Raw genomic sequence first — 56,300 nt, 5'->3', positions numbered from 1 at the left:
CGGCTCGCCGCCATCGGCGCCGCCGGCTGCAACCTGGAGGACACCGACCACAAGGGCGGCGGCCTCGTCGCGGCGTCCGCGCAGGCCGAGCGCATCGCCGCCGTCCGCGCCGCCGCCGAGGAGGCGGGCACCGACCTGGTCGTCAACGCCCGGGTCGACACCTTCGTCGCCGGCCGCCCGGACCCGATCCCGGAGGCGATCGAGCGCGCCCGCCTGTACCTGGACGCGGGCGCCGACTGCATCTACCCGATCATGGCCCCGACCGAGGACGACATCGCGGTCCTCGCCAAGGAGATCCCCGGCCCGGTCAACGGCAACGTCATGCCCGGCGGCAGCGTGGCCCGGCTGGCGGAGCTGGGCGTCGCCCGGATCTCGTTCGGCCCGATGCCGTACCTGCTGGCCCTGGACGCGTTCAAGGCCATGGCCGGCCGCCTGAAGGCGGGCGAGGACCCGTACGGGGGCTGATCCCCCGGCCGTTCCCCGCCCTCGGCGCCGCCGCGGTGACCCCGGCCTGCCGGGGCCACCGCGCGGTGTCACCTGCGGGCCGTGACGCGGGTGGGCAGCGTGGCGAAGCCGCGGTCGTTGGACGAGTGCACGCGCTCCGCCCGGTCGATGTCGATCTCGTAGTCGGCGACCACGCCGATGAGCTCCTGGAGCGCGAGCCGCGCCTCCAGCCGGCCGAGGTTGGCGCCCAGGCAGTGGTGGCGGCCGTTCCCGAACGCCAGCGACGCGCCGGTGTCGCGGTCGAGGTCGAAGCGGTCCGGGTCCGTGAACACCTCCGGGTCGCGGTTGGCCGAGCCGGTGAGGAGGAGGACCTTCGCGCCCGCCGGGATCGTGGTGCCGTGCAGCTCCACGTCCTCGGTGGCCGTACGGGCCAGCGCCTGCGTCGGCGGGTCGTACCGGAGGGTCTCCTCGACCCAGTCCTCCACCCGGCCGCCGAGCGCCCTCGCCCGTTCCTCCGGGTGCAGCCAGGCGGCGTGCCAGGCGTTCCCGAGCAGCAGCATCGTCGTCTCGATGCCCGCGCCGACCAGCAGGATCAGCACCCCGACGATCTCCTCCGGGGTGAGCCGGTCCTCGCCCTCGGCCGCGTCCAGCAGTCCGGACAGCAGGTCGTCGCGGCGCTCCTTGGAGCGCTCGATCGTCAGCTCCGTGTAGTAGCCGACCAGGGCGCCGATCGCCTGGAGCGCCTCCGGCGGCAGGTCGCCGCCCGCCTCGTCCCGGTACATGATGGCCATGCCCAGCTCGCGCACCCTGTCGCGGTCGGCCTCGGGAACGCCGACCAGCTCGGAGATCACGTCGGTGGGGAAGCGGGCGGCGAAGTCGGTCATCAGGTCGAACCCGCCGCCCTCCAGGTGCGGCAGCAGGCAGGCGCGGGCGATCTCGCGGATGCGCGGCCGCAGCTCCTGGACGCGCTTCTGCGTGAACGCGCGCGACACCAGCCCGCGCATCCGCGTGTGCCGGGGCGGATCCATCGCGACGAACGAGAAGAACCGCTCCGCGTCCGGTCCCCAGAACGCGGGCTCGATCCGCAGGCCGTTGACGCTGGAGAAGCGGGCCGAGTCCTTCAGCGCGGCGAGCACGTCGGCATGCCGCGACAGCGCCCAGAAGTCGTCGGTCTCGTTCCGGTGGACCGGCGACTCCTCGCGCATTCGCGAATACACCGGGTAGGGGTCGTCCTGAATCGCGAAATCAAAGGGGCTGTAGAAGAGATCCATGCTCGCCTTCCGCGTCGTCGGCCCTTTCCGGAAGATCCTGATCTTTCTGCTGCCCGGCCGCCACCCTTTTCGGGATAACAATGGCGCTGCCTCACGCTGAGCGACCTTTCGGCCACCTGATGAACGATGGCGCGCGACGGCGCCCGGCGGGCACAATGGCCCGGTGATCAGGAATCGAGGTGACCATGGAGGCTGAGTTCGTCCCTCCGGGGATCGATCCGACGAAGGCGCATCCGTCCCGCCGGTACAACTACTGGCTCGGCGGCAAGGACAATTTCGCGGTCGATCGAGAGTCGGCGGAGGTGGTCGCCTCGGCGTTCCCGACGGTCGGGCTCGCCGCCCGGGAGAACCGCGCGTTCCTCGGCCGGGCGGTGCGCGTGCTGGCCGGCGAGGCCGGTATCCGGCAGTTCCTCGACATCGGCACCGGGCTCCCGTCCGCGGGGGCCGTCCACGAGATCGCGCAGACGATCGAGCCGTCGTCGCGCGTCGTCTACGTCGACAACGACCCGATCGTGCTGGCGCACGCCCGCGCCCTGCTGACCGGCGGCCCGGCCGGCCGCACCGCCTACATCAGCGCGGACCTGCGCGAGCCCGAGAAGATCCTCGCCGACCCGGTCCTGCGGCGCACCCTGGACATGGCGCGGCCGGTGGCGCTGATGCTGGTCGCGGTGATGCACTTCATCGGCGACGACGAGGACCCGTACGGCATCGTCGAGCGCCTGGTGGAGGCCCTGCCGCCCGGCAGCCACGTCGTGATCACCAACGCGACCGGCGACCATCTCACGCCAGAGCAGTACGAGGAGAGCGTGGCGGCCAACGCCCGCAGCGGCGTCCCGTTCCGGCTGCGCGGCCGCGACGAGTTCGCCCGCTTCTTCACGGGCCTGGAGCTCCTGCCGCCGGGGATCACGTCCGTCGTCGACTGGCGCCCCGACCTCCCGCCGGAGCGGCGCCCGCCGGTCGAGGACGTCTCCATGTTCTGCGGCGTCGCCCGCGTGCCCTGACCCTTTCCGCAATTCCGCAGTGATTCCGCCGCCTTGGCGGAGCCGCGCCGCCGCGCCCCCGTGCCCGCCCGAGACTGGACGGACTCGGCGAACGGAGGACAGCGGTGGTGGCGGCGTGACCGGAACGGACCCCCTGCGCCCGTCCGATCCGCGGCGGCTCGGCCCGTACCGGCTGGTCGGCCGGCTCGGCAGCGGCGGCATGGGGCAGGTCTACCTGGGCAGGTCGCCGGGCGGGCGGCCGGTGGCGGTCAAGGTCATCCACGCGCCGCTGGCCGCGCAGGAGCGGTTCCGCTCGCGGTTCGCGCGCGAGGCCGAGGCGGCGCGCCGGGTCGGCGGCTTCCACACCGCGCAGGTCGTCGATGTGAACGCCGACGCGGACCCGCCGTGGCTGGTCACCGCGTACGTGCCGGGCCCGTCGCTGCGCGCGGCCGTGCGGGAGCACGGCCCGCTGGCCGCGGACCTGCTGCCCGCGCTGGGCGCCGGCCTCGCCGAGGGGCTGGCGGCCGTGCACGCGTGCGGCCTCGTCCACCGCGACCTCAAGCCCGGCAACGTGATCCTCGCGGCCGACGGCCCCCGGATCATCGACTTCGGCATCGCGCACGCGGAGGACGCCTCCACGGTCACGGCCGCGGGCGCGCTGCTGGGGACGCCGTCGTACATGTCGCCCGAGCAGGCCCGCAGCGCCGGCGAGGTGGAGCCGCCGAGCGACGTCTTCGCGCTCGGCTGCGTCCTCGCGTTCGCGGCGACGGGCAGGGGCCCGTTCGACGCGGCGTCCGCCGCGGCGGCCGTCCACCGCGTGCTGAACGAGGAGCCCGACCTGAGCGCGGTCCCGGAAACCCTGCGCGACCTGGTGGCCGCCTGCCTGTCGAAGGATCCGTCGGCCCGCCCGCTCGTCCCGGAGATCCTCCGCGCCCTGGAGCCGCACCAGCCCACGACCCCGTGGCCTTCCCTGAAGCCCGCCGCCCCGCCCGAGCCCGCTCCCGAGCCCGCGCCGGCGGGGCCGCCCGCCGCCGGGGCGCCTGATTCCAGGGGGACCGAAGCGCCCGCCGCCGCGGAGACGGTGCCGCCGGCGGCGCGAGGCCGGGCGCGGTGGCGCGGTGCGGCGGCGGCCGCCGCGCTGGGCGTGGTCCTGGTACCGGCCGGAGTCTGGGGGGTGGCCTCCGCTCGGGGGCCGGAGTCGCGGCCGGCGGTGGTGCGCACACCGCCGGCCGCGCCTTCGATCACGCCTGCGGCCTCGTCGCCGGAGGCGGCACCGTCCGCCTCGAAGAGCCCGAAGGCCCCTCCTGAGCCCGAGAGCGACGAGCCGTCGAAGGCGCCCGCCGAGGAGCGGCCCGTGCCGCCCGCATGGAAGCACTGCCGGACGTACGCGCCGGTCGAGCGGGCCAGGGCGGCCATCGACCCGTGCGTGCGGAAGGCGGCCGGCGGGCTGGAGATGATCGTGCGGGTCAAGGCGCTGGACGAGGGCGGGACGGACGGGCCGATCACCGTGTGGGTGTGGATCGCCAACGACCGCAACACCAAGTACGCGGCGAGCCTGCACCGGTGCCGGATGTCCCTGGACGGCGCGGAGGATGAGGGGACGTGCGGGCCCTACCGGTTCGTCCCGCCGGGCGCGGGGGTCTACAACGCTGCGGCGGACGCGGCCGCCGAGGACGCGGCGCGGCCGCCGACGTGGCCGCCGCGGTTCACCGGCGCGGGCAGTCCCGCGCTGGCGTGGCGGCCCTGACGGGGGCCGCTACAATCACCGCACTGTTCGCAGCGTACGGGCATGGCGGGGGATGCATGGGTCGGGTGCCGGGTCCCGGGCGGCGTCCGGCGCCCGTACCGGATCCGGACAGCCCCCTCGGACGCTTCGCCCAGGAGTTGCGCGACCTGCGCGGCCGGGCGGGCGGGCCGAGCTTCCGGACGCTGGCGCAGGAGACCGGCAGGCTGGGCTCGCCGTACTCCGAGACGTCGCTGCGGAACGCGGCGTCCGGGCGCGTGCAGCCGTCGTGGGACGTCACCGAGATGTTCGTGCGGGCCTGCGCCGCGTTCGCGCGCGGCCACCCGCGGCAGGCGGGCGAGGAGTCGCGCGGCTGGGACGCCGAGGCGCTCGTGGACGCCTGGGCGGCGCGGTGGCGCGGGCTGTCGGCCGCCGGGACCGGGCCGGCCGGCGGGACGGCCGGGCTGCCGGCGGCGCTGACCAGGTTCGTGGGGCGGGAGCGGGAGCTGGCCGAGGGCGCGGCGCTGGTGCGCGCGAACCGGCTGGTGACGGTGACCGGTGTCGGGGGCGTCGGCAAGACGCGGCTCGCGCTGCGGCTGGCGGGGACGCTCGCCGGGTGCTTCCCCGACGGGGTACGGCTGGTGGAGCTGGCCGGGGTGACCGAGCCGGCGATGGTCGATCGCACCGTCGCCGCCGCGCTCGGCGTCCAGATGGAGGCCGGGCGGGCGCCGCTGGACGCGCTGGCCGAGGCGCTCGGCGGGCGCAGGACGCTCCTGGTGCTCGACAACTGCGAGCACCTGCTGGAGGCGGTGGTCGCGCTGGTGGGGGCGCTGCTGCGCGCCGTGCCGGAGCTGCACGTGCTGGCCACCGGCCGGCAGCCGCTGAACGTGGCGGGCGAGCGGGTGGTGATGCTCGGGCCGCTGCCGCCGGAGTCGGCGGCCGTTGAGCTGTTCGCGGACCGCGCCGTGGCGGCCGTGCCGGGCTTCCGCGTCACGGCGGGGAACCGGGACGCGATCGTCGGGGTCTGCCGGAGGCTGGAGGGGCTGCCGCTGGCGCTGGAGCTGGCGGCGCCGCGGCTGCGGCTGCTGACCGTGGACGAGCTGGCCGACCGGCTGGACCGGCGGTTCGTGCTGCTCGGGGAGGCGGGCGCGGACCGTACGGCGCATCCGCGCCACCAGACGCTGCGGGCGGTGTTCGACTGGAGCCACGAGCTGTGCGGCGAGGAGGAGCGGCTGGCGTGGGAGCGCCTGTCGGTCTGCGCGGGGAGCGTGTCGCTGGCGGACGCGGAGGCGCTGTGCGCGGGCGCGGGCGCGCGGGACGCGTTCGACGCGATCGCCGGGCTGGTCGACAAGTCGCTGCTGACGCGGGTCGAGGTGCGGGGGCGGACGCGGCTGCTGATGCTGGAGACCGTCCGGATGTACGGGCGGGAGCGGCTGGCGCTGTCCGGCGCGGAGGCGGACGCGCGGTGCCGCCACCTCGACCGCTACCTCGGGCTGGCCCGCAGCGCGGAGGCCGAGTACGGGACGCCGCGCCAGCTGGAGTGGCTGCTGCGGCTCCAGGAGGAGCACGCCGACATCCGGCAGGCGTTCGCGCACCTGCTGTCCGGCGAGGAGTACTCCGTCGGGGCGCTCGAAGGGGCGTTCGGGCTCTGGCTGTACTGGGTGGCCTGCGGGAACGTCGGCGAGGGCGCCCACTGGATGCGCCGGATGACCGCGCCGGGGCGCGAGCCCGCCGATCCCGCGCTGGCGGTGCCGTGGGCGTACGTGCTGTGGACCGCGGCGTTCGTCCTCTTGCTGAACGGGGACCGCGACGGCACCGGGCGGCTCCTCGACCGCTGCGAGGCCGCGCTGGAACGGGCCGCGAACGCGGGGAACGACGCGAGCGCGGAGACCGGCATCCGCGCGGCCGTCCACCAGTTGCGCGGGCTGTCGGCCCTGTTCGCGGGGGACACCGAGCGGACGGAGCGGCATTCGCGGGCGGCGCTGCGCGCGGGCGAGCCGCGCCCCGGGCTGCTGACCGAGCAGCAGTGCCTTGCGCAGCTCGGCCTCGCCGCCTCGATCCGCGGCGACCACGCGGAGAGCGTGGACCTCATCAGGCGGGCGCTGGCCATCGCCGAGCGGGACGGCGAGGTCTGGCACCGCTCGTACCTGCTGTGGGTCCTCGCGATCGAGTACGCCGAGACCGGCCGCGGTGACGACGTGACCGCGCTGCTGCGCGGCAGCCTGGAGCTCAAGCGGCGGTTCGGCGACGGGCTCGGCATGGCGACGGTGAGCGAGACGCTGGCCTGGGTGCTGGCGCGGCGCGGCGATCCGCGGCCGGCGGCCCGGCTGCTCGGTGCCGCGCACGGCGCGTGGCGGCCGGCGGGCGCGCCCCGGCTCTGGGGGTTCGCGCACCTGGTGGACTACCGGGACCGCAGCGTCGGGCGGGTGCGCGCGATGCTGGGGGACGGCCCGTACGAGCGGGAGTACCGGGACGGCGAGCGGCTCGGCCTGGCCGGGGTCCTCGACGAGGTCATCGGGGACCCGCGGCCGGCCTAGGCGGCGGTGATGACGGCGACCTCGCCGTCGAGGGGCACCGCGGGGTTCATGACGCGGCGCCGTCGCGGAAGTGCGGGATGATCTTCTCGCCCCACTGCCGGATGGTCTCCATGCACGCCTCCTGCGGGACGGTGCCCATCTGGATCAGGCACATGACCTCGTCCACGCCGATGCCGGCGAGCCGCCGCACGTACTCGATGGCCTGGTCGGCGGTGCCGTAGGCGTGCTCGGCGTTGAACGCGCCGGTGTCCTGCGGGCGGGCCGGGATGTCGGCCTCGTTCAGCTTGGCGACCAGGGCCTCCTTGTCCTCGGCGAGGGCGGCGATGTTGTCGTCGTCCTCGGTGTCCTCCTTGGGGGCGGGCGCGTGGCCGTACCAGTGCGCGATCGACTCGGCGAAGAACCGCTGGCCGCGCGCGCCGATCTTGAGTGCCTTGACGGGGTCGTCGAGCACGATGGTGGGGCAGAGCGCCACGAACTTGTCGTTCGTCTGTGGGGACACGAGCCGTTCGCCCGACCGGGTGCGGACGGTCGCGTGGTAGAGGTCGTACATCTCCTGGACCTCCTCGGGCCCGGCGAAGCCCATGACCAGCGCGCCGACGCCCAGCTCGGCGGCCATCGTCACGGTGTCGCGCTTGGAGCACGCCATGTAGAGCGGCGGGTGCGGGGTCTGGACGGGCCTCGGCAGGATCTTGGCCGGGCCGACGTCGAGCAGGTCGGTGTGCCAGTCCACCCGCTCCTCGCGCCAGGCGTTGGCTAGGAAGCGCAGGCCCTCCTCCAGCTGCGGGTACGTGTCGGACGGGTCGACGCCGTACATCCCCATCTCCATGCGGGTGGAGCCGCGGCCGCCGCCGACGTCGAGCCGGCCGCCGGACAGGGCGTCGAGCATGCCGACGCGCTCGGCGACCCGTACGGGGTGGTTGTAGTTGAACGGCATGCAGACGACGCCGTGGCCGATCCGGATCGTCGAGGTCCGCGCGGCCACCCAGCTCAGGAAGATCTCGGACGCGGACATGTGGGCGTACCGCTCCAGGCCGTGGTGCTCGACCGCCCAGATCCGGTCGAAGCCCATCCGCTCGCCGTGGACGGCCTGCTCGACGCTGTCGAGGAGGACCTGCCGCTCGCGCTCGGGGGTCGGATTGGTGAGCTGCGCCTCAAAGATCATCGAGAACTGCACGGGGGCTCCCTCGTATTTCGGTTAGTAATATTCCTAACAGATATATCGCACGGTCGCCACATCCCCGTTCGGTAGCCTGCGGGGTGTGACGCAGGAGCCGCCGAACTTGCCGCCGACCAGCTGGGCCGTCCTCGGCCTGCTGTCCTTCGGGCAGGAGCTGTCCGGGTACGACCTGAAGAAGTGGGCCGACTGGAGCCTGAAGTTCTTCTACTGGAGCCCCTCGTACAGCCAGATCTACGGCGAGCTGAAGCGGCTGGAGAAGGCCGGCTACGCGGTCTCGCGCGTCGAGCTGACCGAGAGCACCCGCGGCAAGCGGGTGTACGCGATCACCGACGAGGGCCGCGCGGCGGTGAGCCGGTGGGCGCGGGACGCCCCGGTGGAGCCGCCCGTCCTCAAGCACGGCGTGATGCTGCGGGCCTGGCTCGGCCACCTCATGGAGCCCGAGCGGCTGCGCGAGGTCATCGAGCAGCACCGCGAGTACGCCGACCGGATGAGCCGGCTCGCCGAGGTGGACGCCGAGGGCGCGGCCGAGGTGGCCGAGTGGGCGTACCCGGAGCTGGTGCTGCGCTGGTCCAAGCGCTACTACGAGGCCGAACGCGACCTCGCCCGGCAGATGCTGGACGACCTCGAGGAGCTGGCGCGGCGCCCCCCGCCCAAGCCCGAGGGCGGGGAGCACGCGCGCCTCAAGAAATAGCGGTCAGGCCATGCGGCCGTAGGCGCTGCGGAAGAACAGCAGCGGGTCGGCGTCGCGCTCGGCGGTGAGCGCGGTGACCGCGCCGATCGCGATGCTGTGGTCGCCGCCAGGGAGCACTGCGGTCAGGTCCGCCTCGATCCAGGCGAGCGCGCCCGGCAGCAGCGGCGCGCCGTTCGCGCCCGGATGCCAGTCGAGGCCGTCGAACTTGCGCGTCCCGGCGAGCGCCGCGCAGATCTCCCGCTGGTCGGCGGCCAGCACGTTCACCGCGAACCGGCCGGCGGCGCGGATCCTCGGCCAGCTGGTCGAGGCGTTGCCCGGGCAGAACGTCACCAGCGCCGGCTCCAGCGAGAGCGAGCTGAACGACTGGCAGACCATGCCGGCCGGCGCGCCGTCGAGCGCGGCGGTCACGGCGACCACCCCGCTGGCGAACGTGCCGAGCACCCGCCGCATCTCGCCGGGGGTCACCTCGGGGGTCGTGACCGTCATCTACACGTCCTCCAGATATTTCGAACAGGCATATTCCGATTAGAAGCATCGGTGTGGTTCGATGTCAAGGACACGTCCCGGCGAGGGAGAGAGGGACAGATGGCTCCTGGCACGATCCCAGCGCTCGTCGAGCACGCGGCCGCCGTCCACGGAGATCGTGAAGCGCTGGTGGACGGCGACGTCCGGTGGACCTACGCCGAACTGGCCGCCGAGGTGCGCGGCGCCGCGCACGCCGCCGCCGCGCGCGGCGTCCGGCCCGGCGACCGGGTGGGGATCTGGGCGCCGAACGGGCGGCACTGGATCGTCCACGCGCTCGGCCTGGCCTGCGCGGGCGCGGTCCTGATACCGCTGAACACCCGCTACAAGGGCGCCGAGGCCGCCGACATCCTCCGGCGCGGCCGGGCGAGCGCGCTCTACACGGTGAACGGCTTCCTCGGCGTCGACTACCCGGGCCTGCTCGCCGGCGAGGACCTGCCCGACCTGGCCCGTACCGTCCTGCTGGACGAGGAGTACGCCGCTCCGGAAGTGAAGCTGCCGGAGGTCGCCCCGGACGACCTCTCCGACATCATCTTCACCTCGGGCACGACCGGGAGGTCCAAGGGCGTGCTCACCACGCACGGCCAGAACCTGCGCGTCTTCGCCGAATGGTCCAGGAGCGTGACCCTGCGGCCCGGCGACCGCTACCTGCTCATCAACCCGTTCTTCCATACCTTCGGCTACAAGGCGGGCATCCTCGCGTGCCTGCTCAACGGCGTCACGATGGTCCCCGAGCCGGTCTTCGATCTGGAGCGCGTGGTCGCGCGGCTGGCCGAGGAGCGGATCAGCGTGCTGATGGGTCCGCCGACCGTCTTCCACTCCCTGCTGGAGCTGCCCGAACGGCCCGCGCACGCGATCCGGCTCGCCGGTACGGGCGCCGCGAACGTCCCGGTCGACCTGATCCGGCGCATCCGGGAGGAGCTGGGCGTCCCGTCCGTCTTCACCGGGTACGGGCTGAGCGAGTCGTGCGGGGTCGTGTCGGTCTGCCCGCCGGACGCCGACGCCGAGACCGTCGCCACCACGACCGGGCCCGCGCTGGCCGGCACCGAGGTGCGGATCGACGCGGGCACCGGCGAGATCCTCGTCCGCGGCTACAACGTGATGCGGGGCTACCTCGACGACCCGGCGGCGACCGCCGAGGCGATCGACGCGGACGGCTGGCTCCGCACCGGCGACGTCGGCGTCCTGGACGGGCGCGGCCACCTGGCGGTCACCGACCGGCTCAAGGACATGTTCGTCGTCGGCGGGTTCAACGCCTACCCGGCCGAGATCGAGGGCGTGCTGGTCACCCATCCGGCCGTCGCCGACGCCGCGGTCGTCGGCGTCCCGGACGGGCGGCTCGGCGAGGTCGGCGCCGCGTACCTGGTCGTACGGTCACCGGTGGAGCCCGCCGGGCTGGCCGCGTGGCTGCGCGAGCGCCTCGCCAACTTCAAGGTCCCCCGGTACTTCCACGTCGTGGACGCCCTGCCCCGCAACGCGGGCGGCAAGGTCCTCAAGCGGGAGCTGAGGAAGATGTCATGACCGGGGCTCCGGGCCGCCCTCCTCCTCGCGCCGGGCCAGGGCGTCCAGGTCGGCGAGCATCCGGTCGGCGAGGTCGCGCTCGGCGGCGTGCCGGCGGGCGGCCCAGCGGGTGACCAGCTCGGCGTACGCCCAGCTCGGGACCTGCTCGGACACCTTCCGCGCGTACTCCGCCTCCGTGTGCGCCCGCTCGCTCGCGGCGCGGTGCTCCAGCAGCAGCTCGCGCAGCGGCCCGGGGCTCGACAGGTGGCCCAGCCAGAACCGCAGCATCGGCGCGTGCTTGAGGACGGGCCGCTCGACCGGCGCGTGCGCCAGCCATCCGGCCAGCGCCTCCCGGCCCGCGCCGGTGATCCGGTAGACGCGGCGGGTACGGCCGTCCTCGGCGGGCGCGGAGCGGGACGCCGCGTACCCGACCCGCTCCAGCCGCTTGAGCTCGGAGTAGATCTGGCTCATCGCCGGGCTCCAGTAGAAGAACCGCAGCACGTGGTCGGCCCACCGCCTGACGCCGTACCCCGTCAGCTCCTCCTCGAAGGACAGCACGCCGAGGACCGCCCAGGCGGTCGCGGGGAGCTCGGCGGGGCCGGCGGAACGATCCATGGAAATCAACACTACGGCCCTGCGCCGGAACGGAAAGGAGACACCCATGCCGGGACCCGAGGGCAAGGGACTGGACGGCAAGGTCGTCGTCGTGACGGGCGGGGCGCGCGGCATCGGCGCCGCGGCCGCCGCGGCCATGGCGGGCGAGGGCGCCCGCGTCGTGATCGCCGACCTGCTGGAGGAGGACGGCCGCGCGACCGCCGCCGAGCACGGCGGCACGTTCCACCGGCACGACGTGACCAGCGAGGAGAGCTGGCGGACGGTGGTCGAGGCGGTGGTGGCGGAGCACGGCCGGATCGACGGCCTGGTCAACAACGCCGGGATCTCCTCGAACCTCGTCATCGAGCACGAGTCGGCGGAGCACTTCGAGCGCGTACTGAAGATCAACCTGACCGGGGTGTTCCTCGGGCTGAAGGCGGTCGTCGGGCCGATGCGGGCGGCCGGCGGCGGGTCGATCGTGAACATCTCCTCGGCGGCCGGGCTGACGGCGCTGCCGGGGACGTCCGGGTACGGCGCGTCCAAGTGGGGCGTCCGCGGGCTCACCAAGATCGCGGCGATCGAGTTCGGGCCGTCCCGGATCCGGGTCAACTCGGTGCATCCCGGGATGACGTACACCGCGATGACCGCCGAGCACGGCGCGCGGGTCGGTAAGGGCCTGTTCCCGCTGGCGGCGCTCGGCCGGGTCGGCGTGCCGGACGAGATCGGCGCGGCGGTGAGCTTCCTGATCTCGGACGCGGCGTCGTACGTGACCGGCGCCGAGCTGGCGGTGGACGGCGGCTGGACGGCGGGGGAGGTCGTCATGCTCGGCCAGGTCACCGGGCAGGGGCGGTAGGGCCGGTGGACGGGCTCACCCGGCGGGTCCGGGACGCGATGACGGCCGGGTTCCCCGCGCTGGGGGAGACGGTCTTCGACGCGGCGGAGGCCAGGGCCGTCCTCGCCGCGGCCCCGGTCCCGGACGTGCCCCGCACGCCGGTCGCGCGGGTCGAGGACCGCGCGGCCGGTTCCGTGCCGGTACGGATCTACCGGCCGGACGCGCCGGCGCCCGCCCCCGTCGTGGTGTTCCTCCACGGCGGGGGCTTCGTCCTGTGCGATCTCGACAGCCATGACGGCCTGGCCCGCGACCTGTGCGCGGGCGCCGGCGCGGTCGTCGTGTCGGTGGACTACCGGCGGGCGCCCGAGCACCGGCATCCGGCCGCCGCCGACGACGCGTACGCCGCGACCGTGTGGGCGCACGCGCACGCGGCCGAGCTGGGCGGCGATCCCGCCCGGCTGGCCGTGGCCGGGGACAGCGCGGGCGGCGCCCTCGCCGCCCTCACCGCGCTGCGCGCCCGCGACGGGGGCGGCCCGCCGCTGCGCCACCAGCTGCTGATCTATCCGGTGACCGACGCGGCCATGGACACCGCCTCGTACCGCGAGCACGCGGCGGACGGCTTCCTGACCGCGAAGGCGATGGCCTGGTACTGGGAGCAGTACCTCGGCGGCGCGGACGGCCGGGACGCCTCGCCGCTGCGCGCGGCGGACCTGTCCGGGCTGCCGCCCGCCTGCGTGATCACGGCGGAGCACGATCCGCTGCGGGACGAGGGCGAGGCGTACGCGGAACGGCTCGCCGCCGCCGGGGTCGCGGTGGAGGCCCGCCGCTTCCCCGGCACGTTCCACGGCTTCGCCGGCGTCGCCCACGTCCTGCCGGCGGCGCGGGAGGCCGTGGCGCTCGCCGCCGGCGCCCTGCGGAGGAACCTGGCCTGACCGGCGGTTCCCCCGCGGGGCGCGGGCGGCTCACATCCAGTCGTCGCGCTTCGACCAGGCGACCATCCCGCTCAGCGCCTCCTCGGACCAGTGCGGCCCGGAGGCGAGCGGCCGCCGTTCACGCTCCGCCGGGGCCGGAACGGGGGCGCGCCGGGACGGGACGAACAGCGCCCGCCACACCGCCCGCGACGTCGTGAGCAGCCGCGGCGTCAGCGCGCGCGGGTCCAGCCGGTGCGGCGGCCCGGACAGCGAGATCGCCGCGACCGGGCGGCCCCCGCCGTCCCGCAGCGGGGCCGCGACGCAGGCGACGCCGCGGTGGTTCTCCTCCCGGTCGAGCGCCACGCCGCGCTCCCGGATGCCCGCGAGCTCCCGCCGGAGCACCTGGGGGGCGGTGACCGTGAACGGCGTCCGCGCGGTCATCCCCGCCGCGACCACCTCGGCGAACCTCTCCTCGCCGGCGAACGCGAGCATCGCCTTGCCCGCCGCCGTGCAGTACGCGGGCTGCCGGCCGCCCGCCCGGGACGGCCCGCGCCCGTCCGGGGCGCCGCCGACCTTCTCCAGGTAGACGATCTCGTGCCCGTCCAGGACCGACAGGTGCACCGGCATGCCGGTGGCGGCGTGCAGCCGGTGCAGGAACGGCAGCGCGACCTCGCGCAGCCGGTTCTGGTGCGCGGCGAGCGCGCCGAGCTCGATCAGCCCCAGGCCGAGCCGGTACCTCACCCCGGACCGCTCCAGCGCCTTCAGCCGGACGAGCTGGTCGAGGATCCGGTGCACCGACGAGCGCGGCAGCCCGGTCCGCCGGACGACGTCGGTCATGGACTGCTCGGGTGTCGCGGCCGTGAAGGAGTACAGGATGCGCGCGGCCCGCGCCAGCATCGACGACTCCAGAGCGAGCTCCGCGGCGGCGGGAACGGGCATGGGCGCCTCCTACCCGGGTCTCCCGATCACCGGGAACCCTTCTATTTCTAATAGGAACATCCCGCTTAACGTACACGCAACCCGCCCGTCGCGACGGCGGCCTCCTCAGCGGCCCCGGCTACTGAGTCCCGGCGGCGCGGCGGCCGCGCCGCCGGTCACTCGTCCAGGGGCGTGAGGTCGAGCAGCGCCAGCCGTTCGGGGTCGGCCAGCACGTCGATGGCGGCGATCCGGCCGTCCACGACCGTGAAGCCCATGACCGCGATCGGCCGGTCGCGGCCCGCCACCAGCGCCCCGGCGGCCCCGTTCACCAGCGCCGGGCGCGCGAGCGGCGAGAGGCGCCCGAACGTCGTCGCCTGGCTCGCCACCTCCCGCGCGCCGGTGATCGTCAGGGTCTGCCGCGGCAGCGCGTCGCCGCCGTCGGAGCGCAGCACGATGTCGGGGTGCAGCACCGCGACGAGGCCCTCGAAGTCGCCGTCGCGGGCGGCGGCGAAGAACGCGTTCACGACGCTGCGCTGGCGGCTCATGTCCGCGTCCGGAACGGGCGCCTGGCCCCGGACCCGGCGGCGGGCGCGGCTCGCGAGCTGCCGCGCGGCGGCCGGGGTCCGGTCGAGCATCGGCGCGATCTCGTCGAACGGCACCCCGAACATGTCGTGCAGGACGAACGCCACCCGCTCGGCCGGGCCGAGCGTGTCCAGCACCACCAGCAGCGCCAGCCCGACCGAGTCGGCCAGCACCGCCTCGCTCTCCGGGCCGCCGTCCTCGGGCGCGAGGACCGGGTCGGGCACGTGCACGTCGAGGGGGTCCTCGCGGCGGGTCCCGCGCGAGCGCAGCATGTTGAGGCTCACCCGGGCGACGACCGTGGTCAGCCAGGCGCCCAGGTTCTCCACCTCGCCGGTGTCCGTCCGGTCGAGCCGCAGCCAGGCCTCCTGGACGGCGTCGTCGGCCTCGCTGAGCGACCCGAGCATCCGGTACGCCACCGCCCGCAGCCGGGGCCGGTGCTCCTCGAACCGCCCGGTCAGCAAATCCCGCTCGTCCACCCTGGTTCCCCCTCATAGAAAGCCGCCAAATGGTAGACCCACGGCCGCCGGCCGATGTGACGCGCCCCCCGCACGAGATCGCCGCCCCGCCGGCCTCCCGGCACCCCGATTTGAGACTTTTCAGTCCACGACCTGGCGATTTCGCAGCTCAAGTCTCATAAAGGAGTTCAATGAGACGATTGAAGCATGAAGTTCATCCTGGAAGTCGACATGGGCGAAAACGCGTTCGACGGCAAAGCCGCTGACGAGCTGGGACGCATCCTGCGCTACTGGGGCGGCAACCTCCGCCACTACGACATGAAGCCGGGCGACGGCTCGGCCGTCTACGACTCCGCCTACAACGACGTCGGGCGCTGGAGCATCGTCGACGAGAGCTAGGGCGCCGTTCAGCCGACGATGGGGCGTTCCTCGGGGAACTCGTAGCGGCGGGCGCGCTCGCGGAGGGCGAGCGCCGTCCCGAGCGTGAGCGGCCCGATGCGGCCCACGAACATCAGCGCGATCAGCACGAGATGCGCGGCGGGGGGCATGTCCGCGGTGATGCCCGTGGACATGCCCACGGTGGCGAACGCCGACACCGCCTCGAACAGGACCCGGTCCAGCGGGTGCGCGGTCAGGACGAGCAGCGCGAACGTGGCGGCGGCGACCAGGCCGACGCCGAGCAGCGCGATCGCCACGGCCTGCCGCTGGGTGGACTCGGGCAGCCGGCGGCGGCCCACGTTGACGCGGGTCTCGCCGCGCAGCTCGGCCCAGATGACGAACGCCAGCAGCCCGAACGTGGTGACCTTGATGCCGCCCGCGGTGCCGGCGCTGCCGCCGCCGACGAACATCAGCAGGTCGGTGGCCAGCCAGCTCTCCGACCGCATCCCGGCGACGTCGATGTTGTTGAACCCGGCGGTACGGGGCATCACCGCGGCGGTGAAGCCGGCCAGCACCCGGGCCGGGCCGGGCAGCGCCCCGAGGGTGGCGGGGTTCGTCCACTCGGCCACCGTCAGCACGAGGGTCCCGGCGGCCAGCAGGACGGCCGAGGTGGCGAGCGTGACGCGGGTGAGCATCGACCAGGTCCGGGGCCGCCGCCGGCCGCGGGCCAGCTCGAAGATCACCGGGAAGCCCAGCCCGCCGACCAGGATCGCGGCGCAGACGGTCAGGCAGATCCACGGGTCGGCGGCGAACCGGACCAGGCTGTCGGACCACAGCGCGAACCCGGCGTTGTTGAACGCCGACACCGAGTGGAAGATCCCCAGGTAGGCGGCGCGGCCGAACGGCTCGCCGTACCCGAGCGCGAACCGCGCCGCCAGCACCACCGCCACGACCGCCTCGCAGCCCAGCGTGAACAGCACCACGTGCCGGACGACCCGCAGGACGTCGGTCATCCGCAGCGTCTTGGTCTCGGCCTGCGCGGCCAGCCGCGCGCGCAGCCCGAGCCGGCGCGACAGCAGGATCGTGAACAGGGTGGCCAGCGTCATCAGCCCCAGGCCGCCCACCTGGATCAGCGCCAGGATGACCAGCTCGCCGAACGTCGACCAGTGCGTCCCGGTGTCGACGGTGACCAGGCCGGTCACGCAGACCGCCGAGGTCGCGGTGAACAGGGCGTCCAGCGGCCGGGCCGAGCCGGTGCCCGGCGTGGCGGCGGGGAGCGACAGCAGCAGCGTCCCGATCGCGATGGTGACGGCGAAGCCGGTGACCACGACCTGGGCGGGGTGCTGGAACCGTTCCAGGAGCGCCGTGCTCCGAGAGGTCCGGCTCATGAACGGCGTTCGGCGCGCCAGCGCTCGATCAGGGCGGGCATCTCGCGGAACATGAAGCCGTAGAAGTCGCGCATCTCCTCCAGCCGGCGGGTGGCGGGGGTGCCGGGGCCGGCCGCGTCGATGCCGCGGTCGGCGGCCTCGAACATGGCCTGGACCATGCCGTTCTGGGACGACATCAGCGTGGCCCAGGCGCCGTCGCGGACGCGGTAGTGCTCGCGGCGGCTGCCCGGCGCCGGAGCGCGCTCGATCAGGCCGACGGTCGACAGCATCTTGATCGCCCCCGAGACGCTGCCGGAGCTGATGCCCAGCCGCTCGGCCAGCTCGGGCGCGGTGACGCTGTCCTCGTCGGCGAACATGAACGCCGACAGCACCCGCGCGGTCGCCTTCTGGAGCCCGCCCTGCGCCAGGACCAGCGCCAGGTGCTCGGCCGCTTCGGTGGTGTCCGCCAAAGCCGTCCCCCTCATCCATGGATCTTGACGGAATCCTAACAGCTCTGAGTCTTCAGAAATCTCTGAAAACTCTGATAGCGTGCTCGCCATGACGGACACGGCGATCGAACTCGACCGGCTCACCAAGACGTACGGCGCCCGCCGGGGCCTCACCGAGCTGTCCCTGCGGGTACGGGCCGGCGAGGTGCTCGGCTACCTCGGGCCCAACGGCGCCGGGAAGTCCACCACGATCCGGCTGCTGCTCGACCTCATCCGGCCCACCTCCGGCACCGCCCGCGTGCTGGGGCTCGACCCGCGCGCCGACGCGGTCGCGCTGCACCGGCGGATCGGCTACCTGGCCGGCGACTTCGCCGTCGACGGCCGGCAGAAGGCCGGCGAGTGCCTGGCCTTCCTCGGCGGCCTGCGCGGCGGCGTGCCGCCGGCGCGGATCACCGGGCTGGCCGACCGGCTGGAGCTGGATCTGTCCGCCCGGATCAAGAGCCTGTCCAAGGGAAACCGGCAGAAGGTCGGGCTGGTGCAGGCGTTCATGCACGAGCCCGAGCTGCTGATCCTGGACGAGCCCACGTCCGGCCTCGACCCGCTCGTCCAGCAGACCTTCCTGGACATGGTCGCCGAGGCCCGGGCGGACGGGCAGACGGTGTTCATGTCCAGCCACATCATGAGCGAGGTGGAGGCCGTCGCCGACCGCGTCGCCATCATCCGCGAGGGCCGGCTGGTGGCCCTCGACAGCGTGGCCGACCTGCGCGCCCGCTCCTTCCTCCAGGTGCGGATCACCTTCGCGGCGCCCGTCCCGGCCGAGGAGTTCGCGGGGCTGCCCGGCGTCACGGACCTGGCCGTCGAGGGCACCGTCCTGACCTGCCGGGTGGACGGCGCCCCGGACGCCCTGGTCAAGGCCGCCGCCCGGCACACCGTCACCGGCCTGCACGCCGGCGGGCAGGACCTCGAAGAGCTCTTCCACGCGTACTACACCGGCCACGCGGCCTGACGTCCGCGACCACACCACCCAGAACGGCGGCACCATGAGCACCACGTCCGCGAGCACCACGTCCACGAGCACCACAACCGCGAGCACCACCACCGCGATCCCCGGCGCGTCCGGCCTCGCCCGCGCGTCCGGCGGCTCGATGTTCACCAAGACGCTGTACGACAACCGGCGCGTCTTCACCGCCTGGGCCGTCGCGACCGGCCTGCTGGCCATGATGTACGGCAGCTTCTACCCGCAGCTGTCGGCCGACGCGATGGCGTCGGTGCCGGAGGCGATGGAGGGGTTCGGGCTCGACGACGCGTCCAGCGCCGCCGGCTACCTCCAGGGCGCGGTGTTCGGGCTGCTCGTCCCGCTTCTGGCGATGTTCTACGGCGCCGCCACCGGCGCCCGCATGATCTCCGCCGACGAGGAGAGCGGCTACCTGGACCTGCTGCTGGCCCACCCGCTCGGCCGCACCCGCCTCCTCCTGCACCGCTACGCCGCCCTCGCCACGGGCGCCCTGGCCATCGCGGCCGTCGTCCTGCTGGCCATGCTCGCCGTACGCTCCAGCGCCGAACTCGACGGGATCAGCGTCGGGAACTTCGCCGCCCAGGCCGCCAGCCTGGCGCTGCTGGCCATGCTCTTCGGCGCGCTGGCCACCGGGATCGGCGCGGCCACCGGGAAGGGCCGGCCCGCCGTCTTCGGCATCACCGCGGGCGCCGGCGTCGCCGCGTACGCCCTGCACGGCTTCGCCCCGCAGATCGGCGCGGACCGGCTGCGCCACCTCACCCCGTTCCACTACTACATCGGCGGCGAGCCCCTCAAGAACGGTTTCCGGCCCGCCGACCTCGCGATCCTGGCCGCCGCGACGGCCGTCCTGATCGCTGTCGGGGCCTGGCGGCTGTCCCGCCGCGACATCGGCCGCTAGGGGCGGAACGCCCGGAGCGTGATGTCGACGAGCGCGTCGGCGTACTCCGGGGTGAGCGGCCCCGACCGGTGCAGCCACCGCTGGAAGAGCGGGGCGTAGAGCACCTCCAGGACGAGATCGAGATCGGCCTCCGCCGACAGCTGGCCCGCCTGCTGCGCGCTGCGCAGGCGGGCCTTCTTGGCGTCGTCCACGGGGCGCGCGAGCTTCTCCCGGTACTGCGCGGCGAGGTCCGGATCGTTGACGATCTCGGCGTTCAGCGCCCGGATCGGCCGCTCGAAGTCGGCGTCGGCGAACTCGGCGGCCGTCGCCCGCATGACGGCCTTGAGGTCGGCCTCGATGTCGCCGGTGTCGGGCAGCGCGATGCCCTCGCCGCCGCCCTCGCCGCCGTCGCTGAGCGCGAGGAACGCGTCGAAGATGACCGCGCCCTTGGACGGCCACCACCGGTAGATCGTCTGCTTGCCTACGCCGGCGCGGGCGGCGATGCCCTCGATCGAGACGCGCCGGTACCCGACCTCGGAGATCAGCTCGCGGGTGGCGGCGAGGATCGCCTGGCGGGACCGTTCGCTGCGCCGGGCCTGGTCGGGCCGCTTCCTGGTGCTGGGCATGCGGCGAGGGTAGCAGGGTGGCGAGACGGACCGGTTCGTTTTGACAGCCGCCGGAACCGGGGTGCATAGTTGTCGCAAGACGAGACGGTGCGTCTCGTCAAGGGAGGGTGGGTTACTCATGACGACCGCCAGAGTGTGGTTCATCACCGGTGCGTCCCGCGGGCTGGGCCGCGCGTTCACCGAGGCCGTCCTGGCCGCCGGCGACCGCGTCGTGGCCGCGGCGCGGAACGTCGAGCCGCTCGCGGACCTGGCGGACGGCTACCCGGACAGCCTCGTCCGCATCCCGCTCGACGTCTCCGACCGGCAGGCCGTCTTCGCCGCCGCCGACCGGGCCGCGGCGGCCTTCGGCGGGCTCGACGTCGTGGTCAACAACGCCGGCGGGCTGCTGTACGGCATGGTGGAGGAGGCGACGGAGGAGCAGATCCGGGCCCATCTCGACGTCAACTTCTTCGGTGCCGTCTGGGTCGTCCAGGCCGTGCTGCCCCACCTGCGCGAGCGGGGATCCGGGCGGATCCTGCAGATCACCTCGATGGGCGCCGGCGCGGGCATGGCCGCGGTCGGGTTCTACGGGGCGGGCAAGTCGGCGCTGGACTCGGTCTCCGAGGCGCTGGCGATGGAGGTCGAGCGCTTCGGGATCAAGGTCACCGTCGTCCGGATGGGCGGCTACGACACCGGCCTGTTCACGGCGGGGACGACGGCGGCCGAGCCCCGCCCCGAGTACGCGGAGCTGCACGAGGAGCTGGCGCGGATGTGGGGCGACGAGGCGGGCCCGCCGCCGGGCACGGCGGCCCCCGTCATCCTGGAGCTGGCCGCGCTCCCGGACCCGCCCCGGCGGCTCATCGTCGGCGGCGCGTCGTACGACATGGTCCAGGACCTGGACCGGGCCCGCACCGAGCACTACCGGGCGTGGGAGGAGCTCAGCCGGAAGGCGCCGGGCTGACCCGCTGCTCCGCGAGCCGCTCGCGGAGCCAGTGGTAGGACGCCTTCGGGGTGCGCTCCAGCGTCGCGTAGTCGACGTGGACCAGCCCGAAGCGCTGCTCGTACCCCTCGGCCCACTCGAAGTTGTCCAGCAGCGACCAGACGAAGTAGCCGCGGACGTCGGCGCCCTCCTCCATCGCCTGGTGGAGGGCGCGCAGGTGGCCGTCCAGGAAGTCGATCCGCTCCTGGTCGGGGCGCCCGGGCTCGTCCTGGACGGAGCAGCCGTTCTCGGTGACCAGGATGGGCGGCAGCGCGTCCCCGTACTCGTCGCGCAGGTGCAGCAGCATCTCGCGGAGCCCGCCGGGGACGACCGGCCACCCGAACGCGGTGACCCGGTAGCCGTCGATCGGGACGTCCTCGAACGGCAGCCCGGCGCCCTCCAGATGGTCCTCCACCTCGGCCATGACCGACGCGCCGCCGGTACGCGGGCGGGCGGCCGCCTGGGGCGCCGCGATCCTGGTGGGGCTGTAGTAGTTGACGCCGAGCCGGTCGAGCGGCGCGGCGATGGCGGCGAGGTCGCCGTCCCGGACGAACGGGAGCCCGGTGACGCCGTACGCCGACAGGTCCGGGTAGCGCCCGAGCAGGACCGGGTCGGTGAACAGGCGGTTCTGCAGGGCGTCGAACGCGGCCGCGGCGGCGCGGTCCTCCGCCGAGCCGGTGGCCGGCCAGACCGGGCTGTAGTTGTTGGTGAGCGCGATCCGGCCGGCGGTCCGCTCCCGCAGGGCGGCGACCGCGAGGCCGTGGCCGAGCAGCAGGTGGTGGGCCGCGGGGAGCGCGTCCAGCAGCAGGGTCCGGCCGGGCGCGTGGACGCCGATGCCGTACCCCTCGGTCATGTGGACGAACGGCTCGTTCAGCGTGATCCACAGGTCCACGCGGTCGCCCAGCCGGTCGGCGACGAGGCCCGCGTACTCGGCGAAGCGGTGCGCGGTGTCGCGGTCCAGCCAGCCGCCGCCGTCCTCCAGCGCCTGCGGGAGGTCCCAGTGGTAGAGGGTGACCGCGGGCGCGACGCCGCGTGCGGCGAGGGCGTCGACGAGGCGGTCGTAGAAGTCGAGGCCGCGGGCGTTGGCCGGGCCGCGCCCCTCCGGCTGGATCCGCGGCCACGCGACCGAGAAGCGGTACGCGCCGACGCCGAGGTCCGCCATCAGCGCGACGTCCTCCGGCCAGCGGTGGTAGTGGTCGCAGGCGACCTCGCCGGTGGCGCCATGCTTGATGCGGCCGGGCTCGGCGCAGAAGGTGTCCCAGATGCTCGCGCCCCGGCCGTCCTCCTTCACCGCCCCTTCGATCTGGTACGCCGCCGTGGCCGTACCCCAGAGGAACCCTTCGGGAAAGCGGGGAAGCACGCCCATGTCCGCTCCTTCTAACCTGAATGGACTTCTCATTCAAACATGAGACAGCGTCATGTTTCTAACGCCCGGGGGGACCGCCATGTCCGGTGGAGTACGCCGCAGGCCCGCGCAGCGCCGCAGCGCCGAGCGCTTCGAGCGGCTCCTCGACGCCTGCGCCGAACTCCTGGCCGAGGTCGGCCAGGAGGCGCTGACCACGCGGGACGTCGCCCGCCGCGCGGAGGTGCCGATCGGCACGCTGTACCAGTTCTTCGACGGCAAGTCCGGGCTGCTGCACGAGCTGGCGATGCGCCACCTCGCCGTGCTGCTCGGCCGGCTCCAGGAGCGCCTCGCGGCCGATCCCGTGGAGACCTGGGCGGACGCGGCCGTCGTGGTCTACGAGGAGAGCCTCGCGCTGCGCCGCAGCGTGGCGGGGTTCTTCGTGGCCGACTTCCGCGACACCGGCTCGATCGACACCGAGCTCGTCCGCCGGATCGACGAGGAGATGGCCGCGCGGCTGTACGAGGTGGCCACGCGGGAGGCCGGGCTCCCGGAGCTGCCCGACCACCGGCGGGTGCTGCTGGTCGCGATCACGTCCAGCGACGGCCTGCTGCGGCTGGCGTTCCAGGCGTCCGAGGAGGGCGACCCCGCCGTGATCGCCCTCGGGGCCCGGATGCTGCGCGCCTACTTCACCGACATCACGGCGGCCCCACCCGTAACATGAGGGTTGTTCACTTTTCTTCGGATCGGTGATATCTCTCACCTCAAGGCCCGTGGAACGCTCCCCATGGTCGAGGTGCCCCATGTCAAGACGCCCGCATCGCCGTTCCGCCTCCGTCCCCCTCGTCGCCGCCCTGGTGGGCGCCTGCCTGCTGCCGCCGGCGCCGCCCGCCCAAGCCGCCCCCGTCCCCGCGCCCGCCGCCGGCCCGTTCGCGGGCACGACCCCCTCCGGCGAGGTGCGCGGCTACATCGACGCGCACAGCCACCTCATGTCGTACGAGGCGTTCGGCGGCATGCTCATGTGCGGGAAGCCGTTCGCCGAGGGCGGCGCCCCCGAGGCCCTGCGCGACTGTCCCGACCACGCCGGCAACGGCGCGCTCGCCTGGTTCGAGAACCTCCTCAAGAACGGCTCGCCGCTCGGCACGCACGACCCCGCCGGCTGGCCCACGTTCCGGGACTGGCCCGCCTGGAACTCGCGCACCCACCAGCAGGCGTACCACGCCTGGCTCGAACGCTCCTGGCGCGCCGGCCAGCGCGTCCTGGTCAACCACCTGGTGGCCAACCGCCAGATCTGCGAGATCTACCCGCTCAAGCGCACCGGCTGCGACGAGATGGACTCCATCCGGCTCCAGGCGCGGCGCATGAGGGAGATGCAGGACTACATCGACCGGCGGAACGGCGGCCCCGGCAAGGGCTGGTTCCGGATCGTGACCGGGTCGCAGGAGGCCCGGCGGGTGATCGAGGCGGGCAGGCTCGCCGTGGTGCTCGGCGTCGAGACGTCCGAGCCGTTCGGCTGCCGCAAGAGCGGCGACGCGGCGAACTGCACGCGCGAGCGGATCGACCGCGGCCTGGACGAGATGAAGGACCTCGGCGTCAGCTCGATGTTCCTGTGCCACAAGTTCGACAACGCGCTGTGCGGGGTGCGGTTCGACGGCGACGCCGCCGGGGCCGTCATCAACCTCGGCAACTTCCTCGGCACCGGCCGGTTCTGGCAGGTCGAGCAGTGCGCCGGCCGCGAGCACGACAACGCGATCCAGCCCGCCGGCGGGCTCGGCGACCTGCTGCGCGGGCCGCTGGCCGGGCTGGGCCAGGCGGGGATCACGGTGCCGCTGTATCCGAGCCCGCCGCACTGCAACGTCCACGGCCTCACCGACCTCGGCGCGCACATGGTCAAGGGCATGATCGAGCGGAACATGATCGTCGAGATCGACCACATGAGCGTCAAGGCGGCCGGGCAGACCCTCGATCTCCTGGAGAGGGAGCGCTACTCGGGCGTCGTCTCCTCCCACAGCTGGACGGACGGGAACTACGCCCGCCGCATCTACGCGCTCGGCGGGATGATCACCGGGTACGGCCACGCGGCGGACGGGTTCGTCGCGGAGTGGCGGCGCAACAAGGCGTTCCGCGACCCCCGCTTCGCCTTCGGGTACGGCTACGGCCTCGACGCCAACGGCATGGGCCCGCTGCCGCCGCCGCGCGCGGGCAACGGGGAGAACGGGGTGCGCTACCCGTTCACCTCGCCGATCGACCCGGCCGTGACGCTCGACCGGCAGCGCACCGGCCTGCGCACCTGGGACGTCAACACCGACGGCGTCGCCAACTACGGCCTCGTCCCCGACTGGATCGCCGACATGCGCACGATCGGCGGCCCCGAGATCATCGCCGACATGGCGCGGGGCGCGGAGGCGTACCTGCAGATGTGGCGGCGCACAGAGAGCGCGCAGGCGGGAGCCGAGTGAGCGAACCGGCCTCCACCAGGACGGCCGGCGCCGCCGGGCCGGCCGTCCACGGCGGCGCCCGCGAGGTGGGGCGCGGCCGGCTGCTCGGGTACGCGCTCGCGTGGTTCGGCTACTGGCTGCTGCTCGTCCGGGCCCAGTAGGACCAGGTCGCCGCGTCCGGGGAGCCGCCGCTCTCCGCCGCCGAGTTCCCCGCGTCCCGCCTCGGCGTGCGGACGCCCACCCGCGACCTGCTCGCCGAGGCCGTCCTCCGCAGGCACCTGAGGCCGTCCTCCGCAGGCACCTGAGGCCGTCCTCCGCAGGCATCTGGGGGCGCTCATGGACAGCCCGCTGCTGCCCGAGGCGCTGCCGTTCTCCCTGCTGGAGATCGCCGGACTGGCGGTGGGCATGATCGACCGCGATACGCTGCACGCCATCGCCGCCGACCTGAGGACCCTGTGACCGCGGAACGCCCCTGCTGCGCCCCTCCCCGTACCGCAGAAGCCGCCGCACCGCCGCCCCGGGCGCTCCGGCCGCCCCGGGCGGGCGCGCCCGAGCCGGAGAACCTGGTGCGGCTCCCGGGCGGCCCGTTCCTCATGGGGACCGACGACCGCGACGCCAACCCCGGCGACGGCGAGGGGCCGGTGCGCGAGGCCGCCGTCGGCCCGTTCGAGATCTCGGCGTACGCGGCGACCAACGACGAGTTCGCGGCGTTCGCCGACGCCACGGGGTACCGGACGGACGCCGAGCGGTTCGGCTGGTCGTACGTCTTCGCCGGCTTCCTGCCCGGCGCCGTCCGCCGCGTGTCGCCCCGCCCCGACCGCGCGCCGTGGTGGTGCGGGGTCGGCGGCGCCTGGTGGCGGCACCCGGAAGGGCCCGGCTCGACGCTGGAGGGCCGCGGCGACCACCCGGTCGTCCACGTCTCGTGGAACGACGCCGCGGCGTACTGCGACTGGGCCGGAGTCCGCCTCCCCACCGAGGCCGAATGGGAGTACGCGGCGCGCGGCGGCCTGGAGGGCAGGCGCTACCCCTGGGGCGACGAGCTCACCCCGGACGGCGAGCACCGCTGCAACATCTGGCAGGGCCACTTCCCCACCCGCAACACCGCCGAGGACGGCTACAAGGGAACGGCGCCGGTCACCGCGTACGAGCCCAACGGCCACGGCCTCTACAACATGGTCGGGAACGTGTGGGAATGGTGCGCCGACCCCTGGGGCGAGGGCAGAGCGCTGCGCGGCGGCTCCTACCTGTGCCACGAGTCGTACTGCAACCGCTACCGCGTCGCGGCCCGTACGAGCAATTCCCCCGACAGTTCCGCCGGCAACACCGGCTTCCGCTACGTGCGGTGACGACCGAGGAAGAGGAGACGCCGATGACCGGCGAGAGCGTCCGCGCGTCCAACGCCCTGACGGCCAGGTGGGCGCGGGCCGCGTTCACGGGCCGGGCCGGTGCGCTCTCGGCGGCCGGGCTGTGGCCGCTCCTGGCGCTGCTCTCCGGCGCGGCCCGGGAGCCGGGGCGCGCCGAGTTGCGGGAGGCCGCCGGGGTGGACGCCGCGCTCGGCGGCAAGCACGCGCGCGAGCTGCTGGGCCTCCTGGACGGCAGCACCGCGGCGAGCGGCGCGCTCGGGGTGTGGGCGCGGGCCGATCTTCCGCTGGAGCCGTCGTGGCGGGAGGCCGTCCCCGAGGGCTCCCGGGGCGAGCTGAGCTGCGACCCCGCCGGCCAGGCCCGGCTGGACGGGTGGGTGGAGCGGCACACCGGCGGCCGGCTGACCCGGATGCCGATCGAGGTGCGGCCGGACACGCTGCTGGTGCTGGCCACGGCGCTGAGCGTCGACACGCGGTGGCGGCAGCCGTTCCAGAACGTCCCGCTCCGCATCGAGCGGGGTCCCTGGGGAGGGCGGGCGCGGGACGCGGCGGGTTTGTCCCGGACGGGCCGCGACCTCGGGCCGCTCGCGCTCGCCGAGACCCCGGCGGGGCCGGTCACGCTGCTGACCGTGGCGGGCGAGGACGACGTCGACGTGGTCCTGTGCCTCGGCGAGCCGGAGCGCCCGGCGGGCGAGGTGCTCGCCGCCGCGGTGGAGGCGACCGGCGGCCACCACCCGGTGCGCCAGGGCGAGGAGCTGCTGGAACGGGCTCGGGCCGGGGCCGTGCCGGGCGTCGGGGTGTTCACGATCGACGCGTTCACGCCGGAGCCGACGCTGAGCGTGACCACCGTGCGGTTCGACCTCGCCGCGGAGCACGACCTGCTGGAACGCGCCGGGCTGTTCGGGCTGGCCACCGTCTCCGACGGGGATCCCCGCGGCCATTTCCCCGGCATCAGCCGCGTCCCGCTGCGGGTCGACCAGGCCAGGCAGGACGTCACCGCCACGTTCACCGCCGAGGGGTTCAAGGCCGCGGCCGTCACCGCCTTCGCGGTCGCCGCCGCCGGTATACCGATGTCGCGCGCCCCGTTCGTGTCGGCGAGGTTCGACCGGCCGTTCGGCTGCGTCGCCCGGCACCGCCCCAGCGGCCTGGCCCTGCTCGCCGGGTGGATCGCCGAGCCGGAGGACTGGCCGGACGGCCTCTCGACCAGCCCCTGGTGACGGCCGGTCAGGTGAGGACGCGGTGCAGGACCTCCAGGGCCCGGTCCCGGTGGTCGTCGAGCTCGCGGACGAGGCGGTCGGCGTCGCCGGCGCGGAGGGCGTCGAGGATGCGGTCGTGGGCGTGCACCGACGCCGTCCGCTCCTCCGGCAGGTTGTAGTACATCGCCCGGTACACCTCGGTCGAGTCCCACAGCAGCCGGATCAGCCGCAGGACGTGCGGCTGGCCCGGCGCCTCGACGATCGCGAAGTGGAACGTGCGGTTGGCGGCCAGCTCGGCGGCCACGTCACCGGCCGCGGCGGCCTCCGCGCAGGCGCGGGCGGCCTCCTCGACGCGCTCCAGGGTGCCGGCGTCCATCGTCGGCAGCGCGTGCCGGGCCGCGCGCTCCTCCAGGACCTTGCGCAGCTCGTAGATCTCGCGCAGGTCGTCGTACTGGAGCTCGGTGACGAAGTAGCCGCGCCGCGGCCGGTAGGTGAGCTGGCCCTCCTGCTCCAGGACGCGCAGCGCCTCCCGCACCGGCGCGACGCTGAGCCCGGCCCGCGCCGCGACGTCCTCCTGGTTGACGCGCTGCCCGGGCCGCAGCGCGCCCGACACCATGAGGCGCCGCAGCGAGTCGACGGCGTGCTGCTGGGCGGTGGGAACCGAGGGAATCGCGGGACCGTTCACCGCCGGAAGCATATCCACGGGTCAGCGGAACGCCTGGATGCCGGTCAGCGCACCGCCGATCACCAGGGCGTGGACGTCGGCGGTGCCCTCGTACGTGACGACCGACTCCAGGTTGTTCATGTGCCGGATGACCGGGTACTCCAGCGAGATCCCGTTCGCGCCGAGGACCTGGCGGGCGGTGCGGGCGACCTCCAGCGCGGCGTTGACGTTGCCGAGCTTGCCCATGCTGATCTGCTCGGGGCGCAGCCGGCCGGCGTCCTTCAGCCGGCCGAGGTGCAGGGCGGTGAGCGTCGCGCGGTTGACCTCCAGCGCCATGGCGGCGAGCTTCTGCTGCTGGATCTGCGTCCCGGCGATCGGCTTGCCGAACGCGGTGCGCTCCTTGGCGTACGCGAGCGCCGCCTCGAAGCAGGCGCGGGCGGCGCCGGCGGCGCCCCAGACGATGCCGTAGCGGGCCTCGTTCAGGCAGGACAGCGGGCCGCGGAGGCTGGACACCTCGGGGAGCACGGCGTCGGCGGGGAGCCGCACGCCGTCCAGGACGAGTTCGGACGTCACCGAGGCGCGCAGCGACATCTTCTTGCGGATCTCCGGCGCGGTGAAGCCGGGGGTGCCGGCCGGGACGAGGAACCCGCGGACGCCCTCGTCGGTCGCCGCCCACACCACGGCCACGTCGGCGATCGATCCGTTGGTGATCCACATCTTGCGGCCGTCGAGGACCCAGCCGTCGCCGTCCCGGCGCGCGCGGGTGCGCATGGCGCCCGGGTCGGAGCCGGCGTCCGGCTCGGTCAGCCCGAAGCAGCCGAGCGTCTCGCCGGCCGCCATGCCGGGCAGCCAGCGGGTCTTCTGCTCCTCCGAGCCCCAGCGCCAGATCGCGTACATCGCCAGCGAGCCCTGCACCGACACCATGCTCCGCACGCCGCTGTCACCGGCCTCCAGCTCCATGCAGGCCAGGCCGTACGCGGTGGCGCTGGTGCCCGCGCAGCCGTAGCCCTCCAGGTGCATCCCGTACACGCCGAGCTTGCCCAGCTCGCCCGGCAGCTCGCGGGGGATGCGCGCCTCGTCGAACCAGTCGCCGGCGTGCGGCACGACGCGGTCGGCCACGAACGCCCGGACGGTGTCGCGGATGTCGCGCTCCTCGTCGGACAGGGAGTGGTCGATGTCCAGGAAGTCCAGGGGGGCCAGGGGGCCGGGCTCGCTCATCGCCGCCGCCTCTCATTGCGGGGTAATCTTCGAAAATCTAAACTCGATAATCGCACATAGCCGCTGAACCTGACAAAGGCCTCGTACATGCCTCATGCCCTGGACGATCTGCGCATAGTCGACTTCTCGCGCGTGCTCGCCGGACCGCTCGCGACGATGGTCCTCGCCGACCTCGGCGCGGCCGTCACCAAGATCGAGCGCCCCGGCACCGGCGACGACACCCGGGCGTGGGGCCCGCCGTACGACGAGTACGGGACGTCGACCTACTACCAGGCCGCCAACCGCAACAAGGACAGCGTCGTCCTGGACCTGGGCACCGCGGCCGGCGCCGCCCGCGCCCGGGAGCTGGCCGCCGGCGCCGACGTCGTCGTGGAGAACTTCCGCCCCGGCGTCATGGACCGCCTCGGCCTCGGCTACGACGCGCTGAGCGCGGACTCGCCCGGCCTCGTCTACTGCTCGATCACCGGCTTCGGCACCGGCGCCGGGGCCGGGCTGCCCGGCTACGACCTGCTCATCCAGGCGCTCGGCGGCCTGATGAGCATCACCGGCGACCCCGCCGGGGAGCCGCAGAAGGCCGGGGTCGCGCTGGTCGACGTGATCAGCGGCCTGTTCGCGAGCGTCGGCGTCCTCGCCGCCGTACGCCACCGCGAGCGCACCGGCGAGGGCCAGCGCGTCGAGGTGAACCTGCTGTCCTGCCTGCTGGCCGCGCTCGCCAACCAGGGCTCGGCGTACACCCTCGCGGGCAGCGTCGCGGGCCGGATGGGCAACGCGCACCCGAGCGTCGCCCCGTACGAGCTGCTCCCCACCGGCGGCGGCGACCTCGTCCTGGCCGTCGGCAACGACCGCCAGTTCGGCGCGCTCGCGGAGATCATCGGCCGGCCCGGGCTGGCCGCCGACCCGCGCTTCGCGACCAACGCCGCCCGCGTCGCCCACCGCGACGAGCTGCGCCCCCTCCTGGTGGCCGCGCTGTCCGCCGAACCCGCCGCCGTCTGGGTCGAGCGGCTCACCGCGGCGCGCGTACCGGCCGGGCAGGTGAACGACATCGCCGGCGCCTTCGCGCTGGCCGAGTCCCTCGGCCTCGATCCCGTCGTCGAGGTCCCCCGCCCGGACGGCACCGCCGCCCGCCTCACCCGCAACCCGATCGGGCTGTCGGCGACCCCGCCCACGTACCGCTCGGCCCCGCCGGCCCTGGACGAACGCCCCTCGGAGCGCACCGAGTCGCCCGAGGCGGCCCATCGCGGCGGGTGATGGTTAGGCCGGGCGGCTCCGGTTAGAAGGACGCCATGACCGCAACCGAGCGCCCGGCCGCGGTGGCGGCACGGCCGGTGAGCTTGCGCCTGCCGGGCATCGTGCTGGGCGTGGGCCTCGGCGGCTTCGTCGACGGCATCCTGCTGCACCAGCTCCTCCAGTGGCACCACATGCTCACGGGCACCGACTCCGACAACATCGGGGTCCGGTACTACTCGCCCCGCACCGTGTCAGGCCTGGAGATGAACACGGTGTGGGACGGCCTCTTCCACGTCGTCTGCTGGCTGTCGGTGCTGGCCGGGCTCGCCCTCCTGTACGCGCGGGTGACGCGGCGGCGCCGGCGGGTGTGGGGCTCGCGGGTGCTGTGGGGCTGGGTGCTGGCGGGCTGGGGCCTGTTCAACCTCGTCGAGGGCGTCATCGACCACCATGTCCTGGGCATCCACCATGTCCGCGGCGGTCCGAACCAGACATGGTGGGACATCGGCTTCCTGGTCCTGGGCGCGGTGCTGCTCGCCGCCGGATACCTGCTCCGGCGCGGCGGCGGATTCGTCGACGACGACACCGAGCGCACCCCTGACACCGACCGCGCCCCTGGCACCGGCCCCGGCGCCGGGACGCGCTGATGCACGAGCACGGCGGCGGTGGCGGCGGCGTCCCGTGGGCGGTGGTGCTTCCCGCCGCCGGAGTCCTGCTGCTCGCCGCCGCCTACCTGCTGCTCGTACGCGCCGGGACCGGGGGCAGGCCGCATCCGCGGCTGCGGACGGCGTCGTTCCTCACCGGCTGCGCGCTCCTCGCGGCGGCCCTGCTCCCGCCGGTGGCCCCGTTCGCCCACCACGACTTCCGCGGCCACATGCTCCAGCACCTGCTCATCGGGATGTACGCGCCGCTGGCGCTGGTGCTCGGCGCCCCGGTCACCGTGCTGCTGCGCGCCCTGCCGCCCGCCCGGGCGCGGCGGCTGACCGCTGTTCTGCGCAGCCGCCCCGCCGCCGTCGCCGGCCACCCGGTGACCGCGCTGCTGCTGAGCACGGGCGGCCTGGCCGTGCTGTACTTCACCCCGCTGTACGACGCCGCCGCAGCCCGCCCGTCCCTGCACTGGGCGGTGCACGCCCACTTCCTCGCCTCGGGCTGCCTGTTCGCCTGGGCCGTCGCCGGGCCCGACCCCGCGCCCGCCCGTCCGGGCGTGCCCGCCCGCATCCTGGTGCTGGGCGTCGCGATCGCCGGCCACGCCGTCATCTCCCAGCTCATGTACGGCGGCTTCCTCGTCGATGTGAACGCGCCCGCCGACCAGGTGCGCGGCGCCGCGGAGCTCATGTACTACGGCGGCGACATCGCCGAGCTCCTCCTGGCCGCCGCCCTGGTCGCCACCTGGCGCCCCGCCCCGAGGCGCCTCGCCGGGCCCGTCCGTCCCTAGGGAACGGCGCTGACCAGCCCGGTTCGGCGGTGCGGGAGATTGTGGTGCAGGCTGCCGGGTATCAGGAGGACCCGGCCGTGGAGGGCGAGTGCTGGATTTGGCAGTGGAGGTTCGGGCACCCGAGGGTGTCGTCGTGGTGACGCTGGCGGGGCAGGTCGACGCCGTCACCAGCCCCGGCCTGCGCGACCGGCTGGCCAGCCTGATCGCCGGCGGTGCCCGGCACCTGGTCCTGGACCTGACCGCGATCTCCTTCATCGACTCCACCGGCCTGCAGGTGCTCACCGCCATCCAGCGCGTGCTCGCCCCGCTGGAAGGGACGATTACGCTGGTCGGCGTCAGCCCGCACCTGCGCGAGGTCCTGCGGATCACCGCCCTGACCCGGCTGTTCCCGATCTACCGGTCGGTGGAGATGGCCGTGCTCGCGCACATGGCGGACCGGGCAGGCGACGACTGACGCCGCCCGCCCGGCCCGTGCTCAGGAGCCCGTGCTCAGGGACCCGTGCTCAGCGGCCCGCCGGTGTCCCGGGCCGGGTGAAGAGCCGGCGGAGGATGTCGGTGATCGTGACGACGCCGAGGATCTCCCCGTCCCGGGTGATGAGCGCCAGCTGGTTGCCGGTCTCGCGCATCTGGGCCAGCACGCTGTAGACGGTCGTGTCCGCCGGAACCCGGAACGCCGGCCGCGCCAGGTGGCCGATCCCGGCGGTCCCGGGCTCGGTCAGGGTGTCGCGGACGTGGACCACGCTCCAGGCCGTGCCCGCACCGGTCACCAGGATGCGCAGGTGCCCGGAGGCCCGCCCGGCCTCCTGGACGTCGGCGACGGTGGCGCCGGCGGGGACGGCCGTGAGCGCGCGGCGCCCGGGGACCAGGTCGCCGATGCGCAGGTCCTCCAGCTCCAGCGCCTTGGACAGCTGGGTCGAGTACGCGGCGTCCAGCGCGCCGACGTTCGCGGAGTGCTCGACCAGGTGGCGCAGCGCGGCCGGGTCCTGGCCCGCGGCGACCTGGTCGGCCGGTTCGACGCCGACCCGGCGCAGGCACCGGTTCGCGGCGCGGTTCAGGCCGTTCAGGAGCGGGCGGGTCAGCCACATGAACGCCCGCATCGGCAGCGCCAGCAGCGTCGCGGACCGTTCCGGGTGGGCGATGGCCCAGGACTTGGGCGCCATCTCGCCGATCACCAGGTGCAGGAACGTGGCGATGATCAGCGCCAGTACGAAGCCGGCCACGTCCGCCGCCCACAGGGGCAGCCCCGTGTGCTCCAGCAGCGGGGTCAGCCAGTGGTGGACGGCGGGCTTGGTGATCGCGCCCAGCGCCAGCGTGCACACGGTGATGCCGAGCTGCGCGCCGGCCAGCAGCACGGTCAGCTCGGACGAGCTGCGCAGCGCGGCCCGCGCCGCCCGGCTGGTGGGCGCGGCGTCCTCCAGCCGGTGCCGCTTGGCGGCGATGAGCGCGAACTCGATGGCGACGAAGAACGCGCTCGCCCCGATGATCAGAATGGTCGCGGCGAGCACGGCCCAGGGGTTGCTCATCGCTCCTCCTCGCCCGCGCCGCGCGGCCCCGCCGCCACCTGGAGCCGGATGGACGAGGGCACGTGGTTGTCGACCTCCAGTACTTGGACGTGGACGTACCGGGCGGGCGGGTCGTCGGTGTGCGCCAGGTCCGCCGGGTCGGCGGGCAGCCGGATGTCCAGCTCGGTGCCGGGCTCGGGCAGCGCCCCGTACTCGGCGATCACCAGGCCCGCGATCGTCTCGTAGTCGCCCTCGGGGAGCCGGTGGTCGATGGTGCGCTCGACCTCGTCGATGTGGAACTCGCCGGGGATGATCCAGGCGTCGCCGACGGCGGTGGCGGTGGGCTCGGCCTCGCCGGTGTCGTGCTCGTCGGTGATCTCGCCGACCAGCTCCTCGGCCAGGTCCTCCAGGGTGAGGATGCCGGCGAAGCCGCCGAACTCGTCGATCACGCAGGCGAGCTGCTGGTGCTCGCCGGCCAGCCGGTCCAGCGCGTCCGGCAGCGCCATCAGCGTCGGCAGCACGATGGCGGGACGCATGATCGACGACACCGGCAGGTCCGGGTCGGCGGCGGCCAGCACCTCGTCCAGGTGCACCACCCCGGTCACGTGCTCGTCCTCGTCGAGCACGGGGTAGCGCGAATGGCCGGTGCTCATCTCGCGCCGGACGTCCCCGACCGTCTCGTGCTCGTCGACGGTGTCGACATGGGCCCGGGGGATCATCGCGTGCTCCACGTCCCGCCGCGGGAAGTCCAGGATGCGGTCCAGCAGCATCGACAGGTCGGGCGGCAGGTCGCCGCTGCGCCGGGAGTCGGCGACGATGTGCTCCAGGTCCCGCTCGGTGGCCGCGTGCTCGACGTCGTGCACGGGGTCGATGCGCAGCAGCCGCAGCAGCAGGTTGGACGACTGGTCGAAGACCCAGATCAGCCGGCCGAACACCTTCAGGTAGACGAGGGTGGAGCGCGACAGCCACCGCGCGACGGGCTCCGGCCGGGCGATCGCCAGGTTCTTGGGGAACAGCTCGCCGAACAGCATCTGCACCAGCGTGGACAGCGCGAGCGCGAGGACGGTGCCGACCGCGACGCCGGTGCCCTCCGGGACGCCGGTGACGCCGAGGATGTCGCCGAGCGCGCGGCCGATCAGCGGTTCGGCGACGTACCCGACGAGCAGGCCGGTCACCGTGATGCCGAGCTGGGCGCCGGACAGCATGAACGAGGTGCGCCGGGTCACCGCGAGGGCGCGCCCGGCGGCGCCGTCGCCGCCGTCCGCGCGGGCGTTCAGCCGGGACCTGTCCACGGCCATGTACGCGAACTCCTGGGCGACGAAGTAGCCCGTCGCCGCGGTGATCACCAGGACCACCGCCACGCCCAGCAGCAGGGAGAGTACGGCGGTCATCGGCGGACCGCCGCGGGGTCAGCGGGGTGGGGTCGTGCCGTGGTCAGTAAATCGGGTTCCATGGCTCTCTTGGGTCGAACGGGATCACCTGCGTCAACGACAAATGTAGTCGAGTAGTTCCAATTCCAGGGACGCGGCCGAACTCGCAGGTCAAGTGCATCATGCGCGGGCCGCGTGCGGGAGCCGCCGCGACGGCGTGTCAGAGATCGCCCCGCCGGGCGCCGAGCTTTCTGCTACAAGTGTCGTAGCAAGTGTGGGCACAATCGCGTACGAGTGGGGGACCGATGGTCTTCAGGCAGCTCTCCGGACTGTTCGGCGGGGGCGGCCCGTCCGTCGAGACGGAACCGGCGTCCGCGCACTGCCGGCCGGGCGATCACCTGGCCGGCGAGGTGCGCCTCCAGGGCGGCGGCCAGGACGTCATCGTCAACGAGGTGGCGCTGAGCCTGGTCACCCGGGTCGAGACCGAGTACGGCGACCACGAGGGCGAAGCGGGCCTGGAGTTCCACCGGGTGGCGATCGCGGGCGGGTTCACGCTGGGCGCGAGCGAGTTCCGCGGCGTTCCGTTCCAGCTCCCCCTCCCGTGGGAGCTGCCGCTGACCGAGGTGTACGGGCAGCACCTGCACGGCATGGCCCTGGGGCTGCGCACCGACCTGGACGTCGCCGGCCGCCGCGACGGGGGCGACCTGGACCCGGTGTCGGTGGTGCCGCTGCCGTCCCAGCAGCGGGTGCTGGACGCGTTCGCCGCGCTGGGCTTCGCGTTCAAGGGCGCCGACCTGGAGCGCGGCCGCATCGCCGGGGTGGACCAGGCGCTGCCCTTCTACCAGGAGATCGAGTTCCATCCTCCCCACCGGTACGCCGGGCACGTCGAGGAGGTCGAGCTGACCTTCGTCGCCGACCCGTCCGGCATGGCGGTGATCCTTGAGGCCGACCGGCGGGGCGACCTGTTCTCCGAAGGGGGCGACACCTTCGGCCGGTTCCACGTCTCCCACGACCAGGCGCTCCACATGTCCTGGGAGCAGGAGCTGATCGGCTGGCTGGAGGCGGTGGTCGGCCACCTGTCCGGCGGCCACCCGGGCTTCGCGCACGCGCCGTACGAGCACGGCCACGGCTCGGGCGGCCATGGTTCCGGCGGTCATGGTTCCGGCGGCCCCAGCTGGGGCGGTGTGGCCGCCGGCGCCGTGGGCGGCGCCGCCGCCGGATTCGTCGCGGGCGCGGTCGTCAACGAACTGCTCGATGACGACGACGATGGCGACGACGATGGCGACGATGGCGAGGACGAGGGCTCCGGGGAGTTCGAGGCCGCCGCGGCCGCCATGTACGGCAACGCCGTCGAAGAGGCGGTCGAGGCCGCCTACGAGGACGCGTACGAAGACGCCTACGAGGCCGCTTACGAGGACGCGGCCGAGGCATTCGAGGGCGGCGAGGACTGACCGGCCGCCGCGCGCCCGGTCATCCGGCGCCGTCGCGGACGAAGCGGCCCAGGAGCAGGGCGAGCCTGCGCTCGCGGGCCTCGCGCGGCAGCCTGCCGCCGCGCTCCAGCGTCACCAGGCCGTGCAGCGCGGCCCAGAACGTCTCGGTCAGCAGGCCGAGGTCGTCACCGCCCGCGTGCGGGCGGACGGCCTCGGCCAGCTCCTCGAAGCCCGCCTTCAGCGCGGCGGGCGAGTCCTCGGCGGCGAACGCCAGGTCCAGGTCGCGGCGGAACATCGCGTCGTAGAGGGCCGGGTGCCGGTCGGCGAACGCCCCGTAGGCCGCGGCGACCCCGGCGAGCGCGCCGGCCGCGTCCGGCGCGCCCGTCCGGGCGGCGCGCAGCTCCCCGACCAGCTCGGCGAACCCCTCAAGGGCGACCGCCGTCATGATCGCGTCCTTGCCCTTGAAGTGGCTGTAGAGGACCGGCTGGCTGTACTCGATCCGGTCGGCCAGCCGCCGGGTCGTCACCGCCTCCCAGCCCTCGGCCTCGGCCAGCTCCCGGGCCGCGGTGATGATCAGCTTTTCCCGTTCCGCACGCTCGCGCCGCCGGCGCGCCTGGATCGACATGGCTCAACTCTAGCAGCGCTAGCGCTTTTGTCGGTGCTCTGTTAGCGTCACTCTCACTACTAGCAGTGCTAGAAAATTTGGGAGAGAGCCATGCTCACGCCGATCGCCTACGGTCTCGCCACCGTCCTCAGCCTCTTCTGCGTCCTCATCGGGGCCCGCTTCCTGCTCGCCCCGCGCGCCTCCGCCGCCGGGTACGGCGTCCCGCTCAAGGACGACGGCGATCTCGCGTACCTGACGATCAAGGGGTTGCGCGACGGCTCCTACGGACTGCTCGGCCTGGCGCTGCTGGCCTTCGCCGGCGCCGAGGCCGCCGCCTGGTACATGCTCGTCGTCGCCCTCAACCCGCTGGGCGACACGGTCGTCGTGCTCCGCAACGGCGGCACCAGGGCGGTCGCGTTCGGCGTCCACTTCGCGACCGCCCTGGCCGTCCTCCTCAGCGCGGCCCTCCTCTTCGCTGTCTGACCTGGCCCGGCGGTGCTAGCCGGTCGTGACGGCGTACGCGGCGGCGCGGCCGGGGGCGTCCGGTACGGACCAGGCGCTCGTGAAGCCGCCGCCGGTGGCGATGAGGCCCATCTGCTCGCCCAGGAAGTAGCCGCGCGGGCTGTTCGCGTCGGGGATGCGCGGGGCCCGGCGCATGTCGAACGACGCCTTCGTCAGCCGGGTCTCGCTCCACTTCGCCGCCGCGTCCGCGCACGAGGCCGCGGGCGAGGCCGGGCGGCAGCGGGCCAGCCAGCGGTCCGTGAGCAGCGGCTCGCCCGCGTCGTTGTGGCGGAAGTCGGAGTAGGAGACGGCGACCGTGCCGCCGCGGCCCACGGCGAGCGAGACGGTGAATGTCTGCTGGTTCGGCGCCGGAACGGTCGCGGGCGTCCGGTTCGCCTTGACCGGGTCGGACCAGGTACGGCCGCCGTCCGCGGAGCTGGTCAGCGCCACACCGTCGGCGGCGCCGCCGCTGAACCGCGCGTCCTGCCACGCCGCGTACAGCCGGCCGGTCCGCCGGTCGATCGCCACGTCGGACAGGATGCTCGTGGTGTGCGAGACGTGCTCGCCCGACTCGGGGTCCTGGATGGCGATCCTCGTGCCGAAGTCGCCCACCTTCCGCGGCGCCGACCAGGTCGCGCCGCCGTCGGTCGAACGCACCGACTGCACGGTGTACTCCGACAGCCCGGGCCCGCCGCCGAACCGCACGTGCGTGTGGAGGTCGAGCAGCGAGCCGTCGTTCAGCACGGTCAGCCGGTGCCCGGTGACCATGGTGCCCTCATCCGCCGTCACGGTGGTGCGGGGCGGGCTCCAGGTCCGGCCGCCGTCCGTGCTGCGGCTGATCCAGCCCTCGTTGCGGGTGCGCTCCTCGGCCGGGAAGCGCGGCCCCGCGATGTACAGGACGTTCGGGCGGCGCGGGTCCGGCACGGCCCGCCCGGCCAGGAGCCCGCCCTGGAGCGGGTCGGTCTCCTCGGCGACGACCGCCGGCCGCGTCCACGTCCGGCCGCCGTCGTCGGAGCGGACCGCCAGGGCCGCGGAGGCGGAGTCGTCGTCCATGAAGACGCCGCCCGTCACCACGAGCCCGCCGTCGCGGGTGAACGTCGCCATGGGGTCGTCCACGTGGTCGTAGCGGCCGCCCGAGCAGCGGGTGAGGCCGGGCACGACCGAGCGCGTCCAGTGCCGGCCGCCGTCCCGGGTGACGGCGACGACCGCGCCGCGCTGGTGGTCCTGGGGCCACACGGCGGCGATGCGGCGCGGGTCGGACGGGTGGGCGGCCAGCACCGGTTCGACGGCGCCCTTGGCCAGGTGCGGGTCCAGGCTCCCCGGCGCGCAGCCGGCGAACGGGCTCGGCCCGGACAGCCGGCGCGGCCCGGGATCGGGGGCCGCGGCGGCCGGCGGCGCGGGCACGATCAGCGCCGGTGCCAGGACGGCCGTGAGGACGGCGAGGGAACGTCGCATGGTCCACTCCTTCGAGTCGGTGGACGCCATCGTGCGAGCACGGTTTCGCCCCGGTCGTCCCGCGCTCGGCGCAATGTCCCGTACTCCCGGTGGGGTAGCCGCAGCCCGTTCCGGAATCCGGCGGATTCTGTCGGTGGAGACCGGTAGATCTTGTCGGCATCCGACGGGCCGCGAGGGGTGGAGGTCGTATTCCGATGAGTTCCGGCGAACCGGGGTGGGAGGAACGGAGCGCGGTGCGCGTGGTGCCGCCCGTCCAACCGCGAAAACTGGTCAAGGTGCCGTTCGTCGAGCTGGCGGAGGGCCGGCTGCAAGGGGTCGTGTCGAGCGGTTCGGACATCGCCCGCGTGTACGTCTCGTCGATCGCGGCGGAGACGCACGACTTCAGCTGCAGCACCAACAACAACCGGCCGTGCGGCGGGGTCGGGGGCTCGTACCGGTGCAAGCACCTCAACGCGCTGATCGACGAGGCGGTCAAGCAGTACGGCCTCGAACGCGTTGCCCGCTACCTGAAGGTCGAGGCCGCGGAGGGCGACGACCTCGACCGGCTGCTCCAGGGCAGCCATGAGAAGGCGCCCGCCGCGATGGTGTTCAGCCGCTTCCTGCGGCACCTGACGTACCTGGAGGTTCCGGCGAGCCCGGAGCCCCTCACCGAGATGCACTGGTTCCCGGCCTTGGGGGCGGTCCGCTGATGCAGGGAGTACAGCTCGCCGGCCTGCCCGCCGAGGTTCCGGGCGTCGCGGAGGCGCTGGACGCGGTCGCCGGGTTCGACGCCGCTCTGGCCGGGGGACTCGCCCGGCTCGGTCCCCAGCACACCGAGGCCGTGAACGCCCTCGCCGGAGCCGTGGGCGCGTCGCCGCTCGGCACCGCGATGGCGGACGCGGTCGGCAAGCTCGCCGCCGGCTCCATCGGCGTCGCCGAGCTCACCGTGCTGGCCGGGGCCCGCGCCGCGCTGCTCGGCTCCGTCCACGACGCGCTGCTCGGCGGGCTCGACGGCGCGCTCGAACGGCCCCGTACCGCGTGGGAGGAGCCCCCCGCCGGCGGGGATCCGGCGCCCGCCAACCTGCTCGCCGGCGCCCGGTCCTGGCTGCAGGAGCTGGCCATCACGGGCTGGCGGGGCGTGGACGACGCGCTGGTGTCGGCCGCCGACCAGGCCCTCGAGGCGCTGTGGGCCGAGCCGCGGCTGCGCCGCCTCGCCGTCCTGCTCGACGGCCTGGCCGCCGAGCTGCGCGCCTCCTGCCCGGTCGCCACGATGGAGCGCGTCCCCGAACGCCGCTGGGCCGACCTGTGGACGCGCGCCGTGCTGCTCGCCCACACCGGCGGCTGGACGGGCGGCGCGGCCACCACCGTCTCCGGGCGGCTGCTGCCGCTGGGCGTGGACGTCCAGGAGCACGGGACGGCCGTCCAGGCGCAGCTGCACGCGGTCCTGGAGCCCGCCGGCGGGGGACCGGCACGGCTCGTCCGCGCCGCCGTCGCGGCCGCCAAGGTCGACTCGATCGTCGGCCCCGCGATCTGGCGGCTCCTGGAGGGGTACCCGACGCTGCTCGCGGTCCTCGCCGAGCGCCGCGCCGCCGACGTGGACGGCATGCCGCTGACCGCGGGCGGCGACCTGCTCTGGGACGAGGAGCGCGCGACGGCGGGGGAGGCCGCCGACCCGTTCGCGACGGCCCGCGTCCGGCTGCCCGCCGCCGAGGCCCCGGCCGTCCCGCCGCTCGACCGCCACCCGGTCCGGATCGCCGAGCCGGTGCTGGTCGAGGGGTACCAGGCCAAGCGCGACGGCACGTTCGACCTGAACGGCGAGACCCTCGCCGTCGACCTCGACCGGCTGCCGCCGAGCGGCCCGCTGATCGAGCAGCTCGTCAAGGCGTCCACCGCGTGCGTCGGCCTGCTCCGCTGGGACGCCGGGCGCTGGACGCTCCAGCCGCTCGCCGTACAGAGCACCGTGAAGAAGGCGCCCGTCGAGGCGCACAACGGCGACTGGGCGCTCGGCCCCACCGACCCGAAGATCGTGAAGGCGCAGGCCCGGGCCGGTGACGCGGTCTTCGTCCTGACCGAGCGCGCGGGAAGGCTGCTGCGCAAATGAGCGAGAACGAGAGCGGGAACGCGAACGGGAACGGGACCGAGAGCGACGACGTCCGGCGGCAGGTGCTGCTGTGGCGGCTCCTGGGCCGCGTGTTCCAGACCGAGGAGCAGCCCGCGCTGGAGACGGCGAGCATGGCGGTCGTGCGGGAGCGCGGGCTGCCCGCGGCGCTGCTCGACCCGGGCGTGTCCGTCGACACGGTCGTGCAGCGGTTCCCCGAGCTGGAGCCGGAGCTGCTCGACCCGCTGGCGGACGGCGACGGCGGCGACCGGGTACGGCGCACGGCGCTGGTGTCGAAACTGCTGCTGAACGCGTTCGCCACCGGCGGGGGGAGCGTCAGCGCGGCGCAGCTGTCGGCGTGGCAGCGCGACGCGGAGTGGCTGCGGCGCGCGCTCGGCGCCTGCCCCGGCGGCACCGGCGGCACCCCCGGCACCGGCGGCGAGGGGGCCGGCCAGGCGGGCGGCCCCGGCGAGGGCACCGGCCAGGCGGGCGGCGGGACGGAAGGCGCGGGCGACGGGTCGCCCGCGACCGGGCGGCGGCGGCCCGACCCCGGGCGCGGCGAAGGCGGCGGCGCCGGGATGGGCTTCGACGTCAACGAGGGCGAGCTCAACCGGATCCTTGGCGAGCTCGAAGGCGACCTGGTCTCCCGGATGCGGCTGCGCGAGGTGCTGGCCGATCCGGCGCTGGCCCGGCAGCTCACCCCGAGCATGTCGCTGGTCGAGCAGCTCCTGCGCGACAAGCACAACCTGTCCGGGGTGGCGCTGGCCAACGCCAAGGGCCTCATCCGGCGGTACGTGGAAGAGATCGCCGAGGTGCTGCGGACCCGCGTCGAGCACGCCAGCGCCGGGAAGCTCGACCGGAGCGTGCCGCCCAAGCGGGTGTACCGCAACCTCGACCTCGACCGCACCATCTGGAAGAACCTGGTCAACTACAACCCCGACGACCAGCGGCTCTACGTCGACCAGCTCTTCTACAAGCACACCGCGAAGCGCAGCACGCCGGCCCGGATGATCGTGGTGGTCGACCAGTCCGGGTCGATGGTCGACTCGATGGTCAACTGCACCATCCTGGCGTCCATCTTCGCCGGGCTGCCGAAGGTGGACGTCCACCTGATCGCGTACGACACCCGCGCGATCGACCTCACCCCGTGGGTGAACGACCCGTTCGAGGTGCTGCTGCGCACCAACCTCGGCGGCGGCAACGACGGGCCGGTCGCGATGGCCATGGCCCGCCCGAAGATCTCCGACCCGCGCAACACCGCGATGGTGTGGATCTCGGACTTCTACGAGTTCGACCGGTCCCGCCCGCTGCTGGAGGGGATCAAGGCCGTGCACGGCTCCGGTGTGAAGTTCATCCCGGTCGGCTCCGTCAACAGCTCCGGCCAGCAGAACGTGGAGCCCTGGTTCCGGCAGCGCTTCAAGGAGATGGGCACGCCCGTCATCTCCGGCCATATCGACAAGCTCGTCTTCGAGCTCAAGACCTTCCTTGGCTGACCTCGGCCCACTGCCTTGACCCAGCCTGCCCCGAACCCACCTGAGACACCCCTGGACATCGAGGAGTTCCCCCGACATGACCGATGACATGCTGCGCGCCCCGGCCGAGGTCAAGTACGCCGACGAGCTCGACTACCTGGAGTCGATCGACGACGCGCCCAAGCCGTTCTCGTGGCGGCTGAGCCCGCGGATGGTGCGCACGTTCGTCCTGGGGTCCGAGCGCTCCGACGGCCTCGACCGGGAGATCCCGCAGAAGTGGTTCGGCGACCGGACGTTCGTCGAGCGCGCGATCGTCACGCTCGCGTCCGACCGCGGGCTGCTGCTGATCGGCGACCCGGGCACCGGCAAGTCCTGGCTGGCCGAGCTGCTGTCGGCGGCGATCAGCCGCAACTCGACGCTGGTCGTGCAGGGCACCGCCGGCACCACCGAGGACCACATCAAGTACTCCTGGAACGTCTCCATGGTGATCGCCAAGGGGCAGTCCCGGGAGTCGATGATCCCGTCCCCGATCATGACCGCGATGGAGCGCGGGGTGATCGGGCGGTTCGAGGAGCTGACCCGTTCCACCAGCGACGTGCAGGACGCGCTGATCTCGATCCTGTCGGAGAAGTACGTCTCCATCCCCGAGCTGGACACCGACAACACCGTGTTCGCCCAGCCGGGCTTCTCCATCATCGCGACGGCCAACAGCCGCGACCGGGGCGTGAACGACCTGTCCTCGGCGCTCAAGCGGCGCTTCAACTTCGTCCGCATCCCGGTGGTGACCAGCAAGAAGGCCGAGTCGGAGATCGTCCGGTTCCGTACCACGGAGCTGCTGAAGAGGCACCAGATGGAGCTGGAGGTGGCGCCGTCGCTGCTGGAGGTGCTGCTGCAGAGCTTCGCCGACCTGCGCGCCGCCGCCGCGTCCGCCAGCAGCGACGACGAGAAGCTGGAGTCGGCGCTGTCGACGGCCGAGCAGATCGGCGTGCTGGAGGACGCGATCCTGCACAGCCAGTTCTTCGGCGAGCGCGAGCTGCGCGCCGAGACGCTGGCGTCCTCGCTGGTCGGGTCGCTGGCCCGCCGCACCCCGGAGGACCTGGCCATCCTGAACAAGTTCTGGCACGGCGTCGTCGAGCCGCGCAGCAAGAAGGAGGAGGGCGCGTGGCAGGGCTTCCTGGAGGGCGGCCGCGAAGCGCTGGCGAAGCTGTCGTGACGGCCCCGGCGACCGAACTGGAGGGCGTGGCCGCGGGGCCGTTCGGGGCGCTGCGGGAGCAGCTGCTCGGCGCGGCCGAGCGGTTCGGCTCCGGCCCGGTGACGGAGATCCTGGAGGGGCTGGTCGAGGACGTCGACCGGGCTCTGCGCGAGCCGCTGGAGATCTTCCCGGTGTGCCACCACTCGCCGTCCTCGGCGACGGCGATGGCCCGCCGGCTGCGGGAGAAGCGGCCGAAGGTCGTCTACCTGGAGCTGTGCGAGGACATGCGGCCGCTCCTGGACGAGCTGCACAACTGCAAGTTGCCGGTGGCGCTGCAGTCGTTCGCGACCGACCTCGACGGCTTCCCGACGAAGTGGGCGCCGCTGAGCGTGGTCGCGCCGATCACCGAGGCGTCCGCGGAGTACCAGGCGATCTCGTACGCGCTCACCACGCCCGGCGTGGAGCTGGTCCTGGTGGACCGCTCGACCGACCACGTCTTCCAGTGGGCGCCGCGCGAAGACGGCGCCGACGGCACCGACGGCGCGGAGAAGGAGCAGGAGAGCGGCGCGGGCGGCCAGGCCGAGGACGACGAGACGGCGCTGCACGGCGACGCGGTCGGCGTCGAGATCGGCGACCTGCGGCCCCGCTTCGCCGAGCTGGAGGAGCACCTGCTCCACCACGGCAAGGTGCGGCACTGGTCGGAGTGGTGGGACCAGTACGTCGAGCAGCCGCTCGTCGACGCCGACCACGACACGTACCGCCAGGTCATGGTGCTGATCGGCAGCCTGTTCCGGCGGCTGCGGCCGGAGGGCTCGGACCGTACCGCCGTGGACGAGGACCGCGAGCGCTACATGTGGACGCGGATGCGCGAGCACCTGGCGTCCTCCGGCGCGGACCCGGCCGAGTGCCTGTACGTGTGCGGCGCCTTCCACGCGGCGAGCCGGGTGGAGGAGTTCGGGCTGCACGGCGCGGCCGGCTCGTTCGAGATCACGCCTCGTACGGGGACGCGGTGGCAGTACGGGCTGATCCCGTCCAGCCATTCGGCGATCGAGGCGCAGTTCGGGCTGGCGCCGGGCTCGGTGTCGATCGCCGCCGCGACGTGGGCGAAGGCGCTGCGGCGCAGCGGCCTGAAGCCGTTCCGGCTGGGCGGCAGGCCGCCGGCGAGGAAGAAGGCGGCGCCGGTGCCGCCCGCGCCGGCGGTGACCGACCGGCTGTCGGGCTTCCTGACGGCCGCGCCCGCGCCGGACGGCCTGGACGAGCAGGAGCTGCTCGGCTGGTGCGTCGACATCGTCCGGCTGGCCCGCAAGAACGGCTACGCCTCCAGCACCGCCGACGCCATCGCGGTGTACGAGACGTCGATCCTGCTGGCCGGGGTCCGCGGGCGGCGGCGGCCGACGCCGTACGACTTCCAGGACGCGGCCGTCACCTGCATCGAGAAGGACGCGGTGCCGGGCCGCCGCGACATCGCGCGGCTGTGCGAGATCCTGCTCGGCGGCGACCGGGTGGGCGAGGTCGGGTACGACGCGCTGCCGCCGCTGGCCCGCGACGTCCTCGACCGGCTGGCGCCGCTGGGTCTCGACCTGGAGAAGCGCACGATCCAGCGGGCGCTGCTGAACCTGGACGCCGATCCGCGCCTGCGGCCGTGCTCGGACCTGCTCTGGATCCTGCGCCGGCTGGTGCCGGGCGACGCCGTCCGGCCCATCATGGGCTCGCGGCGGCTCGGCGAGCGCTCCATCCAGGAGAGCTGGGACCTGGCGATCGGCCGGAACATGCGCTCGGTCGTCGAGCTGGGCTACGAGGGCGTCACCGTCGAGCAGGTCCTGGAGCAGCGGCTGCGCAAGGCGGTGTACGGGCCGCGCGCGACCGCGGCCGTCGCGCTCGCCGCGGTGGAGGACGCCATCCTCTACCTGGGCACCCGGCGGCTCACCGACGAGCTGGGCGCCCGCGCGGTCGAGCTCCTCGCCGCCGAGCGCACGGTGGACGACGCGCCCGAGGTGCTGCGCCGCGTCCGGCGGCTGCTGACCCACTACCAGATGACCGAGCCCGAGCTGCCGGGATGGTGCCAGGACTTCGTCACCGCCGGGTACGCGCACTACTGCACGCTGCTGCCGTCCGCGTTCACCGACGACGACACCGGCGTGCGGCAGGTGGCGGCGATGCTGGGATTCCTGCTCGGGATGGAGAGCCTGGCGCTGTCCCTCGGCTGCGACCACACCCAGCTGGAGCTGGCGGTCCAGCAGTCGCATCCGGAGTCGCCGGCCAAGGTCGCCCTGCTCTGGGCGGCGCAGACCCAGCTGGGGGTGCTGCCGCTGGACGAGTTGCGGCGCCGGTGCGACGAGCTGCTGGACAACCCGCTGGTCGTCCCGTCGTTCCCGCTCTACCTGAGCGGCTTCATGCAGGCCCTGGAGCCCGTCCCGGCGCTCGCGTCGCTGGTGGTGGAGGTGCTGTCGAAGGCGTTCGCCCGGCTGCCCGACACGGTCCTGCTCCCGTGGCTGCCGAAGCTGATCACCAGGCTGAAGGACCACGCGGCGGAGATGGTGCCGGTGCTGATCAGGGAGGCGGGCCGCACGTTCCCCGCCACCCTGGCGGCGCTGGACACCTGGACCCCGCCCTGGACGGCCGCGCCGCCCGCCGCCGGCCCCGGCGCCGGTCCGTCCGATGCCGTACGGGACGGCGGCCCGGCCGGTGACCTCCTGGCCGCGCATCCGGCCGCCTGCGGCGCGGTGGCGTCCCTGCTGGGGCTCCCGCCCGACTGGCCGGTCGCGGCGGAGGCGACGGGGGCGGCCCCCGGTTCGGCCCTCCTGGCCGAGCACCCGGCGACCGCCGGCGCGGTCGCCGCCCTCCTCGCCTGAACGCGAGGCCGCGAGCCCCGGACCGGCCGCCCGGCCGGTCCGGGGCTCGCGGCACGCCGGGTGCCGGGTCCAGTTCCGCAAAGTTCGCTCAATGTCCGGATCCGGACGGAACTTTGCGATACCTCCCGTAAGTCTTACTGACGAGTACCTCGCGCGAACCACCCCGCGCACCCCGCGAAACCCCGCCGCACGAGCACCCCGCGGACAGGGGGGCCGTCACGAGTGGACGGCCTCCGGAGAACGGGAGTTTCCAGGGGGAAATCCATGCCCGGAACGAGGGTGTACGACGTCGTGGCGATGCACGTCCCCATCGTCTACGACGCTCACGGGGACCACGACCGCGATGGGATGATCTTCACGCTGGCCGCGCACGAGGCGGCGCTGGCCGAGGTCCGGGAGAGCTTCCCGCGGCCCTTTCCGGACCCGCTGACCGAGCCGGAGCGGCTTCCGGAGCCGCATCCGCTGGTGCGCCCGCTGGTCCTGCGGGCCCGCGCCGGCGAGCGGATCGTCGTACGGTTCCGCAACGAGCTGCGGCGCCGCGCCGGGATCCACACGCAGGGGGTCGGGTACCGGGTCGCGGACGCCGACGGCGGGGCGGTCGGCCGCAACCCGGACTCGGCGGTCGAGCCGGGCGGCAGCACCACCTACGAATGGGACGCCGCGGAGGAGGGCGTCTTCTTCTTCGGCGACCTCGCCGACCTGCGCGGCGACGAGCACGGCTCCCAGGCGCACGGCCTGTTCGGCGCGCTCGTCGTGGAGCCGGAGGGCGCCACCTGGACGGATCCGGTGACCGGCGCGCCGCTGCTGGACGGGCTCTACGCCGACGTCCACGTACCCGGGGAGCCGAGCTTCCGCGAGTACGCGCTGTTCATGCAGGACGAGACGCCGAACCACAACCCGGTCCTGCCGCCGCACCCGCTGTACGAGTGCGAGCGCCCCCGGCCGCACACGCACTCGCCCGCGGCCGGCGGGGAGCGGATCGCCCCGGTCTTCTTCCCCGACCACGACGACGACCACGGGGAGCATGGGGAGGCCGGGGAGCACGGGGAGAACGAGCACGCCGCCTCGATGATGCTCATGAGCTACCGCACCGAGCCGATGGGCTGGCGCGCCCTCGCGTACGAGCGGCTGCTGGAGGAGGGCGCGATCGACCCGGTACGGGACGCGGTCGTCGGCGAGGAGCAGCACCACAGCTCCTGGCTGTTCGGCGACCCGGCGACGCCGGTCTTCCGCGCGTACCGCGGCGACCCCGCCAAGATCAGGGTGGTGCACGCCGGGGTGAAGGAGACCCATGTCTTCCACCTGCACCTGCACCAGTGGCGGGCCGTCCCGGGCCACGACGAGTCGCCCATCATCGACTCGATCACCATCGGCCCGCAGCAGGCGTTCACGATCGAGCCGATCGGCGGTGCCGGGTCGGCGCAGCGGGCGACCGGGGACATCATCTTCCACTGCCACCTGTATCCGCACTTCCACTCGGGGATGTGGGGGATGTGGCGGGTCTTCGACGTCCTCCAGGAGGGCGCCGGCGCGTACCCGGACGGTACGCCGATCGCGCCGCTCCGCCCGCTGCCCGGCCAGGCCGCTCCGCCCGCTCCCACCGCCGAGCGGCCGGGCTTCCCGGCGTTCCTGGACGGGACGTTCCCGCAGAAGTCGCCCCGGCCGCCGCGCACGCCCGGGATGCCGGAGGGGATGGGCCGGGAGCCGTCCGCGCTGGAGCGGGCCGCGTTCGTGGCGGACCCGCGGCCGGGCGAGGCGTTCACGAAGGTGACCCCGGACGGGGACGCGCCGGTGCGCCGCTACCACCTCGTCGTCCTCCAGGGGACGCTGCACTACTACGAGAGCCACGGCCACGGCGACGACGGCGGGCACGGCGACACCTGGCACGACCACCGCGGCGTGTTCTACGTGCTGAAGGAGGAGATCGACGCCGCCGGCGGGGTCGCGAACTTCCAGCGCGAGCTGGAGGAGGGCACCAGGAAGATTGAGCCGATCGCGATCCGCGCGCGCAAGGGGGAGATCCTCGAACTCACCCTGACCAACGAGCTGCCGCCCGGCTGCCACGAGGAGACCCCGTTCGACGCGGTGCTGCCGTTCCAGCCGGAGTGCGGGCTGCACGTCCACCTGGTGAAGTTCGATCCGCTGGTGGCGGACGGCGCCAGCGTCGGCTGGAACTACCTGTCCGGTACGACCACGCCCGACGCGGGTGAGGAGGACAACGCGCGCTACAACTCCTGGGTCTACCGGTGGTACTGCGACGAGGAGTTCGGCGTCGTCTTCTTCCACGACCACCTGCTGGCCAACGAGCGGCAGCGGCACGGCCTGTTCGGCTCCATGATCGCCGAGCCGGAGGGCGCCGTCTGGGTCGATCCGCACGACCACGGCCGGGAGGTCCGCAACGCGGCCCAGGCCGTCGTGCGGCTGCCGGACGGGAGCGCGTTCCGCGAGCAGGTGGTCCCGGTGGCGGACTTCGTCCCGCTGTTCGAGCACGGCGCCGGCGAGACGGGCGACCCGATCAACCCGCCGGCGTTCCCCGGATCGCTCGACGACCAGGGCACCATGGCCGTCGGCTACCGCTGCGCGCCGCTGCACGAGCGCCCCGGCGACCCGTCCGACTGGTTCTCCAGCGCCGCGCACGGCGACCCGGGGACGCCGCTGCTGCGCGGCTACCCGGGGGAGCGGCTGCGCGTACGGCTCTACCAGGGCTCGCACGAGGAGCAGCACGGCTTCACCATGCACGGGATGCGCTGGCGCGCCTGGCGCGACGACCCGGCGTCACCGCTGCGCACGCAGCAGACGATCGGGATCTCCGAGGCGTTCAGCCTGCACATCGACGAGCCGCACGGGCCCGGCGACTACCTGTGGGCGTTCTCGGCCATCGACGACACCTGGCTGGGGTCCTGGGGGCTGTTCCGCCTGCACGAGGAGGAGCAGGCGGACCTGCCGCCGCTGCCCGGCGCGTTCGGGGAACCGGCGGGCGGCCCGCCGCCGTTCGATCCGCGCGCGGCGCGCCGGTACCACGTCCGGGCGGTCGCCCGCGAGATCCACTACAGCGACCGGCGCAGCGACCCGTTCGGGCTGGCCTACGTCCTCGACGGCACGGACGACCCGGACGGGCCGCTCGTCATCCGCTGCCGGGCGGGCGAATGGGTGGAGGTGACGCTCAGCAACGAGGTGGACGTGCCGCCGGAGCCGACGCCGTACGACCCGCCGCTGCCGGCGCTCGACGACCCGGCGGACCGCGAGGTGTCGCCACGGGTGTCGCTGCACCCGGTGGGCCCGCTGCGCTACGACGTCCGGACGAGCGACGGCGCCAACGTGGGCCGCAACGCGAACGGCACGGTCAAGCCGGGGGACGCGGCCACGTACCGCTGGTACGCCGACACCCCGGGCGTGGTCGTCCTGGAGGACCGCGCCGACCTCCGCACCCACCGGCACCGCGGCCTGGTCGGCGCCCTCGTGGTGGAGCCCGCCGGCGCCACCCCGTACCCGGCGGACTCCACCGGGGACGGCTGGAGCGGCGACCGGGCGATCGTCCGGAGCCCGGGCGGTGAGGACGTCCACGAGCTGGTCCTGGTGCTCCAGGACGGGGTGCGCCAGTACCACCATGGCGACCCGACCCAGCCGGTGACCGATCTGGAGGACGAGCCCGAGGACTCGGGGCAGAAGGCGTTCAACTACCGCAGCGCCCACCTGTTCCCGCCGAGCCCGTCCCTGGCCGTTCCCGACCCGGGGACGCCGGTGCTGCGCTGCCGGCGCGGCGACCTCGTCCGCGTCCACCTGGCGGTGGCGGCCGACCGGCCGCGCAACCACACGTTCCACATCCACGGGCAGACGTGGCCCATGGAGGAGCACCTGGACGGGCCGCGAGTCGGGGCGATCGGCGGCCTGACCAACGGCACCGTGCGGTCGCTGACGTTCAGGGCCGGGGCGCGCGGTGACTACGCGTACCGGACGGGCGTGTGGCGGTGGGCGCTGACCGAAGGGCTGTGGGGCCTGATCCGCGTCCGCTGACCCTCGCCGGACGGACGTGTGCCGCGGCGCAGTGCGGCGCCGCGGCACACGTTCCGCTATGGACTCCGGGACTACTCGCGGATGCCCATGCCCTCGACCGGCGGGGTGCGCAGCAGCCGGCCGATCGGCAGGATCGTGGACACCAGCGCCAGCGCGACGGTCCCCCCGATGATGATCACCCAGCCCAACGGCGGGACGTACGGTACGGGCTGGCCCGCGATCGCGTTGACGATCGACGACAGCGTCACCGCCGCGATCGCGACGCCGATGGTGAGCGCCACGCCCAGCAGGGCGGCCTGCTCGGCGTTCGCCATCCGCTTCACCTGGCGGCGGGTCACCCCGACCAGGCGCAGCAGCGACAGCTCACGCGTCCGGGCCAGCGCCGCCATGATCAGCGTGTTGGCGGCCGCGAGCACCGCGTACCCGACCAGCACGGCGACCAGCTGCTTGTTCAGCCAGGAACTGATCGCCAGGTCCTTGGCCAGCTCGCCGGTGAACCGATCGGTGCCGGTGACGGTGGCCGACGGGTACGCGCTCGCGAGCCTCGCCAGGGCGGGCCCGACGTTCGCCTTCGGGTCGCTGCGGATCAGGACGTGGTCGTCGAGTCCGGTGGCGGTGTGCCCGGCCAGCGTCGCGTTGCTCAGCGTGACGTCGCCGAAGCCGAAGTTCCGCTCGTAGATCGCGACGACCTTCAGCTCGACCGGCGTGCCGTCGCCGAGCCACAGCTCGGCGGTGCCGCCGAGCTTCCAGCCCGAGGAGTCCGCCTGGGACGAGGACACCGCCACGGTGCCGGCCCGCAGGTCGTCCAGCCTGCCGGACGTCACCTTCAGGTCCATGGTCCGGCTCGCGCCCGGCCCGTCGACGCCCTGCGCCACCACCGTCATGCCTTCGCCCATGAAGGGGACGATCACCGAGGTGCGGCGGACGCCGGTCGCGGCGAGCACCCCCGGGATCCGGCGGGCCTGCTCGGCCGCCGCCGCGGGCAGCCCGGCGCCGCCGACCAGCGCGTGCTGGGCGATCGTGCCCTCCTTGCTCTGGACCACCGTCTGGTGCTGCACGTTGTCCTGGAGGAACCAGACGGTGCCGCCGAACCCGACGGAGAGCACCAGCGCGGTCAGCACGGCGACCATGCCGCGCGCGTTGGCCCGCAGGTTCGCGGCGGCCAGGTAGCCGCTGGTGCCGAAGGCGGCCCGCAGCACGGGGGCCAGCGCCACCGCCGCGGCCTTGTTGATCCACGGTGCGAGCAGCGCGATCGCCAGCACGAACGTGTACAACATGCCCACGGCGGCGCCCATGGCGGTCTGGCCGTTGGTGCCGCCGGCGACCGCGATCAGGCCCACCGCGCCGCCGAGGGTGGCGAGCCCGGCCATCACCCGGATCCGGCCGCCCAGCGCCGCCTCCACGGCCGCCTCGCCGAGCGCCTCGGTCGGCTTGATGCGGGCGGTGCGCCGCGCGGCGATCCAGGCCGAGACCAGCGCGATGGCGGCCACCGCCACCACCACGACCGGCGCGGCCAGGAACCCGGCGCTCATGGGGAAGCCCTCGGGGACGAAGCCGCGGGTCCCGAGCTCGCTCCAGATCCAGCGCGCGCCGAGCATGCCGAGCGGGACGCCGATCACCGCGCCGAGCACGCTCAGCATGCCCACCTCGCCGAGGATCAGCGCCCGCACCTGGTTCGGGGTCGCCGCGATGGCCCGCAGCAGGGCGAAGTCGCGGCGGCGGTGCCGGACCGACAGGCCGACCGTCGCGGCGACCACGAAACCGATGATCAGCGCGGCGTAGCCGCCGAACGCGCCGCCGGCCTCCACGACGAAGGCCTTCGCGGCGCCCGTCTCGGGCCGCTCGGCCAGGCTCCGGGCGTCCCCCGTGTACGCCTTCGCGCCGGCGCCCTTCGCGAGCCGCTCCAGCGCGGCGGTCACGGCCGCCTCGTCCGCGCCCTTCGCGGTGCGCACGCCGATGGCGTCGACCCTGCCCCGGTGCGGGTCGAGCCGGGCGGCCTGCGCGTCGGTGAAGAACAGCGCCGCCTGCGGCCCCGCCCCGCCGGACGCCTTCACGACACCGCTCACCCGGAGTTGCCGGACGGTCCCTCCGGTGAGGACGGCCGTGGTGGCGCCGGGCCGCAGCCTCCCGGCAGCGGCGAGCCGCTCGTCCACGGCGACCTCGCCGTCGAGCCGCGGCGCGGTGCCCGACACCACCTTGTACGGGGCGAGCGCCGCGCTGCTCCAGCCGTGCCCGGCGGCCGGCACCTTCGGCGCGCCCGCCGCCGCGACCGGGATCGTCCGGTCCGCCACGGCGCTCGCCACGCCGGGCACGGCGGCGACCTCGCCGACCAGCGATTCCGGGACGCCGCCGCGCTCGGGCAGCGTCAGCGTGCTGGTCTCGGTCTCGCCGAACATCTCGTTCTCGATGGTGAGGTCGCGCTGTGCGACCACCGCGAAGGCGGCGCCGTACCGCTGCGGCTCCCCCTTGTGCAGCAGCCCCGACTCCACGAGGATCCCGCACACCGTGAGGATCATGACGCCGGCGGCCAGCGCGAGCAGAGTCGCGACGAAGTTTCCCTTGCGGTACCGCAGCATCCGTGCGGCCAGTTCCAGCACGGGTCAGCCCTCCCGGTTCGGAACGGGCTGCTGCTGCCGCGGCTGCCGGCGGTCGAGCATCGCCAGCTGCTCCGCGATCCGCTGGACGCCCGGCTGCGGCATGTCCCGCACGATCCGCCCGTCGGCGAGGACCATGACCCGGTTGGCGTACGACGCGGCGACCGGGTCGTGGGTCACCATGATCACGGTCTGCCCGGCGTCGTCGACCACCGCCCGCAGCAGCGCCAGCACCTCCGCCGCCGTCCGCGTGTCCAGCGCGCCGGTCGGCTCGTCGCAGAAGATCACCTCGGGCCGCGTGACGAGCGCCCGGGCGATCGCCACCCGCTGCTGCTGGCCGCCCGACAGCTCCGCGGGCCGGTGCCCGAGCCGATGGCTCAGCCCGACCCGGTCGATCACCTCGGCCAGCCAGGCCGGATCCGGCCGCTTGCCGGACAGCCGCGACGGCAGCAGGATGTTCTGCTCGACGGTGAGCGCGCCCACCAGGTTGAACGCCTGGAAGATGAACCCGACCCGGTCGCGGCGCAGCTCGGTCAGCCGCTTCTCCGACATGGTGGACAGGTCGGTCGAGCCGATCCGCACCCGTCCCGAGCCGGGCCGGTCCAGCCCGGCCGCGCAGTGCAGCAGCGTGCTCTTGCCGGAGCCGGACGGCCCCATCACCGCCGTCATCGTCCCCCGCAGGAACCAGGCGCTCACCTCGGCCAGCGCCACGACCGGCTGGTCGCCACCGCCGTACGTCTTGCTGACACCTTCGATACTGACGGCGTTATCGGCCGCGGGCACTGACATGGGGAATTACCTTCCGGGGGAGTCACCTGCGAAGGCCTCCGACGCTATGGAGATCATCGACGCCGGACAATGCAGCCTGTGGCCCATGCGCGGTAGTGCAGGCACTACCAGGCGCTCCGGCCGGTGACGGCCCGTGGCACGCGGCGGGGGCACCCGGGGGTGCCCGGCGGGGGTGCCCGGCGGCCCGGACGTACACGTCCGCCCGCCCGGAAATGAGTGCCGGGCCCGATGGTGACAGGCTCGGTAAGGGGCCATAGTGGAGGAGAGTCAAGGGAGGACTCGACGTCCGCCGCGCCCCGCCCGCGGGCCCCGCCATCCCGGCGCGCACCTTTAAACACGCCGATTCCGGGCATCACGCCGCAGCCGCCCCGCACCCCGCGCGCCCTCCGACCGGAGACACCGATGACCCGTAACGCGACCCACCGCGACCACCACGATCACCACCGTGACCACAAGCGCGACCACAAGCACGACCATCACCATGACGGCCTGCTCGACACGGTCACCCTGCCCCTCACCGGCTGGACCGCCCGCCTCTACCACCAGGACGGCCACCCCACCCGGCTCGTCCTGGACCCGGGCGGCGGCACCCCCGTGACCCACGCCCTGCACGGCCGGACCGACCCGGACCCGGACCGCCTCGTCCTCGGCGGCCACCACGTCCGCCTCGCCCGCCCCTTCGGCCCGTCCGCCGTGGGAACGATCACCCTGGCCTGCGGCATGACCGGCGGCGACCCGGTGGACGTCGCGTTCCTCCAGCCGCGCCCCTGGCTCCCCGCCCGCCTCCGCAAGGTCCGGCCGGTGATCCTCGCCGGCCACGTCTGGCTGGCCGAACACCCCGGCCACTACCAGGACGTCCGCGCCGCCACGCCCACCCACACCACCACCCGCGCCCTCTGACGGAGGACGGCGGCCGGCCGGGGATCAGGGGAACACGAAGCTCCCCGACCAGTGGCCCCATTTGGAGGTCTTGACGCCGTTGCGCCGCGCCGAGCCGTACCCGCCCTGCCCGGGACGGATCTCGAAGGTGACGGGGCCGCCGTCCCTGAGGGTGATGAGGCCGGCGTGGACGGCGGCGAGGCCGATCGAGGAGTCGTCGGTGTAGACGCCGTCCCCCCAGACCTTGCCGGCGCCGTGGGCCTTTCCCCTGGGCGGGAAGACGAACGTGAAGCGCTCGTGGTCGCGGCCGCGGAACGTCGCCGCCGTGGCGCTCCAGTCCGCCGGGCCGAGGAAGACCGGCTCCCCGGGCGGCGGCGCCGGCCGTGCCGGCTCCTGGCGTTCGGGGAACGTGAAGCTGCCCCGCCAGGGCCCCCAGCCGGCACTCCTGACGCCGTTGCGCTCCCGCGAGCCGTAGTACAGCCGCCCGGGACGGGGCGTGAACGTGACGGGGCCGCCGTGCCGGAGCGTGATGAGGCCGGCGTGGACGGCGGCGAGGCCGATCGAGGAGTCGTCGGTGTAGACGCCGTCCCCCCAGACGTGCCCGGCTTCGGCGACGCTCCCGCCGGGCGGGAGGACGAAGGTGAACGACTCCTGGTCGCGGCCGCGGAACGCCGCCGCCGTGGCGCTCCAGCCGGCGCGGCCCAGAAAGATCGACTCCGGGTCTCCGGCGGGCGGCGGCGGGTCCGCCGGCTCCAGGCGCCGCGTCCGCTGCACGGGCGGGACCCCTCCTGAGGTGGCGGCGCGCAGCCGGGCGGCGACCGCCGCGGCGTCGTCCGGGCGCTGCGCGGGGCTCTTGGCCAGCAGCTCCATGAGGATTCTGTCCAGCTCGGGCGGGATGCCGGCGCGCAGCGCGCTCGGCGGGTCCGGCGTCCTGGACAGGTGCCCCGCCAGGACCGCCAGATGCGTCTCCCCGGTGAACGGCGGGCTTCCGGTGAGCAGGTGGTAGAGCGTGCAGCCCAGCGAGTACAGGTCCGCGCGGCCGTCCACCGGCTCGTTCGACAGCTGCTCGGGGGCCGCGTACGCCAGGGAGGCGTACCCCTGGGCGGTCACGCTGGCGGTGGCGCCGGCGGCGCGCGCGATGCCGAAGTCGCAGACCTTGATGCGGCGGCCGTCCACGAGCATGAGGTTGGCGGGCTTGATGTCCCGGTGGACGATGCCCGCGCCGTGCGCCGCCGCGAGCGCGTCGGCCACCTGCGCGCCCCACTCCGCGACCTCGGCGGTGTCGAGCCCCTGCGGGTGCTCGGCCAGCACCGCCGCCAGGTTGCGGCCGGGGAGCAGTTCCATCACCACGTACCGGTACGAGGAGTCGATCCCGAAGTCGTGCACCACGGTGATCCCCGGATGCGCCAGCCGCGCCCCGAGCTTGGCCTCGCGCTCGAAGAGCCGGACGGCCTGCGCGTCCCCGTCCACGGTGCCGAGCAGGATCTTCACCGCCACGCCGCGTTCCAGGCGCTCGTCCACGCCCCGCCAGACCTCGCCGAAACCGCCCGCGCCCAGCGTCTCGATCAGCCGGTACCGTCCCGCCAGCACTCGCCCCGGATCGATCATCCGTCACCTTCCGTACGTAGGCGTGATCAGGCCGACGGCGCCCAACGCTACGACATGGCCGCCGGTCCGGCCCGGTCAGACGGCCATCGTCGTACATCTGAGATGCGCCTGAACGGGGTGACAACCGGGCCGCCGGGCTGCAAGGCTTCTGCCGCACCTCGCTCGCCCCGTCGCTCGCCCCGTCGCGAAGGCTCGGCGACGTCATCGCCGCCTGCGAGTGCGAGTCGGGCTGCCCGTCCTGCATCCAGTCGCCCAAGTGCGGCAACGGCAACGACC

The 56,300-nt window shown here is 74.1% G+C and carries 50 protein-coding genes (1 of these 50 running past the window's edge); 31 read left to right on the top strand and 19 right to left on the bottom strand.

Annotated features, from left to right (window positions below; all coding sequences use genetic code 11):
• Window positions 1–465, top strand: the 3' portion of a protein-coding gene (locus AB0881_RS27790) for an isocitrate lyase/phosphoenolpyruvate mutase family protein (RefSeq protein WP_366621423.1). 297 nt of this gene lie to the left of the window's left edge; only the last 465 of its 762 coding nucleotides appear in the window; its start codon lies off the left edge, out of view; its stop codon occupies window positions 463–465.
• A gap of 68 nt (window positions 466–533) precedes the next feature.
• On the opposite strand, the gene AB0881_RS27785 is transcribed toward AB0881_RS27790, so the two are convergent.
• Window positions 534–1,649, bottom strand: coding sequence for a cytochrome P450 (locus AB0881_RS27785; protein WP_366621421.1), 1,116 nt, complete (start codon window positions 1,647–1,649; stop codon window positions 534–536).
• A gap of 251 nt (window positions 1,650–1,900) precedes the next feature.
• On the opposite strand from AB0881_RS27785, the gene AB0881_RS27780 reads away from it, so the two are divergent.
• The 3 genes from AB0881_RS27780 (at window position 1,901) to AB0881_RS27770 (ending at window position 6,955) form a co-directional block, all read left to right on the top strand.
• Entirely contained in the window at window positions 1,901–2,716 is an 816-nt protein-coding gene (locus AB0881_RS27780; protein ID WP_366621447.1) for an SAM-dependent methyltransferase, read from the top strand.
• A 115-nt stretch (window positions 2,717–2,831) separates the two neighbouring features.
• Window positions 2,832–4,442, top strand: a complete 1,611-nt coding sequence (locus AB0881_RS27775; RefSeq protein WP_366621419.1) for a protein kinase — start codon at window positions 2,832–2,834, stop codon at window positions 4,440–4,442.
• A gap of 56 nt (window positions 4,443–4,498) precedes the next feature.
• A complete protein-coding gene (locus tag AB0881_RS27770) occupies window positions 4,499–6,955 on the top strand; it encodes an AAA family ATPase (RefSeq protein WP_366621417.1) in 2,457 nt (818 codons plus the stop codon).
• A 46-nt stretch (window positions 6,956–7,001) separates the two neighbouring features.
• Here the strand turns inward: AB0881_RS27770 and AB0881_RS27765 are convergent, their stop codons facing one another.
• Window positions 7,002–8,129: an LLM class flavin-dependent oxidoreductase gene (locus AB0881_RS27765; protein WP_366621415.1), complete on the bottom strand. Its 1,128-nt coding sequence runs from the start codon at window positions 8,127–8,129 to the stop codon at window positions 7,002–7,004.
• A gap of 85 nt (window positions 8,130–8,214) precedes the next feature.
• Here AB0881_RS27765 and AB0881_RS27760 point away from each other — a divergent pair, with 85 nt between their 5' ends.
• The gene (locus AB0881_RS27760; protein ID WP_366621413.1) at window positions 8,215–8,823 is read left to right on the top strand and encodes a helix-turn-helix transcriptional regulator; all 609 of its coding nucleotides are present in this window, start codon (window positions 8,215–8,217) and stop codon (window positions 8,821–8,823) included.
• A gap of 3 nt (window positions 8,824–8,826) precedes the next feature.
• Here the strand turns inward: AB0881_RS27760 and AB0881_RS27755 are convergent, their stop codons facing one another.
• A complete protein-coding gene (locus AB0881_RS27755) occupies window positions 8,827–9,309 on the bottom strand; it encodes a flavin reductase family protein (protein WP_366621411.1) in 483 nt (160 codons plus the stop codon).
• A 99-nt stretch (window positions 9,310–9,408) separates the two neighbouring features.
• Here AB0881_RS27755 and AB0881_RS27750 point away from each other — a divergent pair, with 99 nt between their 5' ends.
• Window positions 9,409–10,866 (top strand): FadD3 family acyl-CoA ligase, encoded by a 1,458-nt coding sequence (locus tag AB0881_RS27750; RefSeq protein WP_366621409.1) that lies wholly within the window; start codon window positions 9,409–9,411, stop codon window positions 10,864–10,866.
• Here AB0881_RS27750 and AB0881_RS27745 read toward each other — a convergent pair.
• Window positions 10,861–11,460, bottom strand: coding sequence for a PadR family transcriptional regulator (locus AB0881_RS27745; protein WP_366621407.1), 600 nt, complete (start codon window positions 11,458–11,460; stop codon window positions 10,861–10,863). The genes AB0881_RS27750 and AB0881_RS27745 overlap by 6 nt on opposite strands.
• Window positions 11,461–11,506: 46 nt before the next feature.
• Here AB0881_RS27745 and AB0881_RS27740 point away from each other — a divergent pair, with 46 nt between their 5' ends.
• Both AB0881_RS27740 and AB0881_RS27735 read left to right on the top strand, forming a co-directional pair.
• A complete protein-coding gene (locus AB0881_RS27740) occupies window positions 11,507–12,292 on the top strand; it encodes a glucose 1-dehydrogenase (RefSeq protein ID WP_366621406.1) in 786 nt (261 codons plus the stop codon).
• Window positions 12,293–12,297: 5 nt separating this feature from the next.
• Window positions 12,298–13,203, top strand: coding sequence for an alpha/beta hydrolase (locus AB0881_RS27735; RefSeq protein ID WP_366621404.1), 906 nt, complete (start codon window positions 12,298–12,300; stop codon window positions 13,201–13,203).
• Window positions 13,204–13,233: 30 nt separating this feature from the next.
• Here AB0881_RS27735 and AB0881_RS27730 read toward each other — a convergent pair whose 3' ends face one another.
• Window positions 13,234–14,121 carry an IclR family transcriptional regulator gene (locus AB0881_RS27730; RefSeq protein ID WP_366621402.1) on the bottom strand — a complete coding sequence of 296 codons (888 nt, stop codon included), beginning with the start codon at window positions 14,119–14,121 and terminating at the stop codon, window positions 13,234–13,236.
• A 155-nt stretch (window positions 14,122–14,276) separates the two neighbouring features.
• Window positions 14,277–15,158 (bottom strand): RNA polymerase sigma factor SigJ, encoded by an 882-nt coding sequence (sigJ, locus tag AB0881_RS27725; protein ID WP_366621401.1) that lies wholly within the window; start codon window positions 15,156–15,158, stop codon window positions 14,277–14,279.
• A 186-nt stretch (window positions 15,159–15,344) separates the two neighbouring features.
• Between sigJ and AB0881_RS27720 the strand changes: the two genes are divergently transcribed.
• Window positions 15,345–15,536 (top strand): hypothetical protein, encoded by a 192-nt coding sequence (locus AB0881_RS27720; RefSeq protein WP_366621399.1) that lies wholly within the window; start codon window positions 15,345–15,347, stop codon window positions 15,534–15,536.
• An 8-nt stretch (window positions 15,537–15,544) separates the two neighbouring features.
• Here AB0881_RS27720 and AB0881_RS27715 read toward each other — a convergent pair whose 3' ends face one another.
• The gene (locus AB0881_RS27715; RefSeq protein ID WP_366621397.1) at window positions 15,545–16,903 is read right to left on the bottom strand and encodes a potassium transporter TrkG; all 1,359 of its coding nucleotides are present in this window, start codon (window positions 16,901–16,903) and stop codon (window positions 15,545–15,547) included.
• A complete protein-coding gene (locus AB0881_RS27710; protein ID WP_366621395.1) occupies window positions 16,900–17,352 on the bottom strand; it encodes a MarR family transcriptional regulator in 453 nt (150 codons plus the stop codon). The genes AB0881_RS27715 and AB0881_RS27710 overlap by 4 nt, the downstream gene beginning before the upstream one ends.
• A gap of 88 nt (window positions 17,353–17,440) precedes the next feature.
• Between AB0881_RS27710 and AB0881_RS27705 the strand changes: the two genes are divergently transcribed.
• The gene (locus AB0881_RS27705; protein WP_366621393.1) at window positions 17,441–18,337 is read left to right on the top strand and encodes an ABC transporter ATP-binding protein; all 897 of its coding nucleotides are present in this window, start codon (window positions 17,441–17,443) and stop codon (window positions 18,335–18,337) included.
• 34 nt (window positions 18,338–18,371) lie between these two features.
• Window positions 18,372–19,244, top strand: a complete 873-nt coding sequence (locus AB0881_RS27700) for an ABC transporter permease subunit (RefSeq protein ID WP_366621391.1) — start codon at window positions 18,372–18,374, stop codon at window positions 19,242–19,244.
• On the opposite strand, the gene AB0881_RS27695 is transcribed toward AB0881_RS27700, so the two are convergent.
• Window positions 19,241–19,849 carry a TetR/AcrR family transcriptional regulator gene (locus tag AB0881_RS27695; RefSeq protein ID WP_366621389.1) on the bottom strand — a complete coding sequence of 203 codons (609 nt, stop codon included), beginning with the start codon at window positions 19,847–19,849 and terminating at the stop codon, window positions 19,241–19,243. The two genes, AB0881_RS27700 and AB0881_RS27695, sit on opposite strands and share 4 nt — an antisense overlap.
• Window positions 19,850–19,967: 118 nt before the next feature.
• Here AB0881_RS27695 and AB0881_RS27690 point away from each other — a divergent pair, with 118 nt between their 5' ends.
• Window positions 19,968–20,789, top strand: a complete 822-nt coding sequence (locus tag AB0881_RS27690) for an SDR family NAD(P)-dependent oxidoreductase (protein WP_366621387.1) — start codon at window positions 19,968–19,970, stop codon at window positions 20,787–20,789.
• On the opposite strand, the gene AB0881_RS27685 is transcribed toward AB0881_RS27690, so the two are convergent.
• Window positions 20,767–22,173, bottom strand: a complete 1,407-nt coding sequence (locus AB0881_RS27685; protein ID WP_366621385.1) for a family 1 glycosylhydrolase — start codon at window positions 22,171–22,173, stop codon at window positions 20,767–20,769. The two genes, AB0881_RS27690 and AB0881_RS27685, sit on opposite strands and share 23 nt — an antisense overlap.
• Before the next feature lie 79 nt (window positions 22,174–22,252).
• Between AB0881_RS27685 and AB0881_RS27680 the strand changes: the two genes are divergently transcribed.
• From AB0881_RS27680 to AB0881_RS27655, 6 genes are all read left to right on the top strand, one after another.
• The gene (locus tag AB0881_RS27680) at window positions 22,253–22,873 is read left to right on the top strand and encodes a TetR/AcrR family transcriptional regulator (protein ID WP_366621383.1); all 621 of its coding nucleotides are present in this window, start codon (window positions 22,253–22,255) and stop codon (window positions 22,871–22,873) included.
• A gap of 79 nt (window positions 22,874–22,952) precedes the next feature.
• Complete coding sequence (locus tag AB0881_RS27675; protein WP_366621381.1) at window positions 22,953–24,608, top strand: Coagulation factor 5/8 type domain-containing protein; 1,656 nt, start codon at window positions 22,953–22,955, stop codon at window positions 24,606–24,608.
• Window positions 24,605–24,748, top strand: coding sequence for a hypothetical protein (locus AB0881_RS27670; RefSeq protein ID WP_366621379.1), 144 nt, complete (start codon window positions 24,605–24,607; stop codon window positions 24,746–24,748). The genes AB0881_RS27675 and AB0881_RS27670 overlap by 4 nt, the downstream gene beginning before the upstream one ends.
• A 175-nt stretch (window positions 24,749–24,923) precedes the next feature.
• Window positions 24,924–25,046, top strand: a complete 123-nt coding sequence (locus AB0881_RS27665; RefSeq protein ID WP_366621377.1) for a hypothetical protein — start codon at window positions 24,924–24,926, stop codon at window positions 25,044–25,046.
• Window positions 25,043–25,933, top strand: coding sequence for a formylglycine-generating enzyme family protein (locus tag AB0881_RS27660; RefSeq protein ID WP_366621375.1), 891 nt, complete (start codon window positions 25,043–25,045; stop codon window positions 25,931–25,933). The genes AB0881_RS27665 and AB0881_RS27660 overlap by 4 nt, the downstream gene beginning before the upstream one ends.
• Window positions 25,930–27,165 carry a hypothetical protein gene (locus tag AB0881_RS27655; protein ID WP_366621373.1) on the top strand — a complete coding sequence of 412 codons (1,236 nt, stop codon included), beginning with the start codon at window positions 25,930–25,932 and terminating at the stop codon, window positions 27,163–27,165. Before AB0881_RS27660 ends, AB0881_RS27655 begins: the two co-directional genes overlap by 4 nt.
• 7 nt (window positions 27,166–27,172) lie before the next feature.
• Here the strand turns inward: AB0881_RS27655 and AB0881_RS27650 are convergent, their stop codons facing one another.
• Together AB0881_RS27650 and AB0881_RS27645 are read right to left on the bottom strand one after the other, a co-directional pair.
• The gene (locus AB0881_RS27650; RefSeq protein ID WP_366621371.1) at window positions 27,173–27,829 is read right to left on the bottom strand and encodes a GntR family transcriptional regulator; all 657 of its coding nucleotides are present in this window, start codon (window positions 27,827–27,829) and stop codon (window positions 27,173–27,175) included.
• A gap of 21 nt (window positions 27,830–27,850) precedes the next feature.
• Window positions 27,851–29,026 carry an acyl-CoA dehydrogenase family protein gene (locus AB0881_RS27645; RefSeq protein ID WP_366621369.1) on the bottom strand — a complete coding sequence of 392 codons (1,176 nt, stop codon included), beginning with the start codon at window positions 29,024–29,026 and terminating at the stop codon, window positions 27,851–27,853.
• An 87-nt stretch (window positions 29,027–29,113) separates the two neighbouring features.
• On the opposite strand from AB0881_RS27645, the gene AB0881_RS27640 reads away from it, so the two are divergent.
• The 4 genes from AB0881_RS27640 to AB0881_RS27625 all read left to right on the top strand — a co-directional run bounded on the left by AB0881_RS27640 (window position 29,114) and on the right by AB0881_RS27625 (window position 32,139).
• The gene (locus tag AB0881_RS27640; RefSeq protein WP_366621367.1) at window positions 29,114–30,274 is read left to right on the top strand and encodes a CoA transferase; all 1,161 of its coding nucleotides are present in this window, start codon (window positions 29,114–29,116) and stop codon (window positions 30,272–30,274) included.
• 35 nt (window positions 30,275–30,309) lie between these two features.
• Window positions 30,310–30,897 carry a DUF2243 domain-containing protein gene (locus AB0881_RS27635; protein ID WP_366621365.1) on the top strand — a complete coding sequence of 196 codons (588 nt, stop codon included), beginning with the start codon at window positions 30,310–30,312 and terminating at the stop codon, window positions 30,895–30,897.
• Window positions 30,897–31,685, top strand: a complete 789-nt coding sequence (locus tag AB0881_RS27630) for a cytochrome c oxidase assembly protein (RefSeq protein ID WP_366621363.1) — start codon at window positions 30,897–30,899, stop codon at window positions 31,683–31,685. The genes AB0881_RS27635 and AB0881_RS27630 overlap by 1 nt, the downstream gene beginning before the upstream one ends.
• A gap of 88 nt (window positions 31,686–31,773) precedes the next feature.
• Window positions 31,774–32,139: an STAS domain-containing protein gene (locus AB0881_RS27625; protein ID WP_366621361.1), complete on the top strand. Its 366-nt coding sequence runs from the start codon at window positions 31,774–31,776 to the stop codon at window positions 32,137–32,139.
• A 49-nt stretch (window positions 32,140–32,188) separates the two neighbouring features.
• Here the strand turns inward: AB0881_RS27625 and AB0881_RS27620 are convergent, their stop codons facing one another.
• Together AB0881_RS27620 and AB0881_RS27615 are read right to left on the bottom strand one after the other, a co-directional pair.
• A complete protein-coding gene (locus AB0881_RS27620; RefSeq protein WP_366621359.1) occupies window positions 32,189–33,208 on the bottom strand; it encodes a hemolysin family protein in 1,020 nt (339 codons plus the stop codon).
• Window positions 33,205–34,578 (bottom strand): hemolysin family protein, encoded by a 1,374-nt coding sequence (locus AB0881_RS27615; RefSeq protein WP_366621358.1) that lies wholly within the window; start codon window positions 34,576–34,578, stop codon window positions 33,205–33,207. The genes AB0881_RS27620 and AB0881_RS27615 overlap by 4 nt, the downstream gene beginning before the upstream one ends.
• 284 nt (window positions 34,579–34,862) lie before the next feature.
• On the opposite strand from AB0881_RS27615, the gene AB0881_RS27610 reads away from it, so the two are divergent.
• The gene (locus tag AB0881_RS27610) at window positions 34,863–36,008 is read left to right on the top strand and encodes a sporulation protein (protein WP_366621356.1); all 1,146 of its coding nucleotides are present in this window, start codon (window positions 34,863–34,865) and stop codon (window positions 36,006–36,008) included.
• A gap of 19 nt (window positions 36,009–36,027) precedes the next feature.
• On the opposite strand, the gene AB0881_RS27605 is transcribed toward AB0881_RS27610, so the two are convergent.
• Window positions 36,028–36,612, bottom strand: a complete 585-nt coding sequence (locus AB0881_RS27605) for a TetR/AcrR family transcriptional regulator (RefSeq protein WP_366621354.1) — start codon at window positions 36,610–36,612, stop codon at window positions 36,028–36,030.
• 90 nt (window positions 36,613–36,702) lie between these two features.
• On the opposite strand from AB0881_RS27605, the gene AB0881_RS27600 reads away from it, so the two are divergent.
• Entirely contained in the window at window positions 36,703–37,074 is a 372-nt protein-coding gene (locus AB0881_RS27600) for a DUF4267 domain-containing protein (protein ID WP_366621352.1), read from the top strand.
• Window positions 37,075–37,089: 15 nt separating this feature from the next.
• On the opposite strand, the gene AB0881_RS27595 is transcribed toward AB0881_RS27600, so the two are convergent.
• On the bottom strand, window positions 37,090–38,547 hold the full coding sequence (locus AB0881_RS27595; protein WP_366621350.1) for a sialidase family protein: 1,458 nt from the start codon (window positions 38,545–38,547) through the stop codon (window positions 37,090–37,092).
• A 194-nt stretch (window positions 38,548–38,741) separates the two neighbouring features.
• On the opposite strand from AB0881_RS27595, the gene AB0881_RS27590 reads away from it, so the two are divergent.
• The 6 genes from AB0881_RS27590 to AB0881_RS27565 all read left to right on the top strand — a co-directional run bounded on the left by AB0881_RS27590 (window position 38,742) and on the right by AB0881_RS27565 (window position 50,154).
• Window positions 38,742–39,236, top strand: a complete 495-nt coding sequence (locus AB0881_RS27590; protein WP_366621349.1) for a hypothetical protein — start codon at window positions 38,742–38,744, stop codon at window positions 39,234–39,236.
• Window positions 39,236–40,627 carry a hypothetical protein gene (locus tag AB0881_RS27585; protein ID WP_366621347.1) on the top strand — a complete coding sequence of 464 codons (1,392 nt, stop codon included), beginning with the start codon at window positions 39,236–39,238 and terminating at the stop codon, window positions 40,625–40,627. The genes AB0881_RS27590 and AB0881_RS27585 overlap by 1 nt, the downstream gene beginning before the upstream one ends.
• Complete coding sequence (locus AB0881_RS27580; RefSeq protein ID WP_366621345.1) at window positions 40,624–42,117, top strand: VWA domain-containing protein; 1,494 nt, start codon at window positions 40,624–40,626, stop codon at window positions 42,115–42,117. The genes AB0881_RS27585 and AB0881_RS27580 overlap by 4 nt, the downstream gene beginning before the upstream one ends.
• Window positions 42,118–42,193: 76 nt before the next feature.
• Window positions 42,194–43,309 (top strand): AAA family ATPase, encoded by a 1,116-nt coding sequence (locus tag AB0881_RS27575; RefSeq protein WP_366621344.1) that lies wholly within the window; start codon window positions 42,194–42,196, stop codon window positions 43,307–43,309.
• The gene (locus AB0881_RS27570) at window positions 43,306–46,140 is read left to right on the top strand and encodes a hypothetical protein (protein WP_366621342.1); all 2,835 of its coding nucleotides are present in this window, start codon (window positions 43,306–43,308) and stop codon (window positions 46,138–46,140) included. The genes AB0881_RS27575 and AB0881_RS27570 overlap by 4 nt, the downstream gene beginning before the upstream one ends.
• A 264-nt stretch (window positions 46,141–46,404) precedes the next feature.
• The gene (locus tag AB0881_RS27565) at window positions 46,405–50,154 is read left to right on the top strand and encodes a multicopper oxidase domain-containing protein (RefSeq protein WP_366621340.1); all 3,750 of its coding nucleotides are present in this window, start codon (window positions 46,405–46,407) and stop codon (window positions 50,152–50,154) included.
• Between the two features lie 71 nt (window positions 50,155–50,225).
• Here AB0881_RS27565 and AB0881_RS27560 read toward each other — a convergent pair whose 3' ends face one another.
• Both AB0881_RS27560 and AB0881_RS27555 read right to left on the bottom strand, forming a co-directional pair.
• A complete protein-coding gene (locus tag AB0881_RS27560; protein ID WP_366621339.1) occupies window positions 50,226–52,751 on the bottom strand; it encodes an ABC transporter permease in 2,526 nt (841 codons plus the stop codon).
• A 3-nt stretch (window positions 52,752–52,754) separates the two neighbouring features.
• Complete coding sequence (locus tag AB0881_RS27555; protein ID WP_366621337.1) at window positions 52,755–53,537, bottom strand: ABC transporter ATP-binding protein; 783 nt, start codon at window positions 53,535–53,537, stop codon at window positions 52,755–52,757.
• 402 nt (window positions 53,538–53,939) lie between these two features.
• Between AB0881_RS27555 and AB0881_RS27550 the strand changes: the two genes are divergently transcribed.
• Complete coding sequence (locus tag AB0881_RS27550; protein WP_366621335.1) at window positions 53,940–54,437, top strand: hypothetical protein; 498 nt, start codon at window positions 53,940–53,942, stop codon at window positions 54,435–54,437.
• A 24-nt stretch (window positions 54,438–54,461) separates the two neighbouring features.
• Here AB0881_RS27550 and AB0881_RS27545 read toward each other — a convergent pair whose 3' ends face one another.
• Entirely contained in the window at window positions 54,462–56,024 is a 1,563-nt protein-coding gene (locus tag AB0881_RS27545; RefSeq protein WP_366621333.1) for a protein kinase, read from the bottom strand.
• Window positions 56,025–56,300 lie beyond the last annotated feature (276 nt).

Origin of the sequence: Spirillospora sp. NPDC029432 (assembly GCF_040703975.1) — a bacterium.
Classification (GTDB): Bacteria; Actinomycetota; Actinomycetes; order Streptosporangiales; family Streptosporangiaceae; genus Spirillospora.
The sequence above is the reverse complement of the archived record's forward strand: the minus strand, read 5'-3'. Positions and strand labels throughout refer to the sequence as shown.

Coding starts and splice junctions, on each gene's coding strand:
- AB0881_RS27545 (WP_366621333.1), bottom strand. CDS start 56,024: ATGATCGATCCGGGGCGAGTGCTGGCGGGACGGTACCGGCTGATCGAG.
- AB0881_RS27605 (WP_366621354.1), bottom strand. CDS start 36,612: ATGTCGATCCAGGCGCGCCGGCGGCGCGAGCGTGCGGAACGGGAAAAG.
- AB0881_RS27740 (WP_366621406.1), top strand. CDS start 11,507: ATGCCGGGACCCGAGGGCAAGGGACTGGACGGCAAGGTCGTCGTCGTG.
- AB0881_RS27680 (WP_366621383.1), top strand. CDS start 22,253: ATGTCCGGTGGAGTACGCCGCAGGCCCGCGCAGCGCCGCAGCGCCGAG.
- AB0881_RS27630 (WP_366621363.1), top strand. CDS start 30,897: ATGCACGAGCACGGCGGCGGTGGCGGCGGCGTCCCGTGGGCGGTGGTG.
- AB0881_RS27600 (WP_366621352.1), top strand. CDS start 36,703: ATGCTCACGCCGATCGCCTACGGTCTCGCCACCGTCCTCAGCCTCTTC.
- AB0881_RS27550 (WP_366621335.1), top strand. CDS start 53,940: ATGACCCGTAACGCGACCCACCGCGACCACCACGATCACCACCGTGAC.
- AB0881_RS27590 (WP_366621349.1), top strand. CDS start 38,742: ATGAGTTCCGGCGAACCGGGGTGGGAGGAACGGAGCGCGGTGCGCGTG.
- AB0881_RS27690 (WP_366621387.1), top strand. CDS start 19,968: ATGACGACCGCCAGAGTGTGGTTCATCACCGGTGCGTCCCGCGGGCTG.
- AB0881_RS27695 (WP_366621389.1), bottom strand. CDS start 19,849: ATGCCCAGCACCAGGAAGCGGCCCGACCAGGCCCGGCGCAGCGAACGG.
- AB0881_RS27720 (WP_366621399.1), top strand. CDS start 15,345: ATGAAGTTCATCCTGGAAGTCGACATGGGCGAAAACGCGTTCGACGGC.
- AB0881_RS27750 (WP_366621409.1), top strand. CDS start 9,409: ATGGCTCCTGGCACGATCCCAGCGCTCGTCGAGCACGCGGCCGCCGTC.
- AB0881_RS27780 (WP_366621447.1), top strand. CDS start 1,901: ATGGAGGCTGAGTTCGTCCCTCCGGGGATCGATCCGACGAAGGCGCAT.
- AB0881_RS27730 (WP_366621402.1), bottom strand. CDS start 14,121: ATGCCCGTTCCCGCCGCCGCGGAGCTCGCTCTGGAGTCGTCGATGCTG.
- AB0881_RS27685 (WP_366621385.1), bottom strand. CDS start 22,173: ATGGGCGTGCTTCCCCGCTTTCCCGAAGGGTTCCTCTGGGGTACGGCC.
- AB0881_RS27585 (WP_366621347.1), top strand. CDS start 39,236: ATGCAGGGAGTACAGCTCGCCGGCCTGCCCGCCGAGGTTCCGGGCGTC.
- AB0881_RS27640 (WP_366621367.1), top strand. CDS start 29,114: ATGCCTCATGCCCTGGACGATCTGCGCATAGTCGACTTCTCGCGCGTG.
- AB0881_RS27645 (WP_366621369.1), bottom strand. CDS start 29,026: ATGAGCGAGCCCGGCCCCCTGGCCCCCCTGGACTTCCTGGACATCGAC.
- AB0881_RS27610 (WP_366621356.1), top strand. CDS start 34,863: ATGGTCTTCAGGCAGCTCTCCGGACTGTTCGGCGGGGGCGGCCCGTCC.
- AB0881_RS27705 (WP_366621393.1), top strand. CDS start 17,441: ATGACGGACACGGCGATCGAACTCGACCGGCTCACCAAGACGTACGGC.
- AB0881_RS27785 (WP_366621421.1), bottom strand. CDS start 1,649: ATGCGCGAGGAGTCGCCGGTCCACCGGAACGAGACCGACGACTTCTGG.
- AB0881_RS27665 (WP_366621377.1), top strand. CDS start 24,924: ATGGACAGCCCGCTGCTGCCCGAGGCGCTGCCGTTCTCCCTGCTGGAG.
- AB0881_RS27700 (WP_366621391.1), top strand. CDS start 18,372: ATGAGCACCACGTCCGCGAGCACCACGTCCACGAGCACCACAACCGCG.
- AB0881_RS27745 (WP_366621407.1), bottom strand. CDS start 11,460: ATGGATCGTTCCGCCGGCCCCGCCGAGCTCCCCGCGACCGCCTGGGCG.
- AB0881_RS27580 (WP_366621345.1), top strand. CDS start 40,624: ATGAGCGAGAACGAGAGCGGGAACGCGAACGGGAACGGGACCGAGAGC.
- AB0881_RS27675 (WP_366621381.1), top strand. CDS start 22,953: ATGTCAAGACGCCCGCATCGCCGTTCCGCCTCCGTCCCCCTCGTCGCC.
- AB0881_RS27615 (WP_366621358.1), bottom strand. CDS start 34,578: ATGACCGCCGTACTCTCCCTGCTGCTGGGCGTGGCGGTGGTCCTGGTG.
- AB0881_RS27635 (WP_366621365.1), top strand. CDS start 30,310: ATGACCGCAACCGAGCGCCCGGCCGCGGTGGCGGCACGGCCGGTGAGC.
- AB0881_RS27575 (WP_366621344.1), top strand. CDS start 42,194: ATGACCGATGACATGCTGCGCGCCCCGGCCGAGGTCAAGTACGCCGAC.
- AB0881_RS27555 (WP_366621337.1), bottom strand. CDS start 53,537: ATGTCAGTGCCCGCGGCCGATAACGCCGTCAGTATCGAAGGTGTCAGC.
- AB0881_RS27595 (WP_366621350.1), bottom strand. CDS start 38,547: ATGCGACGTTCCCTCGCCGTCCTCACGGCCGTCCTGGCACCGGCGCTG.
- AB0881_RS27770 (WP_366621417.1), top strand. CDS start 4,499: ATGGGTCGGGTGCCGGGTCCCGGGCGGCGTCCGGCGCCCGTACCGGAT.
- AB0881_RS27715 (WP_366621397.1), bottom strand. CDS start 16,903: ATGAGCCGGACCTCTCGGAGCACGGCGCTCCTGGAACGGTTCCAGCAC.
- AB0881_RS27620 (WP_366621359.1), bottom strand. CDS start 33,208: ATGAGCAACCCCTGGGCCGTGCTCGCCGCGACCATTCTGATCATCGGG.
- AB0881_RS27565 (WP_366621340.1), top strand. CDS start 46,405: ATGCCCGGAACGAGGGTGTACGACGTCGTGGCGATGCACGTCCCCATC.
- AB0881_RS27755 (WP_366621411.1), bottom strand. CDS start 9,309: ATGACGGTCACGACCCCCGAGGTGACCCCCGGCGAGATGCGGCGGGTG.